The sequence below is a fragment of the Ruegeria sp. AD9 genome (assembly GCF_056542305.1).
In genome coordinates, this window is the sequence record NZ_JBQFZP010000012.1 from 1 (window position 1) to 53,594 (window position 53,594).

A 53,594-nucleotide genomic window follows, 5' to 3' on the forward strand; every position below is an offset into this window, starting at 1 on the left:
TCGCGATGGAGCAGGGCCTGCGCTTCGCCATCCGCGAAGGCGGCCGCACCGTCGGCGCCGGCGTCGTGTCGAAGATTACTGAATAATTCGCACAAGCGAATGAACCAACGAAAAGGGCTTCCCTCGGGACGCCCTTTTTTCGTTTTTGCCTAAGCTGATTGTAATGCTACTTCTCTCATATTGAGGCATCACAATTAGAAAGAGGTCACAGCATGCACTTATTGGCGCGTTCAGTTGGTCTAGTTGCTGCACTTGTTTATTTATCCACATCAGCGTCCGCACAGCAGATCGCGGACAGGATTTATCTCGGAGGGCCTGTGTTAACGATGAACGATAAGGCTCCGTCCGCTGAAGCGGTCGCAGTCAAAGACGGACGCGTTCTTGCTGTGGGGTCGTTGTCTGATTTGTCGATGCATCGCGGTGAAGAAACCGAAACGTTTGACCTGGAAGGCCGCGCGATGCTTCCGGGTTTTGTAGATAGCCACGGTCATGTGGTCATGGGGGGGTTGCAGGCATTGTCCGCCAACCTTCTTGCGCCGCCTGATGGGAAAGTCGTTGATATCGCCAGTCTGCAAGCCACGTTGACTGACTGGGCCGACGAAAATGCGCAAGCCGTTGAACAGGTCAAAATGATCATCGGCTTTGGTTACGACAATGCTCAATTAAAGGAACTGCGCCACCCTACGCGACAAGAACTGGACATTGTGTCTGAGGACTTGCCGGTCGTTATCGTTCATCAGTCCGGGCATTTGGGAGTAGCAAACTCGAAAGCTCTAGAGTTGGCAGGCATCACAGCCGCTTCAAAAGCCCCTCCGGGCGGAGTGATTCAACGCGATGACGCCGGTGAGCCAAACGGTGTTCTGGAAGAGTATGCGTTCTTTTCGGTCCTTGTGCCCATGTTAGGAAATCTGGGTGAAGAAGGCCTGGCGGCATTTGCCAAAGCTGGAACCGAACTTTGGGCACAGTTTGGATACACGACCGGACAAGAAGGCCGAACCTCAGGAGAAATTGTTGACGTTCTCAAGAAAGTTGCCGCCGAAGATGGGCTCCCAATTGACGTGGTAGCCTTCCCGGATGTTCTTGAGGCCAGGGAATATATAGGTGCAAACACCTCCAAGAACTACGACGACCGGGTTCGGGTCGGGGGCTGCAAGCTAACGATTGACGGCTCGCCTCAGGGTTTCACGGCTTTGAGGGATCGGCCCTATTATGATCCAGTCGGAAGCTACTCCGCCGGTTATGCAGGGTATGCTGCTATTACGATGGAGCAGCTACAGGACGCCGTTAATTGGTGTTACGAAAATGGGTTCCAAATCCTTGTGCACTCTAACGGGGAAGGGGCTTCTGACATGCTGATAGCAGCTCTCGAAGAGGCACAGATGAAGTATGGCGACCCGGGGAATCGTCCGGTTCTGATCCACGGTCAGTTTCTAAGAGAGGATCAGGTTGCGAGTTTTAAACGCCTCGGCGTATTCCCATCGCTTTTCCCGATGCACACGTTTTACTGGGGGGATTGGCATCGTGATCACACCGTTGGGCCGGTCAATGCAGACAATATCTCACCCACAGGATGGCTGCTCGAGCGGGACATGATGTTTGGTACACACCACGATGCCCCGGTGGCCTTTCCAGATAGCATGCGTGTTCTTGCTGCGACGGTTACTAGACGCACACGCTCTGGAGATATTTTGGGGCCGCATCAAAGGGTCGATGTTATGACTGCCTTGAAAGCCATGACAATCTGGCCCGCTTGGCAGCATTTCGAGGAAGATGAAAAGGGGTCCATTGAGGTTGGCAAAGTTGCGGATTTCGTGATCCTGTCAGACGACCCCACATCCGTTGACCCAGAAACACTGGCGGAACTAGAAGTGCTTGTAACCGTGAAGGGCGACGAGATTGTTTATGAAGCCGAAGTGGGTGTCCGAGAGGGCAAATTGGATTACTCGCCGTTCTCAAATGATCCTGTGATTGCCCATCTGTATCTGCATGCGGTTTACCAAGGGATGAAGGTAGAAGACGCATGGCTAACCAATGGCGTGTCTGGCGGCGAATAAAACGGTGTTCTTTGTGACGTTTGCCCCTTGTCAAACCCCGCCAACCCCACTAATACGCGCAGGTTCTCAACAAGAACATCAAGGCGGGATGATTCCCGCCTTTTGGGTTCGATGAGGGTTGGCGATGCGCGTCTGTCCTCCTCTCAACCTCAACGCCTGATAAAAGGCTGTTACTATGCAAAGCCAAAATATCCGTATTCGGCTGAAGGCATTTGACTATCGCGTTCTGGATGCCAGCACGCAAGAGATCGTCAACACTGCCAAGCGGACCGGCGCGAACGTGCGCGGCCCGATCCCGCTGCCGAACAAGATCGAGAAGTTCACGGTTCTCCGTGGCCCTCACGTTGACAAGAAATCCCGCGACCAGTTCGAGATCCGCACGCACAAGCGTCTGCTCGACATCGTTGATCCGACCCCCCAGACTGTGGACGCGCTGATGAAGCTCGACCTGGCTGCTGGTGTGGATGTCGAGATCAAGCTGCAGTCGTAAGATCGGAGGGTATAGATTATGCGCTCTGGTATTATCGCAAAAAAAGTTGGCATGACCCGCCTGTTCATGGAAGACGGCAAGCAGATCCCTGTGACCGTTCTTCACCTGGACAACCTGCAGGTTGTTGCACAGCGGACCGCTGAAAAAGACGGCTACACCGCCGTTCAGCTGGGCGCTGGTGCTGCCAAGGCAAAACGCACCTCGAAGGCCATGCGCGGCCACTACGCCGCTGCCAAGGTCGAGCCCAAGCGCAAGCTGGCCGAATTCCGCGTCTCCGAAGATGGCCTGATCGAAGTGGGAGCCGAAATCTCGGCCGAGCACTTCCTGGCTGGTCAGAAGGTTGACGTGTCGGGCACCTCGATCGGTAAAGGCTTTGCCGGTGCGATGAAGCGCCACAACTTCGGTGGTCTGCGCGCCTCGCACGGTGTGTCGATCAGCCACCGTTCGCACGGCTCGACCGGTCAGTGTCAGGATCCGGGCAAGGTGTTCAAAGGCAAGAAGATGGCCGGTCACATGGGTGCTGCCCGTGTTACCACCCAGAACCTCGAGGTTGTCAAAACCGACGCCGACCGTGGTCTGGTCTTCATCAAAGGCGCCGTTCCCGGACCGAAATCGGGCTGGGTCACCGTCAAGGACGCCGTGAAGAAGAAAGCACCGGAAGGCCTGCCTTTCCCGGCTGCTGTGAAATCGGCTGCAACCGAAGCACCTGCGGAAGAAGTATCCGCGGAAGGTGGTGAAGCATGAAACTTGATGTAATCAAACTGGACGGCGGCAAGGCCGGCGACATCGAGCTGGATGCAGACCTGTTCGGCCTCGAGCCGCGCGCGGACATCCTGCACCGTGTGGTCCGTTGGCAGCGCAACAATGCGCAGGCCGGCACCCACAAGGTCAAGACCCGCTCGGAAACCAGCTACTCGACCAAGAAGATCTATCGCCAGAAGGGCACCGGTGGCGCACGCCATGGTGACCGTAACGCACCGATCTTCCGCAAGGGTGGTGTTTACAAGGGCCCGACCCCTCGTTCGCACGGCCACGACCTGCCGAAGAAGTTCCGTAAGCTTGGCCTGCGCCATGCTCTGTCGGCAAAAGCCAAAGCAGGTGAACTGGTTGTGATCGAGAACGCCGAAGCAGAAGGCAAGACCGCCGCACTGGCCAAACAGGTTGCAAACCTGGGCTGGAAACGCGCTCTGGTCATCGACGGCGCGACCGTGAACGAAGGGTTCCTGAAGGCGTCGCGCAACATCGAAGGTCTGGATATCCTGCCGTCGATGGGTGCAAACGTTTATGACATCCTCAAGCGTGACACCCTGGTGCTCACCAAAGCGGCTGTCGAAGCACTGGAGGCTCGTCTGAAATGAGCGCGAAGGCAGAACACTACGACGTGATCCGCAAGCCGATCATCACCGAAAAGTCGACCATGGCGTCCGAAAATGGCGCGGTTGTCTTTGAAGTGGCGATCGAAAGCAACAAGCCGCAGATCAAAGAGGCCGTTGAGGCGCTGTTTGGTGTGAAGGTCAAGGCGGTGAACACCACCGTGACCAAAGGCAAGGTCAAGCGGTTCCGCGGCCAGCTGGGCCGTCGGAAGGACGTCAAGAAAGCATATGTGACCCTGGAAGAGGGTAACACAATCGACGTAAGCACCGGTCTCTGATCCGACGCTTACAGCGACACTTTACGGCCCCGGTGGATCACTCCGCCGGGGCCGATTTCGTTTCAGGCGTCGAAGCTGGGGATGCGCGTCAGGGCAGGGCGGTCACACGCCCTCCAGCGGTCGCCTCAGGGCGGTTCTGACGTTTCGGGCTCATTGGCCGCCTCAACAGCCATCGCACCCTCTGGCGGCCTCTGAGCGGCCTGCAGGCGGGGCAGAGCCTGCAACGGATATAGAAAAGGCACCGTTAAGGCGCCTTTGGGTCGTTTTAATTGTGTGCGTGGTTATGAGCAATATACGTGCCGGTGCGCGATATCTGCGATGTCGCAGCGGCGGATGCCGATATCGTCCAGCTCACGGTTGCTCAGACGCTGCAACTCGGTATAGGTGCGCTGATACTCAGCAGCACGAGCGCGGGCTGTTTTGATCCGTGTGATCATGTCAGCGATCCGGGTGCCGAAGTTGAAGCCGGTATGGGTCAGTGTCGCAGTTGTCATCTCTGTATTCCTTTCTCGTATCAGGGCGTATTCCCTGACGTTTCCTTTTGAGTTCCTTCATTGGACAAGGCAGAGATAGGAGCGTTTGCTATCGCTAACAACGCAGATTTTGGTCTAGCCGGTATGCATGCGGCGAATAACTTTCGCTGGTTGGATTGCTCGTAGCCTGGTTCCTGTTCCTATTGGCATGGATTTTGCAGTTGACCTGCAGATTGACGCGATGGCCATCTGCGGTTTGCAGCGACTTTCAGTTTGTTCCCAATACCGGACCCACCTGCTGAAATGCAAAATAAAGTCCCGTCGGATCACGAAACACACGCGGTGCATGCTGCGCGCTTTGCCGTGATCGAACACGCACTTCGGACGCTCCAAGCGTCAAAGCATCACGTACCGCATCCTCGATAGCGGTGACCTTAATTCCAGGTAGCCAGGCGCATCTTTCACGTATCTTTATATCTGGTGAAGCAACCACAGGAATATGTGTAAGCCACTGACCTGGCCCGGCCGCGCCCGTGCCATCCGTCTTCGAAGATGTTCGGTCAAACAACGATTGGTAGAATTCGACTGGAAACTCCGGGCTTTTGCTCAGATAAACCTCTGTAGTGAACTGTTGTGTAGGTATCGGGTAATCGTGTTGTGAAACGGAAATGCCAAACCTGGCTCCCAAGGGGTCCAACAATAGGCAGTTTCGACCGACGCCGGGCACATCAAAGGGGCGCCGAATGATATGTGCGCCCAGCTTCTCGGCACGCTTTGAATACTTGTCAACATCGGGAACCTCGAAATAGGGAAGCCAGCCGGCATCAAAGCCCGCTGGAGTCTTGGTAAATCCACTTCCGGCTTCCCCATTCAAAAGAGCAAGAGTGAATTCCCCCTTTCCCCGGCCCCAGACATAGTCTTCTGTGCTTTCCTTAATGAAATCCCACGATGCTACACGGCCATAGAAAGCCTCGGAAGCGTTCAGATCAGGCGTAAAGAGGTCATGCCATACGATCCGTCCTGTCTTATCCGCACTCACTTCAAGAACCTCCTGCGTGAAACACGCTGGATAGCCCATCATAATCCAATTGGTCATTGATACAGATCAATCTGAACATGGCGCTCCAGAAATCCGGGTTGGAGGAAGGAATCCCCAAGAAGCTGAAGTGCCAACAATAAACGCCCCCGAATTCACCGGAGGCGTTTTTGTTCTTTCCGATGAAGGCGGGCTTAGCCGCGTTCTTCGATGATCTCTACCAGATGCGGGATCTTGCGGATCATGCCGCGCACCGAAGGAGTATCCTCCAGCTCACGGGTTCTGTGCATCTTGTTCAGGCCCAGGCCGATCAGGGTTGCGCGCTGTTCGGCGGGGCGACGGATCGGCGAACCGACCTGTTTGACGACGATGGTTTTTGCCATGACGTGCTCTCCTTATGCTTCTGCTTCAGCAGCAGCCGGTGCTTCGTCCCGCTTGGGCAGGATGTCAGCAACCTTTTTGCCACGACGTGCGGCAACCGAACGCGGGCTCTGCTCTTTCTGCAGGCCGTCGATGGTGGCGCGGATCATGTTGTACGGGTTCTGCGAGCCCAGCGACTTGGACACAACGTCCTTGACGCCCAGCATTTCGAACACGGCACGCATCGGACCACCGGCGATGATACCGGTACCTTCAGGCGCGGCGCGCATAACCACTTTACCGGCGCCGTGACGGCCCTCGATGTCGTGGTGCAGGGTCCGACCTTCGCGCAGCTGCACGCGGATCATCTGACGCTTGGCTTGCTCAGTCGCCTTGCGGATGGCCTCAGGTACTTCTTTCGCTTTACCCTTGCCAAAGCCGACGCGGCCTTTCTGATCGCCGACAACCACCAGAGCGGCGAAGCCAAAGCGCTTACCACCTTTTACGGTTTTCGACACGCGGTTGATTGCGACCAGGCGATCTGCAAATTCCGGTGTTTCTTCACGGTCGCGGCCACGGCCCCGACGGTTTTCACGTTCTGCCATTTGGCATCCCTTTTCCTCTAGAGGCGCTTGCGGCGCCAATTACTCAATCGAAGTGAACCCGTGAATGACATTCTGGGGCTCCCCGATCATCGAGGCGGGCGGACCCGCCTTCAAAGTGCCGGTGCCGGGCTGAAGCCCGGCCTACGGCGTCGTATCCGGTAGGCCGGGCTTCAGCCCGGCACACCATCAGATCTTCAGGCCACCTTCACGCGCAGCGTCGGCGACAGCCTTCACTTTGCCGTGGAACAGGAAGCCGCCACGATCGAAATAGGCCTCTTCGACGCCTGCCTTCTTGGCACGCTCGGCGATGGCCGCGCCGACTTTCGTCGCCGCTTCGACGTTGTTCTTGCCAACAACACCCAGATCTTTTTCCAGGGTCGAGGCCGAGGCCAGGGTCACGCCACGTACGTCGTCGATCAGCTGAACAGAGATGTTCTTGTTCGAACGGTGTACGGACAGGCGCGGACGACCCGCGTTGACCTTGCGAAGTTTGTTCCGAACGCGCAGGCGGCGCTTCAGAAACAGGGTTCTTTTGCTGTTTGCCATTGTCTGCGTCCTTACTTCTTCTTGCCTTCCTTGCGGAAGATGAACTCGCCCTTATAGCGGATGCCCTTGCCTTTGTACGGCTCGGGGCGGCGCCACTCGCGGATTTTGGCCGCGGTTTCGCCCACCAGCTGCTGGTCGATACCTTCCACAACGATTTCGGTCTGCTTCGGTGCGGTGATGGTGACACCTTCCGGAGCCGTGAAATCAACATCGTGGCTATAGCCCAGGTTCAGCTTCAGGGTGTTGCCCTGCATCTGCGCCCGGTAACCAACACCCTGGATCTCCAGCTCTTTTTTGAAGCCTTCAGTCACACCGGTTACCAGGTTGGCAACCATGGTGCGGCTCATGCCCCACTGCTGGCGGGCACGCTTGGACATACCGCGAGGGTCGATCTTGACCACGTTGTCTTCAACCGACAGCGTCACGTCGTCGGTGGCGGTGAAGCTGCGGGTGCCTTTCGGACCTTTGACTTCGATGGTCTGACCCGACACAGAGGCGGTTACGCCGCTGGGCAGCTCGACCGGTTTTTTACCAATACGAGACATTGCAGACCTCCTTAGAAGACGGTGCAGAGCACTTCGCCGCCAACATTGTTGGAGCGAGCGTTTGCGTCCGACATCACACCTTTCGGAGTGCTGACAATCGACACGCCCAGACCCTGACGGACCTGCGGGATGTCATTGACGCCCATGTATACGCGGCGACCGGGTTTCGAAACCCGCTTCAGTTCGCGAATGACAGGGGTGCCTTCGTAGTATTTCAGGCTGATTTCGATGGCCGGATGACCGTTTTCGCCGGTCGTCTTTTCATAGCCACGGATGTAGCCTTCGTCCGCCAGCACGTCCAGAACCCAAACACGCAGCTTTGACGCCGGAGTGGATACGGTGGATTTGCCGCGCATTTGCGCGTTGCGGATACGGGTGAGCATATCGCCGATAGGATCATTCATATCTATGTCTCCCTTACCAGCTCGATTTCACCATGCCGGGGATCTGACCAGCAGAACCCAGCTCGCGCAGCATGATACGGCTGACCTTCAGCTTACGGTAGTAAGCGTGGGGACGACCGGTCAGCTGACAACGGTTGTGCAGACGGGTAGCCGAGCTGTTGCGCGGCAGTTTCGCCAGTTTCAGACGCGCTTTGAAACGCTCTTCCATCGGCTTGCTCTCGTCATTCGCGATTTCTTTCAGCTCGGCACGCTTTGCGGCATATTTGGCCACCAGGCGTTCGCGCTTCTTCTCGCGTTCGATCATTGCTTTTTTAGCCATGTCTCAATCCTCCCGGCGCTTACGCGTTGAACGGCATGTTGAATGCTTTCAACAGTGCCTTTGCTTCAGCGTCGGTTTTCGCTGTGGTGGCAATTACGATATCCAGGCCCCAGACCTCGTCGACCTTGTCGAAGTCGATTTCCGGGAACACGATGTGCTCTTTCATGCCCATGGCAAAGTTGCCACGACCGTCGAAAGAAGGCTTAACACCGCGGAAGTCACGAATACGCGGCATTGCGATCGTGATCAGACGATCCAGGAATTCGTACATCCGGTCACCGCGCAGGGTCACTTTCGCACCCAGCGGCATGTCTTCCCGGACGCGGAAACCCGCGATCGACTTCTTCGCCTTAGTTGAAACGGCCTGTTGACCGGCAATTGCAGTCAGATCCTCGACAGCGGCTTTCGCTTTCTTCGAGTCTTTGACGGCCTCGGCACCACAACCGATGTTCAGAACGATTTTTTCCAGCTTGGGCAGCTGCATGTCGTTCTTGTAGCCGAACTCTTCTTTCAGAGCGGCACGGATGGTCTCGGCGTACTGCGCTTTCAGACGCGGGGTGTAGGTTGCGTTATCAAGCATCGATCACGTCCCCTGTGGTCTTGGCGAAGCGAACTTTCTTGTCGCCTTCCACGCGGAAGCCAACGCGGGTTGCTTTGCCGTTCTTGTCCAGCAGTGCCAGGTTCGAAAGATCGACCGGCAGAGCTTTGGGCAGGCGGCCGCCTTGCGAGGTTTGCGACTGGCGGGTGTGGCGGATGGCGATGTTGATGCCATCGACCACAGCTTTGCCGGCTTTGGGGTCAACCGAGGTGATAGTTCCCTCTTTGCCCTTGTCCTTGCCGGACAGCACGACGACCTTGTCGCCTTTGCGGAGTTTAGCAGCCATGATTACAGCACCTCCGGAGCCAGCGAGATGATTTTCATGAAGTTCTTCGCGCGCAGTTCACGAACAACGGGGCCAAAGATACGGGTACCTACGGGCTCGTTGTTGTTGTTCAGGATGACGGCGGCGTTGCGATCGAAACGGATCGCGGTGCCGTCTTCGCGACGGACTTCCTTGGCGGTGCGTACGACGACGGCCTTACGGACGTCACCTTTCTTTACGCGGCCGCGCGGGATGGCTTCCTTCACCGAGACGACAATGATGTCGCCAACGGAGGCGTATTTACGCTTGGAACCACCCAGGACCTTGATGCACTGAACTCGGCGTGCGCCAGAGTTGTCAGCGACATCCAGATTGGTCTGCATCTGGATCATGTGGTTTCTCCCGACCTGTGGGGGCTGGTCTGATTAAATCCCCCAGGGTTTCGACAAATGAAAAATCCCGGAAGCTTACGCTTCCAGAACTTCCCAACGTTTCGTCTTCGATTTCGGCGCGCATTCGATGATGCGTACAGAGTCGCCGACCTTGAAGGCGTTCTTTTCGTCATGAGCCCGGTATTTCTTGGACTTACGAACGGTTTTGTGCAGCAGCGGGTGCTTGAAACGGCGCTCGACCAGCACGGTGATGGTCTGTTCGTTGGCGTCGCTGGTCACGGTGCCTTGCAGGATACGCTTGGGCATCTGATTACTCCTCGGATGCCGCAGCAGCGGCCTTTTCGTTCAGGATGGTTTTGACGCGGGCAGCGTTGCGGCGGGCCGCTTTGATGCCAGCAGTGTTTTCCAGCTGACCGGTTGCCTGTTGAAAGCGCAGGTTAAAGCTTTCTTTCTTCAGGTTGACCAGTTCCTCGCGGAGCTGATCAGGGGTCTTGTCACGCAGTTCTTGGGCGTTCATCGCCTTTTCCTTTGCTCAAAACACCAGAAGGCCCCGTACTCGGGTCACCTTTGACCTGGTGGATGAATGATAGACATACGAATCGCCCGACAACGCCGGGAGACCGCAAGATGCCGCTCTATAGGGGGTTAGGGGTGGGGTGGCAAGGGAAAGTTTGCCATGCGGGAACAGGGAATTTCCCGAAATCAAAAACCCGCTTGTGTCACCGTGTCAGACCCTGGCTATTTGCCACTCTGGTCAATACGGACAGCATCTCGGAAACCTCTTCCGGCGAAAGACGGCCATGACCGTCCAGGAACGCTCCGATGTCACGCCCGGTATATCGCCCCGTCAGCTTCCCTTCGTCAAGGATCAGATTGTTTCGCGCAAGCTCCACGGCGGTCACATGGCAAATACGGCATTTCTCGATGAAGACACCGCCCGAGTCCCGGATAATCCGGAAATGAGCAAGCAGAACCTCGGCCTTGTCCGGAGTCACCCCGCCATGACCGGAGCGCAGGTAATTTTCGACCGCCCGTCCGGACCGGGCTCCGACCAGCACGCCATCTGACACACCAAGCTCATCCCAAACGAAATCACCGGAATGGGGGGCGTGGCATCCGGCACAGCTGTCTTCGTAGATGCGGTGCGGGTTCGCAACTTGCCCCACAGCACTTGTCGTGCAGGCAATTGTCGCAACCAGAACGAATGAGAATAGGGCTTGCATCGTAAATGCCTGACCAAATCCTGAACAATACACCTCAACATGACGGGCGGGTGCATAGCTTGGATTCTATCGTGTGTCTGAACCCAATGGAATGATTGAGATCAGATGGCTCAATTTCGCTTTTACGAAAAACGCGGCCCCGTTTGCACGAGACCGCGTCTGCAACTGTCTAAGTCTGGGCGACTTACGCCAGAGCGATGTTCACAGCCGACTCGCGGCCGTCACGGCCGGGCTCGATGTCGAATGTTACTTTCTGGTTGTCGGCCAGACCGGTCAGACCCGAGCGTTCGACAGCAGAGATGTGTACAAACACGTCTTTGCCACCGGTCTCCGGTGCGATGAAGCCAAAACCTTTAGTTGTGTTGAACCATTTTACGGTGCCATTGGCCATATCCGTATTCTCCAAATAATTGCTGTCCGCGGAATTGCGACAGCGCGGCGTGGTCGGTCTGGATCGAGAGACTGAACGCCGAATATCGGGAGACAGTGGTCGAAAAAGAAAAACGTAAGCGTGCCTCACATGGTCCATGTCGGCACATATTGCAAGTGTTATCGAAAACTCTTTGTGAATCGTGATTGGTAGGGGGCCGCCCGTTCGTCTCGCAAACGCTACACTGAACAACTACCGTGCAATGAGCTGATGCTCACTCCCACTTATAGTTGAAACTCACTGAAATCCGCTCTTCCTCGGCCATGTTCATCGGCACCTCGTGGCGCAGCCAGCTTTCCCACAGCAGAACATCGCCCACCTGCGGCTTCACATAGATGAAGGGCTGCAAATCGCGTCGCCCGCCTTTCAGCCGCGTCGGCGCGGCCATCATGCGGCCTGAGCGGGGGTCTTCCAGCTTCAGCGCGCTCGCGCCTTCGGGCATCGCCACATAGGTGGTGCCGGAAATCACACTGTGCGGGTGCAGATGGCTGGAATGCATGCCACCCTCGGGCAGGATGTTGATCCACAGGTCTTCCAGCTTCAGCTCACCCTCACCCAGATCAAACTCCAGATCCTTGGCAAAAGCCGCCACATGGCTGTCCAGCGCTTTGACCAGATCGGCGAATATCGGAAACCGCCAGGGCAGGTCGGTCAGCGAAGCATAGCTGGTGTAACCGGGATAGCCGTTTTCTTCGCACCAGTCCTGACCGGCCTCGTCATCCTCGGCGATGACAAGGCACGAGCTTTCCAACTCCTCCGCATCGATCGGGGGACCGAACTCGGACAAAGAGGCACGATAGAGGCGGGTGACGAAGAGTGATTCAATCTGTGGCATGGCGCTGTCTTAAACCAGCCGCGCGGTGAAGGCGATGGCTGTTTTGCGAGGCTCTGCCTCGCGCTCCGGGATATTTGCAGCCAGATGAAGAACGGATCCCCTGCTTCATCTGGCCCAAAATATCCCGGGGGAGGCGCGCGGCACGCGCGGCGGGGGCAGAGCCCCCTAAAGAAAAACCCCCGCCGGTGTTTCGACGGGGGTCAATCTAGTCACGAGCGGGGGTGCCCCGGATCGCTTACCAGTCTTCGCGAACCACGACGCGGGTCTTGATCGGCAGCTTCATCGCAGCCAGGCGCAGGGCCTCGCGGGCGATTTCGTCATTGACGCCGTCGATCTCGAACATCACGCGACCAGGTTTGACCTTGCAAACCCAGCGGTCGACCGAACCCTTACCTTTACCCATACGAACTTCGATCGGCTTTGCCGTGACCGGAGTGTCGGGGAAGATGCGGATCCAGACACGGCCCTGACGCTTCATGTGACGCGTCATGGCACGACGTGCAGCCTCGATCTGGCGTGCGGTTACACGCTCAGGCTCAATCGCTTTCAGGCCGTAGGTGCCAAAGTTCAGATCAGAGCCGCCCTTGGCTTCGCCCTTGATCCGGCCTTTGTGCAACTTGCGGAATTTTGTACGCTTTGGTTGAAGCATATCTTTCCCTCCTTAGCGACGACCGCCACCAGCACCACGAGGTGCAGGGCCGTCCTGGAGTTCCTGTGCTTTACGGTCACGTGCCTGCGGATCGTGCTCCATGATCTCCCCTTTGAAGATCCAGACCTTGATCCCGATGATCCCGTAGGGGGTCATCGCTTCGGCATGTGCGTAATCGATGTCGGCGCGCAGCGTGTGCAGCGGCACACGGCCTTCGCGGTACCATTCGGTCCGTGCGATTTCGGCACCACCCAGACGGCCAGCGACGTTCACCCGGATACCCAGGGCGCCCATGCGCATGGCGTTCTGTACGGCACGCTTCATCGCGCGGCGGAACGAAACACGGCGTTCCAGCTGCTGAGCGATCGACTCGGCAACCAGTTGACCGTCAAGTTCGGGCTTGCGCACTTCGACGATGTTCAGGTGCAGTTCGCTGTCGGTCATCGCAGCCAGCTTCTTGCGCAGGACTTCGATGTCCGCACCTTTCTTGCCGATGATGACACCCGGACGTGCGGTGTGGATCGTAACGCGGCACTTCTTGTGCGGACGTTCGATGATCACACGGGCAACACCGGCCTGCTTGCACTCTTTCTGGATGAACTCACGGATCTTGAGGTCTTCCAGCAGAAGATCACCGTAGTCCTTGGTATCTGCGTACCAGCGGCTGTCCCAGGTGCGGTTGACCTGAAGGCGCATGCCGATCGGATTGACTTTATGTCCCATTAGGCTTGCTCCTCAACTTGACGCACCTTGATGGTGATCTCCGAGAACGGCTTCATGATCTTGCCGAAACGGCCACGGGCACGCGGGCGACCGCGCTTCATGACCAGGTTCTTGCCAACCCAGGCTTCGGCGACGATCAGCTCGTCAACGTCCAGGTTGTGGTTGTTTTCGGCATTCGCGATTGCGGACTGCAGGCACTTCTTGACGTCCTGCGCGACACGCTTGTTCGAGAAAGTCAGGTCGGTCAGGGCCTTCTCGACTTTCTTGCCGCGGATCATAGCTGCTACCAGGTTCAGTTTCTGCGGGCTGGTGCGAAGCATGCGCGTTTTCGCCATTGCTTCGTTTTCAGCCACGCGGCGGGGGTTCTTTTCCTTGCCCATGACTTACTTCCGCTTCGCTTTTTTGTCTGCGGCGTGGCCATAATAGGTCCGGGTCGGCGAGTATTCACCGAACTTCTGACCGATCATGTCTTCCGAGACGTTTACCGGGATATGCTTCTGGCCGTTGTACACACCAAAGGTCAGACCCACGAACTGGGGCAGGATGGTGGAACGACGCGACCAGATCTTGATGACTTCGTTGCGGCCCGACTCGCGCGCTGCTTCGGCTTTTTTCAGCACGTAAGCATCGACGAAAGGACCCTTCCAAACAGAGCGAGACATGGATTAACGTCCCTTCTTCTTGGCGTGCCGCGAGCGGATGATCAGCTTCTGGGACGCTTTGTTCTTGTTGCGGGTACGCTTACCCTTGGTGTCCTTACCCCACGGCGTAACCGGCGTACGGCCACCCGAGGTACGGCCCTCACCACCACCATGCGGGTGGTCGATCGGGTTCATAGCAACACCACGAACCGACGGACGCACGCCCTTGTGGCGCATACGACCGGCTTTACCGATGTTCTGGTTGCTGTTGTCGGGGTTGGACACGGCACCGATGGTGGCCATGCATTCCTGACGGACCATGCGCAGCTCGCCCGAGCTCAGACGGATCTGAGCGTAGCCGCCATCGCGGCCAACAAACTGAGCGTAAGTACCGGCCGCACGTGCGATCTGACCGCCTTTGCCAGGCTTCATCTCGATGTTGTGGACAATGGTACCGATGGGCATACCCGAGAACGGCATTGCGTTGCCCGGCTTGATATCGGCCTTTGCCGACGCGATGACCTTGTCACCAACAGCCAGACGCTGCGGAGCCAGGATATACGCCTGCTCGCCGTCTTCGTATTTTACCAGTGCGATGAACGCGGTCCGGTTCGGGTCATATTCGATCCGCTCGACGGTTGCCGCGACATCAAATTTGTTCCGTTTGAAGTCAACGATCCGGTAGAGACGCTTTGCGCCACCGCCGCGGCGGCGTGAAGTGATCCGTCCGGTGTTGTTCCGGCCGCCCGATTTGGTCAAACCCTCTGTGAGAGACTTGACCGGACGTCCTTTCCAAAGCTCCGAACGGTCGATCAGCACCAGCCCGCGCTGGCCCGGCGTCGTCGGCTTGTACGACTTGAGTGCCATGCTTTCTGTCTTCCGTTTAGCAAGTGCAGGGGAGGTCCCCCGCTATGTGATAGGCCCCCGTAGGTGCCAAAGGTATAGGGCCCCGAAGGTCCCCGGTTGCAAAATATCTAAGGCCCCGGAACGAATCCGAGGCCACAAGATTGGGTGCGTTTAGCAGTGTTGGGGGTGGGTGGCAATAGGGCCGAAGCCAATTCTTAAGAACTCTTTTGTATGGACGGAGTAGTACAAAGTCGCCAGACCGTTTGACCGCGTTTGATCGATTAGCCAGAGCTTACCTTGACCTAGACAATAACGTGTGCATCGTCACGAGCATAATACTTAAGCGAGTAGAAAATGTCAGAAATTGAAAAGTATCAGCAATACATTGAAATTTGGTCAAAGGCGGTCGATACGCAAATGCATTTCAATGAGATGCAGGTAAAGTCTCGGCAACTTGGTTTGACGTTCGTAGCCGCAGCACTCGGCGTTGCAATCGTTCTTCTAAGCGATGGAAAAGACTTTGCGTTCAAGATTTCAATTGGCGAGTTGGAACTACAATTGCACGTCTCAGTTCTGCTTGTTCTGGGCGCGGGGGTCGCTCTTGAGGCGGTGAAATTACTGGACCTTGGAGTTTATCACCGGATGCTAAGAGGGGCGGTCACCTTTGGGGAAGACTTCGAAGAAAACTTCATGTCTCAAGTCTTCAATCTCGACAAGGGAATGACGCAGTCGATATCGCACTTCAGCCGTCACGAAAACGCCGCTGTACATAGAGGCGAGGATGGTAAGTACGTCTACACTGGCGGTACAAAAATCACCGCATTTGACAAAATCCAGAAGTTTTACTCTACAACTCGACTGTTCCTAATTGTTGCAGCTCTTCTTTTGCTCGTCTTCACTAATGCTGCGTCCATCTACGGATGGTGGGTGGTTGACTCCAAACTGTCACAAAAGGATGTAACAACAGAACAGACTGCCCCAAGCGAGCCTAATAGCAATTGAGGCGAATAGAATCTTAGAAGCCAACGGGATCCGATGAAGAAGCTGCTGATATGCGACCTCGACAACACTCTGTATGACTGGGTCGGTTACTTCGTTCCATCGTTTTATGCGTTGGTTGATGAAGCGGAGAAGATTCTGGGTTGCAAAAGGGAAGATTTGCTCGACGATTTTCGGTTGGTGCATCAACAGCACCACGACACTGAACATCCTTTTGCTCTCCTGGAGACCGGCATTGTAAGGCGTGAATATGGCAACCTTAGCAGACGCGAACTTGGCGTCGTTTTCGATAGCGCTTTTCACGCCTTCAACTCAACTAGGAAGCAAACACTTCACCTTTATCCGGGAGTTTCAGAGACACTTAGTGCTCTCGAAGAAAAAGGAGTTGTGTTAGTCGCACACACCGAGGGCAAACTCTACTCAGTATTAGATCGCCTAAATCGGCTCGATATTTTGCAGTACTTTTCTAGGATCTATTGTCGAGAAAGATCTAGCGTTGGACACATACGCAAGGAAGTTGGTGAGAGATGGCTAGATGGCTATCCAATGCAAAAAATCACAGAACTTTCTTTGCACCAAAGAAAGCCAAGTCGATCGGTTCTTCTTGAAATACTCGAAAATGAAGGCGTCGAAGCAAGTCAAAGTGCTTATGTCGGAGACAGTATCGCTCGCGATATGATGATGGCCAAGTCTGTCGGGGTAAAAGCCGTTTGGGCCAAATACGGCACAATGACTTCCGCAGAAAACTATGCGGCGCTGGTTCGGATATCACATTGGACAAAAGACGATGTTGAAAGAGAGATACAACTGAAAGAAATGTCTTCAGGCCTTGATCCAGACTACATTCTTCAGAAGAACTTCTCGGAAATCCGGACTTGCTTTAACTAAAAAAAACCTCCGCTTTCGCGGGGGCTTTTACCTCTCTCCAAAGACGGGTTCGATCAGAGACCGGTGGACACGCCGATGGTGTTCCCCTCTTCCAGAGTCACTTATGCCTTTTTTGACGTCTTTCCGAAAACCCAACTGGCCGCGGAACCTACCGCTCACCCATAAAGCGCGCGGGCCTCGGCAAAGGACAGCAGACGGCGGCTTTGCTCATCCCACAAATGCAGCCGCGCGTTGGCGAGGCTTTCGCGGATGGTCATCCGGTTGCTGTTGGCCAGTTCATCATGGTCGCGCAGCACTTCGGTCAGGCGATAGAACGGAATGCGGCTGTAGAGGTGATGCACGTGGTGGATACCGATATTGGCGGTGAACCACTGCAACACGGACGGCAATATATAATGAGAGCTTCCGTGCAGCGCCGCTTCGTGCAACTGCCAGTCTTCATCGGCGTCCCAATGCGTGTCCTCGAACTGGTGTTGCACATAGAACAGCCATACCCCGGCGGTGGCGGCAATCAGGGTCGAGGGCAGGAAGATCAGCACCATCGGCATCAGCCCGCCAAAATAGTAGATGGCCACAAGCGCAACCAGAATGGCAAGATTGGTGGCCATCGCGCTGACCCAGAACCGGACGCTGTCGGTCAGACCCAGTGGAAGGCGGTTCTGAAACAGGAACAGATATCCGGGGCCAAAGACGAACAGGGTGATCGGGTTTCGATACACACGATACCAGAACCGGTTCATCGGGGTTTTCGCCTGATACTCGGCCACGGTCAGGGTGTGGATATCGCCCATCCCGCGTTTGCCCAGATTGCCGGAACTGTTGTGATGTGTGGAATGCGTGCGGCGCCAGACATCATAAGGTGTCAGCGTCAGAACTCCGATCGAGCGTCCAACCCAGTCACTGACCGTCCGGTTCTTGAAGAACGCGCCGTGCCCGCAATCGTGCTGGATGGCAAACAGGCGCAACAGAAAGGCCGCGTTGAGAACGGAAATCGCAAAAGCAAGCCAATAGCTGACCGACAGCGACATCCAGGACAAAGCCCAGAGCGCGAAGAAGGGGATGATACTGACGCCCAGCTCAAACGCGCTGCGCAGCTGGTCGGGTTCGCGATATTTGGCAAGCGTTGTTACCCAGTCACGTGCAGCGGTAGTCTCCGGCTGTTTCCGGGTCGAGAGAGTGGTTTCAGTCATGCGCCTGCCAAGTTCTTGTTTGTGGCAATCCGGATAGACTACCGCCCGGTCATGGCAAGCGATAATTGCCAAAATCGCCATATTTCGTGCTCGATTTTCGGTCAGACCCCGGTGAAGGTGTCCTTTTGGGTTCACCCGCGGGGCCGGTCCCGGGGCTTTTGCCGGTCATGACAAGCGGCTGGCGATCTACAGTCTTGCCAAGCCCTGCCATCGGGCCTATACGCCTGCGGTGGCTTTTTGGCCGCGAGAATCAAAACCAAGAAATGCCGTGTTTGGCCCATCACGCTTCGGGGGTCATATCCGGCTTAGGAGAAGCGAAATGAAACTGAACGAATTGCGCGACAATCCTGGCGCCGCCCCAAAACGCACCCGCGTTGGCCGTGGTCCGGGTTCCGGCAAAGGTAAAATGGGTGGCCGTGGTATCAAAGGCCAGAAATCCCGCTCGGGTGTGGCCATCAATGGCTATGAAGGCGGTCAGATGCCCTTGTACCAGCGTCTGCCCAAGCGTGGCTTCAACAAGCCAAACCGCAAGGAATTCGCCGTCATCAACCTGGGCCTGATCCAGAAATTCGTCGAAGCCGGCAAGCTGGACGCCAAGGCCGCGATCACCGAAGACGCTCTGGTTGCGTCCGGTCTGGTCCGCCGCAAGCTGGACGGTATCCGCGTTCTGGCCAAAGGCGAGATCAGCGCCAAGGTTGATCTGGAAGTGACCGGTGCGTCGAAAGCTGCCGTCGAGGCAGTTGAAAAAGCGGGCGGTTCACTGAAAGTCACAAAAGCCGCTGCGGCAGAGTAAGCGCTTGTGAGCGGGCAAAGACCCGCTTACATAGACTTCAGAGTTTTCCAAGACGCCGTCCGAGCCGGAAAACGGTTCCGGGCGGCGTTTGCATAAGAGAGACCGACTTTATGGTATCAGCAGCAGAACAAATGGCAGCCAACACAAGCTGGGCTGCCCTTGGCAAGGCCACCGATCTGCGCAACCGCATCCTGTTCACGCTGGGTTTGCTGATCGTCTATCGTCTGGGCACCTTCATTCCGGTGCCGGGGATCGACGGAGCAGCATTGCGCGAGTTCATGGAGCAGGCGGGGCAGGGCATCGGCGGTATGGTTTCGATGTTTACAGGCGGGGCGCTTGGCCGAATGGGCATCTTTGCCCTTGGCATCATGCCCTATATCTCGGCCTCGATCATCGTGCAGCTGCTGACGTCGATGGTTCCCGCGCTCGAACAGCTCAAGAAAGAGGGCGAGCAGGGCCGCAAGAAGATCAACCAATACACCCGTTTCGGCACCGTGGCGCTGGCCACCGTCCAGGCCTATGGTCTGGCCGTTTCGCTGGAATCGGGCGATCTGGCGACCGATCCGGGGCTGTATTTCCGCATGTCGACCATGATCACACTGGTCGGCGGCACCATGTTCCTGATGTGGCTGGGTGAGCAGATCACCGCACGCGGCATCGGCAACGGTATCTCTCTGATCATTTTCGTCGGCATCATCGCCGAGGTCCCCGCCGCCCTGGCGCAGTTCTTCGCGTCGGGCCGTTCGGGCGCAATCAGCCCCGCCGTGATCGTTGGCGTGATCGTGATGGTGATTGCCGTCATCATGTTCGTGGTCTTCATGGAACGGGCGCTGCGAAAGATTCATATTCAGTACCCGCGCCGTCAGGCCGGGATGAAAATCTACGAAGGCGGCTCCAGCCACTTGCCGGTCAAGGTCAACCCCGCGGGCGTGATCCCGGCGATCTTTGCCAGCTCGCTGCTGCTGCTGCCGGTGACGATCTCGACCTTCTCGTCGGGCGCGGCAAATGGGCCGGTCATGTCGTGGCTGCTGGCCAATTTCGGCCCCGGACAGCCGCTGTATCTGCTGTTCTTCGCGTCGATGATCGTGTTCTTTGCGTATTTCTACACGTTCAACGTGTCGTTCAAACCGGATGATGTGGCGGACAACCTGAAAAAGCAGAACGGGTTCGTGCCCGGTATCCGCCCGGGTAAGAAAACCGCCGAGTATCTGGAATACGTGGTCAACCGCGTGCTGGTTCTGGGGTCGGCCTATCTGGCACTGGTCTGCCTGCTGCCCGAGATTCTGCGCAACCAGTTTGCCATCCCGTTCTATTTCGGCGGCACCTCGGTTCTGATTATCGTCTCCGTGACCATGGATACGATCCAGCAGGTTCAGAGCCATCTTCTGGCGCATCAATACGAAGGGCTTATCGAAAAGTCTCAACTGCGCGGCAAAAGCAAGAAACGCGGCAGGAAGGGACCCTCTCGTCGATGAATATCATTCTGTTGGGCCCCCCGGGGGCTGGGAAAGGAACGCAGGCCCGTCACCTGGTGGAAACACGCGGCATGGTGCAGCTCAGCACGGGCGACATGCTGCGCGAAGCCAAGACCTCGGGCACCGAGATGGGCCGGAAGGTTGCGGCGATCATGGATGCGGGCAAGCTGGTCACCGATGAAATCGTGATCGGCCTGATCGAAGAGAAACTGACCACCGAAACAGGGGCCGGTTTCATCTTTGACGGCTTTCCCCGCACGCTGGCGCAGGCCGATGCTCTGGCCGCTTTGCTGGCCAAGCTGGGCCAGTCGCTGCACACCGTGATCGAGATGCGCGTTGATGACGACGCGCTGGTGGGCCGGATCACCGCACGCTCAACCTGTGGCGGATGTGGTGAAGTCTATAACGACAACACCAAACCGATCCCGGCAGATGGTAAATGCACCAATTGCGGCAAGGAAAATGATTTCCAACGCCGCGCCGACGACAACGAAGACAGCCTGCGCACGCGCCTGATGGAATACTACAAGAAGACGTCGCCGCTGATTGGCTATTACTACGCCAAGGGCGATCTGCGTCCGGTGAATGGGCTGGCGGATATCAAGGAAGTCACCGCGTCGATCGAGGCGATACTGGGTTGACCGAAAGTTGGGGCTTGACGGCCCCACCAAAAGCCCATATCGACCCCCATCCCTAAAGGGAATCAAGACTGCATGCGGGATTCGTCCCAATTGCCCCGACCACCTCGAATAATACTGGACCCTCTGGCGTCACTGCCACGGTAAAGTGTTGTGAAAAAAGGTTCCGGAGTTACGGAACCGCAACAAAAAGGAAAGTGACACGTGGCACGTATTGCCGGCGTAAACATCCCGACTGCAAAGCGGGTTCCAATCGCCCTCACATATATCACCGGTATCGGCAACACCTCGGCCAACGCGATCTGCGAAGCCGTGGGCATTGAAGCGCACCGCCGCGTCAATGAACTGTCGGATGCCGAAGTTCTGGCCATCCGCGAACATATCGACGCCAACTACACCGTCGAAGGTGACCTGCGTCGTGAAGTTCAGATGAACGTCAAGCGTCTGATGGACCTGGGCTGCTATCGCGGTCTGCGTCACCGCCGCAACCTGCCGGTTCGCGGTCAGCGTACCCACACCAACGCTCGTACCCGCAAAGGCCCCGCAAAGGCCATTGCCGGTAAGAAGAAATAAGGGAGGGTCTGACTGATGGCACGCGATAAGACTCGCATCAAGCGCAAAGAGCGCAAGAACATCGCATCGGGCGTTGCCCATGTGAACTCGACCTTCAACAACACCAAGATCCTGATCTCGGACGTACAGGGCAACGCCATCTCGTGGTCGTCTGCCGGTACCATGGGCTTCAAGGGATCGCGGAAATCTACTCCGTATGCCGCGCAGATGGCTGCGGAAGACGCAGGCAAGAAAGCGCAGGAACATGGCGTCAAGACGCTGGAAGTCGAAGTTCAAGGCCCCGGTTCGGGTCGTGAGTCGGCTCTGCGCGCACTGGCTGCCGTGGGCTTCAACATCACGTCGATCCGTGACGTGACCCCTATTGCTCACAACGGCTGCCGTCCGCCGAAGCGTCGTCGCGTCTAAGCGATCTGAAATTAAGCTGGGGCTGTGTTTTTACACGGCCCCAGCACGTCATTTTGAACCTCGGGCGTCTGCACCTTGTTGGTCATGGGGCGCGGGCAGGAATGGAGGGATTACATGATCCACAAGAATTGGGCAGAATTGATCAAGCCGATCCAGCTGGAAGCCAAGCCGGGCAACGACCCTGCGCGTCAGGCGACCCTGGTTGCCGAACCGCTGGAGCGTGGTTTTGGTCTGACCCTGGGCAACGCCCTGCGTCGCGTCCTGATGAGCTCGCTGCAAGGCGCGGCCATCACCAGCGTCCAGATCGACAACGTCCTGCACGAGTTCTCCTCGGTTGCGGGCGTGCGCGAAGACGTCACCGACATCATCCTGAACCTCAAGCAGGTTGCCCTGCGCATGGAAGTCGAAGGCCCCAAGCGCCTGTCGATCAATGCCAAAGGTCCGGCAATCGTTACCGCAGGTGACATCAGCGAAAGCGCAGGTATCGAGGTTCTGAACCGCGATCACGTCATCTGTCACCTGGACGACGGCGCCGACCTGTTCATGGAGCTGACCGTCAACACCGGTAAGGGTTACGTTTCGGCTGAAAAGAACAAGCCGGAAGATGCGCCCATCGGCCTGATCCCGATCGACGCGATCTATTCGCCGGTCAAGAAAGTCGCCTATGACGTGCAGCCGACCCGCGAAGGTCAGGTTCTGGACTATGACAAGCTGACCCTGAAGATCGATACCGACGGTTCGATCACTCCCGATGACGCACTGGCCTACGCCGCGCGCATCCTGCAGGATCAGCTTTCGATCTTCGTCAACTTCGACGAGCCGGAATCGGCAAACCGTCAGGACGAAGACGATGGTCTGGAGTTCAACCCGCTGCTGCTGAAGAAAGTGGACGAGCTGGAGCTGTCGGTCCGTTCGGCAAACTGCCTGAAGAACGACAACATCGTCTATATCGGCGACCTGATCCAGAAGACCGAAGCCGAGATGCTGCGCACCCCGAACTTCGGCCGCAAGTCGCTGAACGAGATCAAGGAAGTGCTGTCCGGCATGGGTCTGCACCTCGGCATGGATGTCGAGGATTGGCCGCCCGACAACATCGAAGATCTGGCAAAGAAATTCGAAGACGCATTCTAAGCATCTTCGGCTGTGGCGGCGGGTCCAACCTGCCGTCGCAGGTTTTGTACATTTCGGACCAATGGGGTCTGAAAGCCGGTACAAAACGTACAATCCGGGCAATCCCGCCCCAAGGTGAGCCTCTGACACGCATCGGAGGCCGGACAAAGCAAAACGCGAAAGAAGGAATTGAAAAATGCGTCACGCACGTGGTTACCGCCGCCTGAACCGTACTCATGAGCACCGCAAGGCTCTGTTTGCAAACATGGCTGGCTCGCTCATCGAACATGAGCAGATCAAGACAACTCTGCCCAAGGCAAAAGAACTGCGCCCGATCATCGAAAAGCTGATCACCCTGGGCAAGCGCGGCGACCTGCACGCCCGCCGTCAGGCCGCAGCACAGCTGAAAGAAGACAAAGACGTCGCCAAGCTGTTCGAAGTTCTGGGCCCCCGCTATGCTGAGCGTCAGGGCGGTTATGTCCGCATCCTGAAAGCCGGATTCCGCTATGGTGACATGGCTCCGATGGCGATCATCGAATTCGTCGATCGCGACATCGATGCCAAAGGCGCCGCGGACAAAGCCCGCGCTGCCGCCGAAGAGGCCGCAGCCGAAGAATAAGCACGACGGTCATCGACCTGATGCGCCTGCCCGAGCAATCGGGCGGGCTTTTTTGTGCCTCAGCCAACCAATTGCCTTCATTCGATTTGCGCCATAAGTTCAGGCTGTTATGGCAAGTGAACCCACAGCAGGATACTCGGGCAAACCGCTCTGGGCGAAACTGGGATTCAAACCCGGATACATGGTCCGTACGCTCAACGCCCTTGCCCATTATGCAAACCTGACAGCGGGTGCCGACGGTGTTCTGTTCGACCCCGTAGCCGATCTCGCGGATGCGGTTCACATGTTCCTGAACCACCCGAACCAGATCGCCGAAATGGCCGCTGAGCAAATCGCCCACATACGGCCCGGAGGAATGCTGTGGGTGTCCTGGGCCAACAAATCTTCGCCACTGCACGCAGGTGTGACCGAGGATATGCTGCGCAGTGAAATCCTGCCGCTGGGCTGGGTCGACGTGCAGGTTTGCGCGGGTGACGCCGATTGGTCCGGGCTCAAGTTCCTGCGCCGCCGAAGCTGAGCGCGCGGCTTGCATTTATCGCCTTTGCCCCGCATATCCCAAGGATGATCTAATCCGGAGCCCCCATGATCCGCGCATCCATTATTTCTCTTATGCTTGTCATGGCCCTGCCAGCATTTGCCGAAACCCGCGTCCCGCAATCACAGTCCGAAATCTCTCTGGGCTTTGCTCCGGTGGTCAAAAAGGCCTCGCCTGCGGTGGTGAATATCTACGCCAAGATCGTGCGGCAGGGGCGGGCCAGCCCATTTTATTCGGACCCGTTCTTTCGGGATTTCTTCGGCGGCAGCCTGGGAACGCCGCAGCCGCGGGTTCAGAACTCGCTGGGCTCCGGGGTCATCCTGTCTGAAGATGGCTACGTTGTTTCCAACTACCATGTTGTAGGCTCGGCGACCGAGATCAGGGTCGTGACAACCGACCGGCGCGAGTTTTCTGCCACGGTCGTACTGGGGCATGAAGAAAGCGACATTGCGATCCTGCGTCTGGAAGAGGCGCAAGATCTGCCCTACCTGACCCTGCGCGATTCCGATCAGGTCGAGGTTGGCGAACTGGCCCTTGCCATCGGCAACCCGTTCGGGGTGGGGCAAACGGTGTCCTCTGGTATCATCTCGGGCTTGGCGCGCACAGGTACGGCGACAGGCAATGCACGCGGGTATTTCATTCAGACAGATGCAGCGATCAATCCGGGGAATTCCGGCGGTGCGCTGATTGATATGAACGGGGACCTGATCGGGATCAACACCTCTATTCTGACACGCTCGGGCGGGTCGAATGGCATCGGTTTTGCCATCCCCGCAAATCTTGTGGCCGAGTTTCTGAAACAGGCACAGCAGGGCAATGACAGTTTTGTCAGCCCTTGGGCAGGCATGACCGGTCAGCATATGAGCGCGGACATTGCCGAGTCCCTTGGTCTTGCCATCCCGCTGGGTGTTGTCATCTCGGACCTGCATGACCTTAGCCCGCTGCGCGAGGCGGGGCTTAAGGTGGGGGATGTCGTGACCCATGTGGACGGGGACGAAGTGAACTCACCTGCCGAGATGAAGTTTCGCATGTCTGTCGCAGGGGTTGGGGGAACATCGGTTCTGACACGGCTGCGTGGCACCCAGAGCGAAGAGGTTGAGGTGGCACTGATCAAAGCGCCCGAAGTCCCGGCGGCTGAAGAGACGACATTGGATGAAGACACTGTCCTGCCGGGGCTGGTGGTGTCCCGCGTCAACCCTGCGGTGATCTCTGATATGGGCTTGCCACTGTCCCAGACAGGTGTCGTTGTTGTTGATCCCGGTCCCTATGGTGGACGCGCGGGTTTGCGATCGGGGGATATTCTTGAAAGCATCAATTCCAATGACATCGAACGTCCTGGGGATGTAGAGAATGCGCTGACAGATCCGGGTCGTCGTGTGCAGATGGGTCTTCTGCGCGGTGGCCGGTCAGTCTCATTGCGGTTCCGGCTGTAACCCGTGAGCGATCTGTTCGATACCGGGCCAACGGAACCCACCGCTGCGCCACACCGTCCCCTGGCGGACCGGTTGCGCCCGCAGACTCTTGCCGAGGTCATCGGTCAGGAACAGGTTCTTGGCCCGAATGCGCCGCTGGGGGTCATGCTGGCGTCGGGCAGTCTGTCCAGCCTGATCTTCTGGGGGCCGCCCGGTGTCGGAAAGACGACGATCGCACGGTTGCTGGCGCAGGAAACCGATCTGCATTTCGTTCAGATCAGTGCGATTTTCACCGGTGTGCCGGATTTGAAGAAGGTTTTCGAAGCGGCCAAGATCAGGCGTCAGAATGGGCAGGGGACCTTGCTGTTCGTGGACGAGATTCACCGCTTCAACAAGGCACAGCAGGACGGTTTTCTGCCGCATATGGAGGACGGCACGATCCTTCTTGTCGGGGCAACGACCGAGAACCCGTCCTTTGAGCTGAACGCCGCTGTTCTCAGCCGGTCGCAGGTTCTGGTGCTGGAACGGCTTGGCCTTTCCGATCTTGAACGCCTGACCCAGCGTGCCGAAAAAGAGCTGGGCCGCGCGTTGCCGTTGACACCCGCAGCCCGCGATGCGTTGCAGGAAATGGCCGATGGGGACGGACGGGCGTTGTTGAACCTGATCGAACAGGTTTCGGCTTGGAAGGTTGATGCGCCGTTGGACACGGACGCGCTGTCGACGCGTCTGATGCGGCGGGCGGCGAAATATGACAAGTCGGGCGATGAACATTACAACCTGATTTCAGCCCTGCACAAATCGGTACGCGGGTCCGACCCGGACGCGGCGCTGTACTGGTTCGCGCGAATGCTGACAGGGGGCGAAGACCCGCGCTATCTGGCGCGTCGGATCACACGGATGGCGGTCGAGGATATCGGTCTGGCCGACCCGCAGGCGCAGGCCATATGCCTGCAATCCTGGGAAACGTATGAGCGGCTCGGCTCCCCCGAAGGTGAGCTGGCGCTGGCGCAGGCGCTGGTCTATCTGGCCCTAGCCCCGAAATCCAACGGCGCCTATGTCGGCTATAAGGCAGCGATGCGGCTGGCCAAGCAATCGGGAAGCGAGCCACCGCCCAAACATATCCTGAATGCCCCCACATCACTGATGAAGGATCAGGGATATGGTGCCGGCTACGCGTATGACCATGACGCCGAAGACGGGTTTTCCGGTCAGAACTATTTCCCCGAAACGATGAAACGCCCGGTTCTGTATCAACCGGTCGAACGCGGGTTCGAGCGTGAGCTGAAAAAGCGCCTCGATTACTTCGCCAAGCTTCGGACTCAGCGCAACAGCTAGGCTGGCTGGGAATGCACTGATCGTGCCGAGAAGTGGCGGGCGGCGCTGAGCCCCCTCGAACGCCAAAGGTTCCTGTCTGATACCTTGACTCTTGCCGCGTTGCGCGCGAGAGACCCCCATGATTTCTGGGATACGGACAAAGACGCAATCCGGGCGGATCACCCGCGCGGCGCAAGGGGCAATGGCATGAGTGGCGTACAGATGATTACAGTCGCTGAAGGGGACGGCGATCAGCGTGTGGACCGCTGGTTGCGCCGCCTGTTCCCGCATGTCAGCCAGGGCCGCATCGAAAAGATGTGCCGCAAGGGAGAACTGCGTGTGGATGGCAGCCGGGCCAAGGCCTCGACGCGATTGGAGGTCGGGCAGGTGGTTCGTGTGCCGCCGTTGCCGGGGCCTGATCACAAACCGGTTGAGGTCAGGCATAGTATCTCGGATGCGGATGCCAAGATGATCCAGTCCTGCGTGATCTACCGTGATGATCATATTCTGGCCCTGAACAAGCCGCAGGGCCTGCCGGTTCAGGGCGGCAGCGGGCAGACCCGGCATGTCGACAGCCTGTCCGAGGCGTTGCGGTTTGGGTATGACGAAAACCCGCGTCTGGTTCACCGCCTGGACAAGGACACGTCAGGTGTTCTGCTGCTGGCCCGCACGCGCGAAGCCGCAAAGGGGCTGACAGCCGCTTTCCGTCACCGCGATACACGCAAGATTTACTGGGCGCTGGTTGCAGGTGTTCCCACGCCATATCTTGGTGAAATCAAGACGGGTCTTGTGAAAGCAGCTGGTCATGGCGCGCACGGCGAGGGTGAAAAGATGATCCCCGTCCATATGAACGAGATCGACAGCACCCCCGGTGCGAAACGGGCACATACACATTATGCGACCCTCTACCGTGTGGCCGGGCGCGCCGCTTGGGTCGCGATGGAGCCAATCACGGGCCGCACCCACCAACTGCGCGCGCATATGGCAGCGATCGGGCATCCGATCATCGGCGACGGCAAATACGGTGGCTCGGGGCAGGAAAACCTGGGTGATGGCTGGGGCGCGCAACTGGGTGGGATCATCAGCAAAAAGCTGCATCTGCACGCGCGGCGACTGTCATTCCTGCATCCGATAACGCGCAAACCTGTGATCGTGACAGCGCCCTTGCCGGAACATATGAAACACAGCTGGGACACCTTCGGCTGGACCGAGGATCTGGCCGCCGACGACCCGTTTGAGGCGCTGCAATGAGCGCACCCCTGCGGCTGGTTCTGTTTGATGTAGATGGCACTCTGGTCGACAGTCAGGGCAGTATCGTTCACGCCATGACCACCAGCTTTCAGGCCGCTTCGGTCCCTGTACCGACGCGAGAGGTGATCCTGTCCATCGTCGGGCTGTCCCTGCCGCATGCTATCGCACGGTTGGTGCCGGACCAACCTTCCTCGGTCCAGAACGATCTCGTTGAAGGGTATAAGGAAGCCTATCACGCGCATCGCTTGGATTTGGGCGCGGCCAGCTCTCCGCTCTATCCCGGTGCGAGAGAGGCGATTGAAGCCTTGCACGCCGTGCCCGAAGTGCTTCTTGGGGTGGCAACCGGCAAATCCCAGCGCGGGCTTGATGCGTTGATCGAAGTGCATGGGCTTGAGCCCTACTTCGTCACCCGGCAGGTTACCGACCACCATCCGTCGAAACCGCATCCATCCATGGTGCAGACCGCGTTGGCCGAGACCGGTGTCGAACCCGACTGCGCGGTGATGGTCGGCGATACAAGCTATGACATGGACATGGCCGCAGCCGCAGGGGTGCGCGGCATCGGCGTGGCATGGGGGTACCATGATCGGTCTGCTTTGACCTCGGCCACCTGCGTGATTGAGACCTTTGACCAGTTGCCCAATGCGCTGGCCGGGATATGGAACTGAAACATGAGCGACTGGAAACCGAAACGCTTCTGGAAGGAAAGCCGGATCACCGAGGTCGACGGCGGGTTTACGGTTGAACTGGATGGCCGCCGCGTCAAGACCCCTGCCAAATCGGCGTTGATCCTGCCGACCCGCGCCATGGCCGAAGCGGTTGCGGCAGAATGGGATGCCCAGCAGAAAGAGGTAGATCCGTCGACAATGCCATGCACCCGTTCGGCGAATGCGGCAATCGACAAGGTTCGGTTCCAGCACGGGGAAGTTGCCGATATGCTTGCGGATTACGGCGATTCTGATCTGCTGTGCTATCGGGCGACACACCCGTCAGAGTTGCAGGAACGTCAAAGCGCCGAATGGGACCCGGCGCTCGACTGGGCCGAGGCTGCGCTGTCTGCTCGCTTGCAGCCAGTTATCGGTGTGCTGCACAAGCCGCAATCTGATGCTGCCCTGTCGGCGCTGCGTGCTCGCGTCCACGCGCTGGATGCGTTTCAACTGGCGGCGTTCCACGATCTGGTCAGCTTGTCGGGGTCATTGATTCTCGGGTTTGCGGCGGCCATGGATTGGCGCGAACCAGCCGAAATTTGGCGCATTTCGCGGCTGGACGAAACCTGGCAGGTCGAACAATGGGGTCACGATGACGAGGCCCATGTGGTCGCCGAAACGAAGAAAGCCGCGTTTCTGCATGCTAAACGCTTCTTTGATATGTCGGTTTGATCCTTATTTTCCGATTTTTGGCCAAATGTTCAAATTGGTTGGGGTCTGATCCATCGTTTTCGATGATCCGACCCTTGACGTTTGTTTATGAATACGCCCAAACTCGGTGCCACTAAAGGGGAGACACCTTTGGAGTAACCTATCCGGCATCCACTTGCCGGGCAGAGCCGCCTCTGATGGGGCGGGAAATCAGGAAGAGGTAAAAATGAAAAAATCCGTAATCTTGGGCGCGGCAACGATTGCCGGTCTTGCTGCTGGCGCAGCCGTGGCAGGGACCGTTGACGACGTTAAAGCGCGCGGCAAGCTGAACTGTGGCGTGACCACCGGTCTGGTTGGCTTTGCTGCTCCCGATGCCAATGGCGAATGGCAGGGCTTTGACGTATCGCTGTGCCGCGCCGTTGCTGCTGCTGTTCTGGGCGACGCAAGCGCGGTAGAATTCGTTCCGACCACCGGTAAGACACGTTTTACCGCTCTGGCCTCGGGCGAGATCGACATGCTGGCGCGTAACACCACCTGGACTTTCAGCCGCGACGTCGACCTGAAGTTCGAATTCACCGGTGTGAACTATTATGACGGTCAGGGCTTTATGGTTCCCAAGGCACTGGGCGTAAGCTCGGCCAAGGAACTGGACGGCGCAACCGTTTGCATCCAGACCGGCACCACAACCGAGCTGAACCTGGCGGATTTCTTCCGTTCGAACAACATCAGCTACGAACCGGTTCCGATCGAAACCAACGCCGAAGCACAGCAGCAGTATCTGGCTGGCGCATGTGACGTTTACACCACCGACGCTTCGGGTCTGGCGGCAACCCGCGCCACATTCGAAAACCCCGGTGATCACATCCTGCTGCCCGAAATCATCTCGAAAGAGCCGCTGGGCCCGCTGGTCCGTCACGGCGACCACGAGTGGGGCGACGTTGTGCGCTGGACTCTGAACGCGCTGATCTCGGCTGAAGAGCTGGGCGTAACCTCGGCCAATATCGATGAACTGGCCGCTGGCACCGAAAACCCTGAAATCAACCGCCTGCTGGGTACCGAAGGCACCCTGGGCGAGATGCTGGGTCTGAACGCTGACTGGGCAGCCAAGGCGATCAAAGCCGGCGGCAACTATGGCGAAGTGTTTGCCAAGAACATCGGTGAAGAAACTCCGATCGGTCTGGCACGTGGCCTAAACGCACAGTGGACCGAAGGTGGCCTGCTGTACTCGCCGCCGTTCCGCTAATATCGACGGAAAAGGGCGCAGGGAAACCTGCGCCCTTTTTCACTAAAACTTACGCGAACGGACGTAGAGCGGGGACAACCTCGCCACAAAAACAAAGTCCGCTAGCCACGGGGATTCCAAAATATGTCGACTATGACTGACCCGCCGAAAGCTGATTTTCGGCTGTCGATGCTCATAAACGATACCCGCTACAGATCGCTGACCTTTCAGGTGATTGCGGCAATCGTTATTGCGCTTAGCATCTGGTATCTGGGCAACAACCTGATCCAGAACCTCAGGGCCGCTGGCCTTAACATTTCCTATTCATTCCTTGGCGATCCGTCTGGGTACGATATCAACCAACGCCTCATTGAATATGACAGCCAGGCCTCTCATGGGCGGGCGGCGATTGTGGGTATTCTTAATACGCTGCTGGTCGCCTTTCTGGCTTGCATAACCGCGACCATCTTTGGTGTTCTCGCGGGGGTTCTGCGCTTGTCCAACAACTGGCTAATCTCAAAGCTGATGGCGTTTTATGTCGAGATTTTCCGGAATATTCCGGTTCTGATCTGGATCCTTATCATCTTCTTCATCATCACCGCTACGATGCCCGCACCAAGGGCCTATTTGGGTGAGGATGCCGATCGTGAAATGGTGCTCGGACTCTTTGCCTTCACCAACCGGGGAATTTACGTACCGCTTCCCTACTTTACAGGTGGTTTTGGCGGCGTTGCGAACTGGTTGCTTGTAATTGCAGTATTGGTCGCGTCCTATTTCTCTACGCGGTTAGTGAAAAAAAACGCCCAGATCAAGCAAGAGGAAACAGGCGTCAGACCGAACACCTTGCTGTTGAACGCTGCGATTTGGTTCTTGCCGGTTATCGTTGTTCTGTTTTTGTTGGGACTGTCATGGGACCTGCCTGATCCTTTGGCCAACCGTTTTAATCTGCGCGGGGGTCTTCAAATCGGTGCACCACTAATCGCATTGTGGTTCGCCCTGTCGATTTACACCGGTGCCTTCATTGCCGAAAACGTACGTGCGGGTATTCAAGCGATCAACAAAGGTCAGACCGAGGCTGCCGCGGCGCTGGGTCTTCGCCCTGGACGGATCATGAACCTCGTGGTCCTGCCGCAGGCGTTGCGGGTGATTATCCCGCCACTGATCTCGCAGTACCTGAACATCACCAAAAACTCGTCGCTGGCGATTGCCGTGGGCTATGCGGATATCACCGCAACGCTGGGTGGTATCACGCTTAACCAGACAGGTCGTGCAATCGAATGTGTTTTGCTGCTGATGCTGTTCTACCTGACAGCCTCGCTGCTGATTTCGACGGTGATGAACATCTACAACGCATCCGTCAAGTTGAAGGAGCGCTGAGCCATGAGTGATGAAACGACGAATTCGATCGCCTTCGTGGCCGAAGGCACAATCCCCCCCTCACCGCCCCCGGCAAACGAGGTCGGTGTGGCCAAGTGGATGCGCGAGAACTTGTTCTCGGGTGTGGCCAACACGATCCTGACGGTGATCTCGCTGATCCTGATCTACCTCATTTTGAATAACACGCTACCGTGGATTCTGAATGGAGTTTGGAATGCGAACTCGCTGGCGGAATGCCGCGAAATTCTGGCAGGAAAGACTGGTGCCTGTTTCGCCGTCCTGACCGAACGTTGGCCGCAACTGATCTACGGCTTCAAGTACCCGGCCGAAGAATACTGGCGCCCGAATCTGGCCTTTGTGCTGATGCTGGTGGCATTTGCGCCGGTGCTGTTCTTCGACCTGCCGCGCAAGATGCTTATCTTCACAGCGCTCTACCCGTTCATTGCGTTCTGGCTGATCTGGGGTGGTACCATTCTAGTTCCGTTTGCGGCTCTGCTGGGTTGCGTGGCCGGTGGTGCCGTGTTCCAGAAATTCGGCAAGAACAGCTTTGCGGCAGGTTTCTTTGGCGCCATCATCGTCGCGCTTGTCGTCTGGAAGATCGGTGGGGCGCTGATCCCTGAAGGGGCGTCAGAGAACGCAATGCTCTCCGCCGTTCCCAGCCGTGATCTGGGTGGCTTCATGCTGAACATGATGCTGGGAGTCACTTGTGTGTCGCTGTCAGTTCCGCTTGGCATCGCCCTTGCGCTGGGCCGTCAGTCCGACATGCCGCTGATCAAGTGGGTTAGCGTCATCTTCATCGAATTCATCCGTGGCGTGCCTCTGATCACGCTGCTGTTCGTGGCTTCGGTGATGCTGTCGTACTTCTTCCCACCTGAAAGCACAGTTGATCTGTTCCTGCGCGTTGTGATCATGATCACAATGTTCTCGGCCGCCTATATCGCCGAGGTGATCCGCGGCGGTTTGGCAGCGCTTCCACGTGGACAGTATGAGGCAGCAGACAGCCTTGGTCTGGATTACCCTCAGGCGATGCGTCTGATCATCCTGCCGCAGGCTCTGAAGATCTCGATCCCTGGTATCGTAAATGTGGCCGTTGGCCTGTTCAAGGACACCACACTGGTTTCGGTCATTTCGATGTTCGATCTGGTGGGTATGATCAGGGGACCCATCCTGGCGTCGACCGAGTGGAACGGCGTCTATTGGGAGCTTCTGGGCTTTGCCGCGCTTCTGTTCTTCGTCGTCTGCTACGGCATCTCTCAATATTCTCAGTGGCTCGAGCGTCGCCTTGCCACGGATCATCGTTAAGGAGTTCAACACATGTCTGAACTTGCAATTGACCGCGAAATCGACCGTTCCAAAATGCAGGTGAGCGACGAGGTTGCCATCGAAATCACCAACATGAACAAGTGGTACGGGTCCTTTCACGTGCTGCGCGACATCAATCTGACCGTCAACCAAGGCGAGCGGATTGTTATCGCGGGCCCGTCTGGATCGGGGAAATCCACCCTAATCCGCTGCCTGAACGCGCTGGAGGAACACCAGCAGGGCACGATCATCGTGGATGGGACCGAGTTGTCGAATGACCTCAAGAACATCGACAAGATCCGGTCCGAGGTTGGCATGGTGTTCCAGCACTTCAACCTGTTCCCGCACCTGACCATTCTGGAGAACTGCACGCTGGCGCCGATCTGGGTGCGCAAGACGCCCAAGAAAGAGGCCGAAGAGCGCGCGATGCATTTCCTGGAGAAGGTGAAAATCCCCGAGCAGGCCGACAAGTATCCTGGTCAGCTTTCGGGTGGTCAGCAGCAGCGTGTGGCGATCGCCCGCTCACTGTGCATGATGCCGCGGATCATGTTGTTCGACGAACCGACATCGGCGTTGGACCCGGAGATGATCAAAGAGGTGCTCGACACCATGATCGAACTGGCCGAGGAAGGCATGACCATGCTGTGCGTGACGCACGAGATGGGCTTTGCCCGTCAGGTTGCCAACCGCGTGATCTTCATGGATGCGGGCCAGATCGTGGAACAGAACGAACCGGAAGAGTTCTTCAACAACCCGCAAAGTGAGCGGACCAAACTGTTCCTCAGCCAGATTCTGGGACACTGAACGTTTCAAGATGGTGGAAAGGCGGGGTTTTGTCCCGCCTTTTTCTATTCCAGCAACTCACGCGCGGTGGTGAAACCCAGCACAGTGCCCGTATGCCAGCGCACGTCCGACCAGCTGTCGGCGTCAAATGTCATCACAGTTGTTGCACAAGTCGGATAGTCTAAAAAGCGCATGTGATCCGGCGACTGTCGCACAAGTTGGCTGGCGAACTCGGCGATGCCGGGGTTATGGCCCAGCATCAATATTACGGGTTCCGTAGCGCCTGCCAATTCACGCAACATGTCTTCTGCGTCGGCGTGGTAGAGCGCTTTGTGAAAGCGGACCTTATTGGCCTTTAACCCCATTCCATCCCATGTCTCGCGGGTGCGGTTAGACGTCGAGCTGAGCACTTCATCCGGCATCCAGCCGTTTTCGCGCAGCCATGCACCAATGGCCGGGGCCGACCTGCGCCCGCGCTTGTTCAGGGGGCGTTCATGGTCGCTAAGTCCCGGATTGTCCCAGCTGGATTTTGCGTGTCGCGTCAGGATCAGGGTGCGGGTCATGACGGATGAAAAGCCTTCATATGATGGGCTGATTGTTCGGGGTCGCGCCCTGCTCCCACGCTGAGCGGGCAGGCGAGACGGGCCAGACAGCCGCCTGTCATGCAGGTCTGACCCTCAGCAGTTTCAAGATGGTCGTGGCAGGCAACAAGGTCATAGAAGTTTTGCGCGTTCAGTGCGCCGACAGGGCAAGCTGTCGTGCACGGGGCGGCGCAGGTGTCACAGGGGGAAACGCCGGGCGCCTCAGGGATGGTAAGCTCATGGGCGAAATGCAGTGCGCCGCGATATGAGATCATCATGCCGACCGTGTCATGTACCAAGGCCCCCACCGGGCTGCTGAAGGTGCGTCCCGATTTCAGGGCCCAGTCGATGAAAGGCGCATAGGGTGGATCACCAAAGGGGAAATAGGCCTGTGCACCGAACGTATGTGCCATCTGGCCGACGACTCTGGTTGACCAGCGGTCTACTGGATCAGGCCCCCGCCATTCGGGCGAGGCTTTCAGAGCAGGCCAAAAATCAGAACCCGCGCCCAGCAAGATCAGCGTGCCTGTGTCGAGTTGCCGGGCTGCCACGCGATGGGGATGCAGCGCGCCCATGACAATCAACCCCGCCTGACGCGCCGCGTGTTCAACGCGGCCATAAGTTCCCGCATCCGGGCCAGAGGTAGGTCGCGCGAGATCTGTCATCTTTCCTCGGCTGTTGCAGTGATCAGTCTGGCCGTATCAGAGACCCGGCGCCATGTTCTGTGAACAGTTCAAGCAGAACCGCATTTGGCGCACGCCCGTCAAGTATCACGACGGCCCGAACGCCGCTGCGCAGGGCGTCCAGGGCAGTTTCGGTCTTGGGGATCATGCCGCCTGCGATGGTGCCTTCGCGGGTCATCTCGCGGATCTGGCCGGCTTTCAGCTCGGTCACCACTTCACCAGCCGCGTTCTTGACGCCCGAGACATCAGTCAACAGCAGAAGGCGGTCAGCTTTCAATGCCGAGGCAATCGCCCCGGCTGCCGTATCGCCGTTCACGTTGAACGTTTCACCCTCACGGCCCGCACCCAGCGGGGCGATTACCGGGATCACATCATGTGAGAACAGATCATGCAGGATTTTCGGGTTCATCTCGGCAGGGGTGCCGACATAACCCAGCGACGCATCCGTCTGGTCGCAGATCATCAGGTTTGCATCCTTGCCCGACAAACCCACGGCCGAACCGCCCTGACCATTGATCGCCTGAACGATGCGCTTGTTCACCAGGCCAGACAGAACCATCTCGACAACTTCAACGGTTGCCGTGTCAGTCACGCGCTTGCCGTTCACAAAGTCGGACTGGATATTCAGCTTGTCCAGCATCGCGTTGATCATCGGACCACCGCCATGCACAACGACGGGGTTCACGCCGACCTGACGCATCAAGACGACATCGCGCGCAAAGCTCTCCATCGCCTCGTCACTGCCCATGGCGTGCCCGCCCAGCTTGATGACGACGATGGCTCCATCATAGCGCTGCAGATAGGGCAATGCGCTGTTCAGGGTTGCTGCGGTGGCGATCCAGTCCCGGTTCATGTCACGTGTCTTCATTGCTAAGGTCCCTCTGACCGTCCGTGTTAGGGCCTTTGCACCGCGCTGCCAAGGGCGAAGCTATTCCAGATGCGCAATGATCGAGCGCAGGGTCGGAATCCCGTCGCCTTTTTCGGACGAGGTCAGGACGATTTCCGGGAATGCTGCGGGATGTTTGGACAAAGCCGCACGGGTTTGTTCCAGAACCTTCTCGCGCTCGTTGGCCTTGACCTTGTCGGCCTTGGTGAGAACGCATTGAAAGGTCACGGCACTGGTATCCAGCAACTTCATGATTTCAGTGTCGACCGGTTTTACCCCGTGGCGCGCATCGATCAGGACAAAGGCACGGCGCAGTGTCTGACGGCCGCTCAGGTATTGCTTGAGAAGCTTCTGCCATTTTTCAACCACGTTAACCGGTGCATTGGCATACCCATAGCCCGGCAGGTCCACCAGATAGAGGTCCGGGCCTTGCGTGAAAAAGTTGATTTCTTGCGTGCGGCCAGGTGTGTTCGAGGCACGCGCCAGACCCTTTGTTCCGGTTAGCGCATTGATCAGGCTGGATTTGCCGACATTCGAGCGACCGGCAAAGCAAACCTCCAGCCGGTCAGGAGCGGGCAGGCCCGTCATGGCGACTACGCCTTTGACAAATTCAGACGGGCCGGCAAACAGTTTGCGACCGCGTTCTTTTGCGAAGTCATCCGGCTCTTCGGCCAGCGGAAACGGAAGCGTGGTCATAACACCTCCAGGGTATCATTCAGGCGGATTTCACCACCCTGAACAACCTCGGCATAGACGCCGAAATCCTGATGATCCCAGCTGTTCAGCGCGCCCAGAGTATCCGCGTCGCGTTCGCCGGTTTCCGGATTTGCGGTGGTGGCCAGACAGCGGACTATACGCTCGCGAACCCGGAGCACGGTTTCGCCAATGCGAAGGTCTCGGCCCAGCCAGTCGAATTCATCCCACTCAGGCAGACCTTCGAACCAGATGTTCCCGCGCCATCGCGCCGCAGACAAAGACTGGCCCAGCTTTTGTTCAACAGCGCGATGAGACGCCATGTTGCACAGGCTGATTGACGGGAAATCGGTATCGGTCATGCCGCGCCCGGGCACCCGGACAATTCGGGCGGACGCAGCGCGATCCGTGGGCATAAGCGGTTTTACCCAGTCCAGGAAAACCGATTCTTCTGTGTCAGGATGAAAGCTCAGATTCGGGCGGTCCGGGTGGTGCAACGTGACCTGCTCGCCGTCCAGTTTCGCCCAAATCGCCATAAGCTTGGGGGCTTTTGAACCGCGACTGAAATTCACACACGGGGCCCATTCCGTTCCGTCGGTCTTGGCCGCTTCATGGGCAACGGCCCAAACGCGATCCCCGGGCATGGTCCGCCCGGGGTTGAGGGTAATCTGGCTCAGGGCTTCACGCCCATGGCTTTTGATCGGGTGACGCCAAAGGCCTGAAACTGTTCCGCTCATTTCTTGTCCGTGTTCGGCAATCGCTTAAATCCGGATTTGATGTTTCCGAACACGTCCGGCGTATAGCCCTGACTGCGCATGATCAGATACTGTTGGGTAAAGGTGATCGTGTTGTTCGCAATCCAGTACACGACCAGACCGCTGGCAAAACCGCCCAGCATGAACATGAAGACCCACGGCATCCACGCGAAGATCATCGCTTGTGTGGCATCGGTTGGTGCCGGGTTCAATTTCTGTTGCAGCCACATCGAGATTCCCAGCAGCAGCGGCAGAATACCGATAAAGATAAGCGCCATCAGGGTGTCCGGCTGCGGGCCGGCCCAGGGTAGCAAGCCAAAGAGGTTCATGATCGAGGTCGGGTCAGGTGCGCTCAGGTCCTGGAAGGGGCCGAACCACGGTGCCTGACGCAGTTCGATCGTGACGAAGATCACCTTGTACAGTGAAAAGAAGATCGGGATCTGTAACAGGATCGGCAAACAACCGGCAGCGGGGTTCACCTTTTCCTTCTTGTACAGCTCCATCATGCCCTGCTGCATCTTCTGACGATCGTCGCCCGCGGCTTCCTTCAGGGCTTCCATCTGCGGCTGCAGTTCCTTCATCTTCGCCATCGAGACGTAGGATTTGAAGGCCAGCGGGAACAGGATTGCCTTGATGATCAGCGTCAGGCCGATAATGGACCAACCCATATTGCCGATCAGTGCATGAATGTTGTGCAGCAGCCAGAAAATCGGCTTGGTCAGGAAGAAGAACCAGCCCCAGTCGATGCTGTCGATGAATTTCTGCACACCGTCAGCCTGGTATTCGCGGATGGTCTCCCATTCCTTTGCGCCAGCAAACAGCTGCGTTGTCACCTGCTCGGTTGTTCCCGGTGCCACGGTCAGCGTCGGAAGTACCGTTTCTGTCTGGTAAATCTTGCGACGCGAGTCGTATTTGGCAGCCGCCTTGAAAGCAGAACCGGGTTCCGGGATCAGCGTGGTCATCCAGAAGTGATCGGTGAACCCGATCCAGCCGTTTTCCTTGACCTGGAATACCTCGGCCTGCGCGCGTTCGTCCGGATCGATATCGAAATCACGAACGTCGCCATAATCCACTTCGGTCAGAGTGCCGTCGGCCATACCGATCACACCTTCATGCAGAATGAAGAAGTTTTTCAGGTCCGGCAGGTCGCCGTCTTCGCCAATGCCGTGGCGCGCAAGAATGCCATAAGGTGCCAGTCCAACTTCGGTTCCGGTGGCGTTTTCGACAGATTGCGTGACCGTGAACATATAGTTCTCGTCAACCGCGATGGTGCGGCGGAATGTCAGTCCATTGCCGTTTTCCCAGGCCAGCGTCACCGGCGTGTCAACACCCAGGGTTTCACCCTGCTCAAGCGTCCAGATGGTATTTGGTCCGGGTACGTCTGTACCGGTCAGGCCCGCGCCGGGGGCCCAGCCATAGAGGGCGTAATAGGCGGATTGCGATCCGACTGGCGACAACAACTCGACAATCGGAGAATCCTCGGCCAGCGAGACCTTGTAGTCTTTCAATGACAGCTCGTCGATCCGACCGCCAGCAAGCGACAGGCTACCGGTCAGGCGGGGCGTGTCGATATTGATGCGGGGCGCTTCGGCCTCGGGTTCAGCTTCGGCAGCTGCCGCAGTTGCCTCTCCGACAGTACTGGTGTCGGCCGCACTGGGCGTCTGAACCTCACTGCCTTCGACGCTGGTTATTTCAGTCTGATCCGGCGTTGTCGTCTGTTCCGGAGGGGGGAACAGCACGAACCAGACCAGGATCACGAGAAAGCTGAGCGCGGTTGCGAGAATAAGGTTCTTGTTCTGATCGTCCATCGGGGACAGCCACCTTGAGCAGTGAAAGACACCCGCAGGGTTCAACAGAGTGCAGACCCAAAGGTCAAGCGGAATCGCCCGCCATTTCGTCACGGAGGGGTCTTCTTTGTCACGATTTCCGGTTCCCTACCGCGTTTGCCGCCCGATTTTTGGAACACCTTCGACCTTGTTGCGGTAAGACGTGATCCAATCCTTGGTTTTCTCAAATGGCATGGGCTTGCCGATGCCAAACCCCTGAACATGATCGCAACCCAGTTGGGCCATCAGAGCGTGCTCACCCGGTGTTTCGACACCTTCGGCCAAAGTTTCCAGATGCAAACGTTCCGCCATCATCAGAATGGCGCTGGCAAGCTGTTGCTGGCTTGGGTCCAGATCCGCTTTGGCAACAAATGACCTGTCGATCTTGATACGGGATACGTTGAACCGTTTGATAGAACCGATCGAGGCATGTCCTGTCCCGAAATCGTCCAGATCAATACAGCACCCCATTGCGGCAAGCCCGGTGACGTTGCGGGTGATGACATCGTCGGGCCGTCTGGAGAACACGGTTTCCAACACCTCGACCGCCAGCCTGTCAGGAGTCAGATCGAATTGATCCAATTCCCATTTCAGACGGTCGATCAGGCCCGGATTGCGCAGTTCGTCAGATGAGAAATTGATCCCGATGCGCGGCACCGACAGCATGGACCGATCCCATTCGCGCATTGCAGAGAAGGAATGATGCCGCATGGCCTGCCCCAGCCGGTCCATCAGTTCGGCCTGTTCGGCAAAGGGCAGGAACACATTGGGAGCAAGAACCCCTTTTTTCGGATGTTCCCAGCGGGCCAGAGCCTCAAACCCACTGATACGCCCAGTATCGGTTGAGATCTGGGGTTGAAACCACGGGCGGATTTCACCGCTGTCCAGCGCCGCTTCGAACTCTTTGCGCAAGTTGATCCTGACCTGCGCCCGTCTGCGCGTCTGAGAGGAAAAAGCGCGAATCGTGGAAGGCCCATTTTGTTGCGCCTCCAAAAGGGCGTTATTTGCGGCTTCCTGCCATTCGATTGCCGAGCCGTCAGTGATATTGCTGCTCAGGCAAAAGCCAATGGAACAGGACATATACACGCCGGTGCCATTCAACATGATGGGGTCTTCAACGGCGTTTTGCATACGGCCCGACATCTGAATACATGCTTCCAGATCCAGTTGCCGTGCCGGGTGCAGAACAACCATCATCCTGTTTCCACCCATCCGGGTTGCGCAATCATTGGAGCGGATCATGGACAAAACGCGCGAGCAGAATTGCTGTGCAACGTGGTTTGCCGCCGCCTGTCCGTGCAGATCAAGCAATTGCGTGAAGTCATCCAGAACCACCGCGAAACAGGCCGAGTTTTCCCCCTTCAGGCGGGCGTCGGCAAATACCTTCTCCAAAACTGTTTCAAACTGGTCCTTTGACAGCAGACCGCCGGGGCGCCAAAGCCCCTTACGCGACGGATCGGCTGCGAATGCATTGATGCCTGCGACGATCAGAGGCAAAATCAGGGCCAGTGCAACCAGGGCCTGTTCACCCCCAATCCAAAACGCACTCAGACAAAGCGCAGGAACAAAGGCCAGCGCGGCTGGGCCGCCCAGAACGGTTTTCAACGAATGGACAAAACGGTCGGTAAGGGGATGGTTCCGCATCAGCTTTCTGGCCTTGGGCATGATCTGCACAAGGCAAAGCCTATGAAACCAGTCTAAGTCAGTCGTTAACGCAGAAGCGGAATCTCTTCTAAGTTCCCAGATTTTTCGTCGGAATTTCGTGAAAGGTTAATGAAATCAAACAGCTTTCCATCCAGAAGGTGCGATGGCCGCGCGTTTGTTAACGCTCGGAACATAACCTGTCGCCGACCCGGGCTGTTCTTTTCCCATTGATCCAGAATCTGTTTGACCTGCTGGCGCTGCAACCCATCCTGACTGCCGCACAGGTCACAGGGAATGATCGGGTATTGCATCGCCTTGGCAAATTTCTCGCAATCGGCTTCGGCGACATGGGCGAGCGGGCGGAATACAAAAAGATCGCCTTCTTCGTTCACCAGTTTCGGCGGCATCGTGGCCAGGCGTCCGCCGTGGAACAGGTTCATGAAAAACGTCTCAAGGATATCGTCGCGGTGATGCCCCAGGACGACCGCCGAGCACCCTTCCTCGCGCGCGATGCGATAGAGGTTGCCACGGCGCAAACGGGAACACAGGGCGCAATAGGTCCGGCCCTGCGGAACCTTGTCCATCACAACGGAATATGTGTCCTGATATTCGATCCGATGCGGCACGTCCATTCGACCCAGAAACTCGGGCAGGACCGTCGCCGGAAAGCCCGGCTGGCCCTGATCCAGATTGCAGGCCAGCAGATCGACAGGCAACAGGCCCCGCCACTTGAGCTCGTAGAGAACGGCCAGCAATGTATAGCTGTCCTTGCCACCCGAAAGGCACACCAGCCAGCGGGGTGGCTTACCATCCTTTTTGTGGGCGGACGGATCCACCATCCCGTATTGCTCGATCGCTTCACGGGTCTGGCGCACAATGCGTTTACGCAGCTTCTTGAACTCGGTTGTCGAGGGCGCGCCGGCAAACAGCGGGTGGATATCGTCTGCATCATCAAACATGCGCCGTGGTTACAGCGGACAGAAGGCCCGGGCAAGGCGTAGAAGCAGGATCAACCGCATTTGGAGAGTAGTTACACCCGTGTTACCCTGCGCGTATTTTTCAGGAGGTATATTATGGACTATTTCTTTTCCGTCCGCGCCCGCAGCGGCGAACACTATTCAAATAAGATGGGCACCGCGCGATATCTGGTTATTCCGGGGAATGTCGGGCAACCGGCACGGCAGCATGAAATACCGCAATCTCAATGGATAAGCCGGATTCAGGCCGAAGCCGGGGCGACGGCTACCGAGAACGGGCATATTGTTGTCTTCGTGCACGGGTTCAATACCGAGCAATACCAGATGCTGGAACGTCACCGCAAAATTCGCACCGGTCTTGAGATGCATGGCTTTAACGGTGTGGTCATCAGCTATGACTGGCCAAGCGATGGATCTGTTCTGGGCTATAACGTTGACCGGGCTGACGCGCGGCGTGCGGCAGAGAAATTGTTCAGTCACGGGATCACGCGGCTGTCCCGGATGCAGACTGCGGATTGCCGGTACAACGTCCATGTTCTGGCACATTCCATGGGCACGTTCTTGGTGCGAGAAGCCATGGATTATGCCGATGACGACCACGAAACCGCGCAACACAGCTGGATGACCAGCCAGATCGCGTTTGTCGCGGCGGATGTATCCGCGAAATCGTTCCGCGATGGCAGTTCCAAGACGTCCTCTCTGATGCGACGTTGTACTAGGCTGACATGTTATTACAGCCCGTTTGACGAGGTTTTGTCGATCTCAGAGGTCAAGCGTGTCGGAGTATCGCGCCGACTGGGCCGTGTCGGAATGCCAAACGACCGGCCTGAAAAAGCGGTTAATCTGTATTGCGGGTCCTATTTCAAAAATACCCGCGATGAATACGGGGATGGGCCATCTGCGACACACAACTGGTATTTTGACTCGCCCCGGTTTTTCGAAGACCTGCACCATACATTGATGGGAAAACTGGACCGAGAGGTCATTCCGACCCGCAGCTTCACCGACCGCGGCAATCTGGCGTTGATTTAAGGGTCTGTATTGTCGGGCACCGGATCGTAACCGTCACCGCCCCAGGGATGGCAGCGGCATATCCGGTGCGCAGCCAGCCATGATCCCCGGATCGCGCCATGTTTTTCCAATGCTTCCAGCGCATAGGCCGAGCATGTGGGCTGATAGCGGCAATTGAAACCAACCCAGGGGCTGAAAATCAGCCGGTACGCGCGAACGGGCAGGGCGACGATATGGGACAGGAAGGTCATTTTTGGCCCGCATGCACTTTGCGAAGCGCATACCGCAAGTCGCTCAGCAGGACATCATAAGGAAGATCGGCGGTTACATCAGCCCGCCCGATCAGCACATAGTCCCATCCCTCAAGACCGGACACAGGCAAGACCGCCCGTGCGACTTCTCTCAGGCGGCGCTTGGCACGATTGCGGGCCACGGCATTTCCGACTTTCTTTGAGCAGGTAAAGCCAACGCGCAGCCCGACCGCTTCATCCGGAGCGCGTCGGCGGGCCTGCACCATCATCGAAGACGTTCCCTGTCTGCGCGCGCGCGCGGCTTTCAGGAAATCGGCTCTTTTTTTTAGGATCGTCAGAGATGTGGGTAGACAAACAGAAGCCGCCGGGGGCGTATTCCCGGGGTGGTTCTTACCATCCTCAGGGGCCTCCGGCGGCATCATGTTCATACCCTGATCAGTGGGCGGTTTTACGCGCTCAGCGATTTGCGGCCGCGGGCGCGGCGCGCATTCAGGATCTTGCGGCCGGCTTTTGTGGCCATGCGCGCGCGGAAACCGTGGCGGCGTTTGCGAACCAGGTTCGAAGGCTGATAGGTGCGTTTCATCGCTCCGTCTCCAATCTATAGCGGTCGGGTGCGGCGCGGATTCGCCTGGCCCTAGTGTTCGAAGCCCGTCCTCTACTGCCAAGCGAAGTGTAAGTCAAACCCCAACGGCCCGGTTTTCGCGGCTTTTGCAACAATTCTGTAAACCGATTGCTGAAAAGATTTCAAATCGGTCGATTATCGTCTGAAACTGTCACGTTCGCGGCCACATAGATCAAGGCCACGTGAACCCCCTGTTGCCAAAAGCGCAAGCAGCACATGTTGGGCGTAAGATGAAACAAGAAGAACCGGAAGGCCAGATGTCCGAAACAAGCCAGGCTCCACGAAACGGGTTGGCGCGTCATATCCCCTTGCTGGTGATTCTCGGTGTCGCCGCGGTGGGGTTTTTCACGCTGGGTGATTACCTGACATTCGAAACCCTGCGCGACAACCGCGAAGCGTTGCTGGCGTGGCGGGACGCAAACTATTGGGCCATGGTGGCCGGGTTCGTTGCCGTCTATATCGTAATCGTCGCGTTTTCGCTGCCCGGGGCTGCTGTCGCCTCGATGACAGGTGGGTTCCTGTTTGGACTGTTTGCCGGAACGGTGTTCAATGTATTTTCGGCCACTATTGGCGCATCCTCCATCTTTTTGGCTGCCCGCTGGGGGTTGGGCAATGCTTTGACGGCCCGGCTGGATGCTTCAAAGGGGACGATTGGGAAGCTGAAAGACAGGTTGCGCGAGAACGAAATCTCGGTGCTGTTCCTGCTGCGGCTTGTCCCGGTTGTGCCGTTCTTTGTGGCCAATCTGGTGCCTGCGCTGGTGGGCGTCAAATTTCGCAATTTTCTGATCACGACGGCGCTGGGCATTATTCCGGGGGGTATCGTTTACACCTGGATCGGCGTTGGGCTGGGCGGTGTGTTCGACCGTGGCGAAACACCGGACGTATCTTTGTTGTGGGAACCCTTCGTCATTGGCCCCATTGTCGGCTTGTGTGTGCTGGCTGCTTTGCCGATTGTCATCAAGTCCCTGCGTGGCGGAAAGGACGCCTGACCCATGCAACACCTCAAGACAGATATCCTGGTCATTGGGGCCGGGTCCGGTGGGTTATCGGTTGCGGCCGGTGCCAGCCAGATGGGTGCGAAGGTGATCCTTCTGGAAGGGCACAAGATGGGCGGCGACTGCCTGAACTTCGGCTGCGTCCCGTCGAAAGCGCTGATCGCAAGCGGCAAAGCGGCCTTTGGTCAGGCGCATTCCGCCGCGTTTGGCGTGGCCGATGTAAACCCTCAGATCGACTATGCGGCGGCGAAGGATCATGTGCGGGATGTGATTGCCCAGATCGAACCGATGGACAGCCAGGAACGCTTTGAAGGTTTGGGTGTCCAGGTGATCCGCGAATATGGCAGCTTTATCTCCCCGACCAAAGTGCAGGCCGGAGATCATGTCATCACCGCGCGCCGGATCGTGATTGCGACCGGGTCGTCGCCAATGGTTCCGCCAATCCCTGGTCTGGACACTGTATCTTATCAAACAAACGAAACCATCTTCGACCTGCGCGAGCGTCCGGAACACCTGCTGATCATTGGCGGTGGTCCTGTGGGTATGGAAATGGCGCAGGCTCATGTCCGTTTGGGCTGTAAAGTAACAGTCGTTGAAGGGCAAAAGGCGTTGGGCAAAGACGACCCCGAGGCCGCGTCCGTTGTGCTGGAGGCTTTGCGCAGTGAAGGTGTCGTGATCCACGAAAACGCCGTGGTGGCCCAGATTCGCGGAAAGGATGGCGTTGTGGAGGTCGTGACCGAGAACGGCGATATTCACCGGGGCTCTCACCTTTTGATCGCTGCAGGGCGCAAAGCCAATATCGAGCGTCTGAACCTGACTGCGGCGGGAATTGACCGCACCAGAAACGGAATCAAGACGGATGGCAGCTTGCGGACGTCAAACCGCCGGGTCTATGCGATTGGCGATGTCGTGGGGGGGCTGCAATTCACCCATGTTGCCGGGTATCATGCGGGTATCATCATTCGATCCGCCTTGTTCGGCCTGCCCACCAGGGCGAAAACGGCGCATATCCCATGGGCAACGTTCACCGATCCTGAACTGGCACAGGTAGGTCTGACCGAAGCTCAGGCCCGCGACCGGCATGGCGACAGGCTGGAGGTTGCGCGCTTTGATTTTCACCACAATGACCGCGCTTTGGCCGAGCGCAAAACCAAAGGGTTCATAAAGGTCATGGTGGTGAAGGGCAGGCCCGTCGGCGCCACGATTGTGGGCCATCAGGCGGGCGAGTTGATAAACATGTGGTCGCTGGCTTTGGCCAATAATCTGAAGATGGGACAGATCGCTGCTATGGTTTCACCCTATCCGACAATCGGAGAGCTTAACAAACGCGTTGCTGGCGCTTATTTCTCTCCAAGGCTGTTTGAGAATCAGACAGTTAAACGTGTGGTCAGGTTTGTTCAGCGTTGGATTCCCTGACCTGTAAAGGAGCGTAAATTGAACTCGCTGTCGGGCCGATTTCTGATCCTGACGACGGTCTTCGTTATGTTGGCCGAAATCCTGATCTTTGTCCCGTCGATAGCCCGGTTCCGCGAGGATTTCCTACTGAACCGTCTGGAACGCGCTCAGATCGCATCGCTGGCTTTGTTGGCAGATGATATGCTGGCCGAAGATCTTGAGGCGGAATTGCTGGCGAATGCCGGTGTCTACAACGTTGTGTTGCGTCGGGATGAAGTCCGCCAACTCATGCTGTCGTCTCCGATTCCAGAGGCAATCACCAAAACATTTGATCTACGGGATGCCGGTCCATGGATTTTGATCCGGGATGCGGTGAGCCGGATATTCATACCTGAAAATGAAGTCATTCGTATCATTGGCGAGCCGGTCAAGGGCGCGGGACTGCTGATCGAGGTCACCATCGACAGCGCTCCCCTCCGTATGGCGATGGTTGATTACGGCCTGCGCATTCTGGGGCTGTCCTTTGTCATCTCGATCATCACGGCGTCCTTACTGTTCCTTGCGGTGCGCGTGGTTCTTGTCCGGCCCATCAAAAGCGTGGTTGGATATATGCAGCGCTATGCCAGCGCACCCGAAGATGCGCGCGGCATCATCTCTCCGAATTCCAGAGTGACAGAATTGCGCGAGGCGGAAGAAGCGCTGAAGATGCTGCAAACGGAACTGACGCAGGCTCTCAAACAGCGCGAGCGGTTGGCGCAACTGGGTGGGGCGGTTGCAAAGGTCAGCCATGACCTGCGCAACATTCTGACATCGGCGCAGCTGTTCACGGACAGGATCGAATCCAGTGATGACCCGCTGGTCCGGCGAATGGCTCCGAAGTTGGTGAATTCGATCACCCGTGCTGTATCGCTGTGTGAAAGCACATTGGCATTCGGCCGTGCAGAAGAACCTGCGCCCACCTTGACGATGGTGCCCCTGCGGACAATTGCGGCTGATGTCGCCACCAGCGAACAGCTGGCGGTCGCAGGGGGCTGCGTCGAGATCGTGAACGAAGTGCCGGAAGATCTGATCGCCCGCGCCGACCCCGAGCAGTTGTTTCGTGTCATCATGAACCTCGTGCGTAACGCAAGACAGGCGTTGGAAGCCTCGGGTAAGCCGGGTCACATCACCATCGTCGGGTGTGAATATCAGGATGCCTGGTGTCTTGAAATTCGCGACACCGGGCCGGGTCTTCCGCCAAAAGCACGTGAAAACCTGTTCACACCGTTTCAGGGTGGGGTCCGCAAAGGAGGCTCTGGCCTGGGCCTTGCAATCTCACAGGAACTGGTGCGCGGGCATGGCGGTAACCTGACACTGAAGGAGACCGGACCCGATGGAACGATCTTTGAAATAAGGCTTCCGCGCGGAGACATGACTTTTTGATTTTTTTTTGAAGAATCGGCTTGCACGTCTTTGACCACAGGTCTAAACAGCGCCTCACCAACGCGGACCGATAGCTCAGCTGGATAGAGTACTTGACTACGAATCAAGGGGTCGGGGGTTCGAATCCTCCTCGGTCCGCCACTTGGTGATTTTCCCAAATCTCAACGAGATACACTAGGTTTCTTAAACCTCTGTGTTTTATGGCTGTGGCCGCGTTGGCTGGTTTCGTTGGATTTTGTCCGATCATACCCGTATACTTTCGTTGAGTGGTATATTTTGTGGTATTTTCATGGCTGCTCTCAGCGGGAAGCTGACAAAGAAGCTGGTAGAAAATCTTGGCCCGGGTCGGCATGGCGACGGTTCTGGTCTGTATCTTGTTGTTGATCCCTCTGGTGCGCGGCGCTGGATCGTGCGTGTAACGGTCAAAGGACAGAAGAACCGCAAGGGCGCTCCGCTGCGCACGGATTTTGGGTTGGGTGGCGCTGATGTTGTCACTCTGAACCAGGCTCGAGAAAGAGCCCTCGAATATCGACGCATGGCAAAGTCAGGGCTGAACCCTCGGTTCAATGCCCAGCGTGAAATCCCGACCTTTGAGGAACTCAGCCGACAAGTTCACATTGACCGCCTGCCAACATGGAAGAATGCCAAGCATGGGCAGCAGTGGCTCAACACTTTGCGCGACTATGCGTTCCCCAAGATCGGGCGCATGCCAGTCGACAGCATTGATCAACCCGAAGTGTTGATGTGCCTGTCGCCCATTTGGACCGAGAAACACGAAACCGCGAAGCGACTGTCTCAGCGGATCAAAACGGTGCTCGACGTGGCAAAGTCCAAGGGGTTCCGCTCGGGCGAGAACCCGGTGACCGCTATCCGCGAAGGTAAAGTGCTGCCAACCGTCAAAGCCAAGGTCCAACACCACGACGCAATGCCGTGGCAGGAGGTCCCCGCGTTCTATGCCGAGTTGCAGACCCGCTCAGCTATGGCCGCCAAGGCGCTGCAGTTCGCCATTCTGACCGCCTGCCGAACCTCAGAGGTCCTGGAGATGAAATGGCCCGAGGTCGATGTTGATGCGCGCCTGTGGACCATCCCGGCGGAGCGCATGAAGGGTGGGCAAGTCCATCGTGTTCCTCTCACTGACGAAATGCTGGCCATTCTGGAGCCGCTGCGTGCGCTGGCCTCCGACTATGTGTTCGAGGGGCAAAGGCGGCATCATCCCTTGTCGAACATGTCAATGCTAATGTTGCTGCGCCGGATGCGGCAGGATGGCGTCACCGTGCATGGCTTTCGTAGCTCGTTTCGGGACTGGGCGGCAGAGGCTGCTAATGCGCCGCGCGAACTGGCGGAGGCGGCTTTGGCCCATCAGGTAGGATCAGATGTGGAAAGGGCTTACGCGCGGTCGGATTTGCTGGAACGGCGAAGAAGCTTAATTTCTGATTGGAATAGATTTGTGAGTAACACCAGTCTTGAGGGCTGCTAGAGATGGCGGAAGACAACAAGTGGGTTAAACCCAACAGGCTCACAGAAATAGTCGCACATCACATCTTTCCGGTAGTGATAGGGGATAAGCTTTCGCCCAGTCTAGAACTGCTCACTGGCGCGTATTACCAAGATCGTTTCGAAGAACTCCAAGAAGGAGACACAATTTGGCAAGTTTGCGTTACAAGTCGTACTGGTCTGGATAAAGAACAAACAGGGTTTTCATATTTCCCGACCGAGGATGCGGCTCGTGAATTCTTGAAGTCTATGCCGATCGGCCTGACGTACGGAGAACACTGCGGTTACCCAAAACGACTAAAAGACTTGTTTGGTTCCGATGACGATCCATGCAGGGTGATGACTGCGATGTTTAGGCGTTGCGACGATGATGATGTTCACTCGGTGTGCTATCGGGCTCTTTCTGAAGCTGGTGTCAAAAATGAATGGGATTACGAGACAGCCCCTCGTGTACTTGAATGGCTAGGTGACGAGCACATTGCTTGGATGAAAGAGAAATTTGGAGAGAATTGGTCCGTCGTTGCGGAATTTGAGTACTGCCTGAACCATTTCCCGGACTCTTCACTGGCTAGTCTTGCGGCGCATTTGTTTTTGTTCCAGTTTGTGACTTACGACGATTTTGCCGCTGGTTACTACACCAAGGAAATACAGTCGATTGCAGGCGGGACAGAAGAGGCCGCAATTCTTGCAAAAAAAACTCAAGAGAACGCGGGAAAAGCCGGGGCACGTGCATCACGACAACGCAGGCTCAAAAACTTGGAGCTGTTGATGCAGGAAATTGAACTGCTGTCAGACGCCGTCAATCTTGTCAGTGAAGAACGCATTGTTGATCAAGCTTTGGAAAAGGCAGTTGAGAAACATAAGGACTTCCCCAAATCGCAAAAAACTCATGCGGACTACGGAACGGAGTTGCGGTCAATAGAGCATTTCAAATCGAGGTACGAAGCAGTGTTCAAGAAAAACGCCTAAGCGTTTTCTCGCTTCTGGAAAGCGCTTAGGCGCAGGAAATAGTCTGGTGACAAGTCTAGAATGCTGCCCATAATTGGGAGCCATCGAAACTAATCCAAGGGGACTTTAACGATGGCAAGCGTCTTCAACGACGACCGGGTCTATTTCCCAGAAGACCCTGAAATGCAATTGCTGGGAAACCGCGAAAAGCTGGCTCAATGGCGCCACCGTATGTGTGGTCCTGCCTTTCTCCGCATCGGTCGGCGGATCGCCTATCATGGCGCCGATCTGAACGCCTGGCTGGCAGCACGGCGCACAGATCCCAACAACGAGGCTGCATAATGAAAAACCCCAACTCCAAGCGCGGAGATGGGGCTTTTCTAGTGACATCAACTGCCACCCTAGCAAGTCCAGTTGATGCCACAGGATGTCCCGCGCCGACAAGACAAAACGAGCGCCGGTACTACTGGTCGCCCCTGAGCCACTCGGTCGAACGGGTGATCATACGGAAAGGACGGATCAAGCATGGCTGATATGTCCTTTTCCAAGCCGAACAGCACGAGTCTCGACAGGGGGCCAGACACTGGCCTTCTTTCACGAACCGATCATCGGGAAACTGCTGAGAACTACGGCGGCGAACTCTTTCGTCATGGTATCTACCGCGTCTCTGACTGCCGCGATGGTATCCAATGGCTGTTTCAGCGCCAGAGACCCAAATTTCCGGCCGGGGGAGCGGCGTGGGACACGCTCGGGTACTGTGTGATCAAATCCGGCCTAACCCGGCTCGTCCGGGCGCATATCGGCTGCGACGTTCCGGAGTTGGATGCCCTTCCCGAGCGTTTCCAGCGGAGGTGTCGCGATGAGTAGACGGCGGTCTCCCAAGGGCAAACGGTCGGATGAGGGGCAATACATCCCTCTGCCCTACGCAATGATCAAATCTCCGGCGTGGCGGGCTTTGTCGGGACCTGCAATGAAGCTCTGGCTGGAGCTTCACACCCGCTTCAACGGCAGCAACAACGGCAAGCTGTTCCTGTCGATGAACGAAGCGGCAGAGATTCTAGGCCTAGGTAAGGCCACCGTTCAACGCGCTTTCGAGGATCTGCAGGACAAAGGCTTCCTTGTGCTGGAGCAGGAAGGCAACTGGTATCACCGTCGCGCCCACGAATGGCGGTTAACGACTAAGACCACACAAACCCGGTCCGGCAAAAAAGCCGCCACTAACAACTGGCGTTTCTGGCAGCCCGAAAAAACAAAACGCGGTTCTGGTACGGACCCGTCAGCATCCTCTGTGGTTCCGTTTGAGAACCCAAAGACCCCGCATGGTTCCAAATCAGAACCCGTCAGGCCGGTTTTTCGTCGGTCCTTCGGTTCTGAATCGGAACACTAATACTAACCACTCCCTGTTACGCGAGGCGGACATGAGCAAGGCACAGAAAGACAATGGCAATGATCTGCAGACAAAGGACCCCGAGCTTACCGAAGCGGAGACCAATGCGGTTGCCGATCTGAGGGAACGGAAGCGATCACGCGTCCGGGCCCCGGATATCACGTTGGATTTTGATGAAGACACACGAAGGCTCACGGTGGGGCACACAGGAAAAGACCCAACGGCGGCCTGCGCATTGGCGATGCATGAGCTAGGCAAAGTCGATTATCGGTTCTTCGAAGGCGTGATGGATCAAGTCGCGACTCTCGGGCAACAGGACAGCTCTGTTTCTGAGGCAGCATCAAACTTCGTGATGTCTGTTGTTGCCGGGGTTGGGCCGCGAGACGAGATCGAAGCGATGCTTGCGATCCAGATGGGCGCGATCCATCAGGCGACGATGATGAGGGCACGCCGCCTGAACCACGTAAAAACTCTCACGCAGCAAGACTCGGCGGAACGGGCGCTCAACAAACTTGCGCGGACCTTCACTAACCAGGTTGAAACCCTGAAACGGTATCGCTCCAAGGCAGATCAAACCGTCCGGGTCGAACGCGTTGAAGTCAAAGAAGGTGGTCAGGCAATTGTTGGAAACGTGCACAACGGGGGGCAGTCGGATGACAAAAAGTAACGACAACCTCATGGACCCCACCAAACGGCTCAATGATGCGCCCAGGTGCACAGCAACGGCGAAGTCCACTGGCAAGCGGTGCCGCGCACCCGCCGTTCAAGGCTGGAGTGTTTGTCGCATGCATGGGGCTGGAGGTGGGCAAGCCGCTGGGCCAAGCCATCCGTCATGGAAGCACGGAGAACGATCGAGAGAAACCGAGGAAATGCGCAAGACGATCAATGAACTTATCCGCGCTGACAGGGAACTGCAGAAATTGATCGGCTGACCAGGCACTGCCTCGCAAGCAAGGTTAAAGCAGTCATTCGACAGAGCTGTTTCGATGGCCGCTTCGAGCCCAAAATGACCGATGCTGCGCTTTGCATGAATGTCCAGATCAAAGGACATCCTGAACACAACACAATCAACGGCGGTTTGACCTGAGAATGGGTACGCGCATACGCTGTCGCTAACAGAAAAAGCGACAAAGGTTTTTCCATGACATTTCAATTGGCAGGTAACGGACCCAAAATCTACGAAGAAATCATGGTGCCCCTTTGGTTTGGCCGATGGGCTGAGGCGCTTGTTGAACAGGCTTCACTAGTTTCTTCGGAACGTGTCTTGGATGTTGCTTGCGGAACAGGTGTGACAACCCGACTGGCAAAGTCAAAGGTTGGAGCAAGCGGGAAGGTCGATGGTCTGGATATCAACGCGCCAATGCTCGCCAAGGCAAAAGATTTAGCCGGTGATCTCGATATTCAATGGATTGAGAGCGATGTATGCAGCAGCGGACTGCCATCAGGGTCTTACGATGTCATTCTTTCGCAGCATGGCTACCATTACTTTCCGGAACAGCCCAAAGCTCTGAGTGAGTTCTTGCGGCTCCTGGTTCCAGGCGGGCGTTTGGCCTTCTCAATCTGGGATGGTCATAGCGCTTACACTGAAGCCCTCTGCTCTGCCGTTGCCCACCACATCTCCCCCGAGATTGCAGAAAAGCAGAGCGCTCAACGGCAGACGCCACCGGTGGAAGAATTAAGAAAACAGGTCGCGGA

The 53,594-nt window shown here is 57.1% G+C and carries 68 protein-coding genes and 1 tRNA gene (1 of these 69 running past the window's edge); 36 read left to right on the forward strand and 33 right to left on the reverse strand.

The genetic code is table 11. From position 1 onward, the window contains the following. From ACR0AM_RS15745 to ACR0AM_RS15770, 6 genes are all read left to right on the forward strand, one after another. Positions 1-86 (forward strand): EF-Tu C-terminal domain-related protein (locus ACR0AM_RS15745; RefSeq protein WP_226783293.1); only part of this gene is annotated, 86 nt, incomplete at its 5' end. 240 nt (positions 87-326) lie between these two features. Further along, a complete protein-coding gene (locus ACR0AM_RS15750; protein ID WP_480554843.1) occupies positions 327-2,054 on the forward strand; it encodes an amidohydrolase in 1,728 nt (575 codons plus the stop codon). 175 nt (positions 2,055-2,229) lie between these two features. Further along, positions 2,230-2,544: a 30S ribosomal protein S10 gene (gene rpsJ / locus ACR0AM_RS15755; protein ID WP_008756422.1), complete on the forward strand. Its 315-nt coding sequence runs from the start codon at positions 2,230-2,232 to the stop codon at positions 2,542-2,544. Positions 2,545-2,562: 18 nt separating this feature from the next. Next, on the forward strand, positions 2,563-3,288 hold the full coding sequence (gene rplC, locus ACR0AM_RS15760) for a 50S ribosomal protein L3 (protein WP_171638102.1): 726 nt from the start codon (positions 2,563-2,565) through the stop codon (positions 3,286-3,288). Then, complete coding sequence (gene rplD, locus ACR0AM_RS15765) at positions 3,285-3,902, forward strand: 50S ribosomal protein L4 (RefSeq protein ID WP_480474058.1); 618 nt, start codon at positions 3,285-3,287, stop codon at positions 3,900-3,902. The genes rplC and rplD overlap by 4 nt, the downstream gene beginning before the upstream one ends. Further along, positions 3,899-4,195 carry a 50S ribosomal protein L23 gene (locus ACR0AM_RS15770; protein WP_170609990.1) on the forward strand — a complete coding sequence of 99 codons (297 nt, stop codon included), beginning with the start codon at positions 3,899-3,901 and terminating at the stop codon, positions 4,193-4,195. Before rplD ends, ACR0AM_RS15770 begins: the two co-directional genes overlap by 4 nt. A gap of 281 nt (positions 4,196-4,476) precedes the next feature. On the opposite strand, the gene ACR0AM_RS15775 is transcribed toward ACR0AM_RS15770, so the two are convergent. The 21 genes from ACR0AM_RS15775 to rplB form a co-directional block, all read right to left on the reverse strand. After that, the gene (locus ACR0AM_RS15775; RefSeq protein ID WP_209505835.1) at positions 4,477-4,689 is read right to left on the reverse strand and encodes a DUF1127 domain-containing protein; all 213 of its coding nucleotides are present in this window, start codon (positions 4,687-4,689) and stop codon (positions 4,477-4,479) included. Positions 4,690-4,936: 247 nt separating this feature from the next. Beyond that, the gene (locus ACR0AM_RS15780; protein ID WP_480623432.1) at positions 4,937-5,764 is read right to left on the reverse strand and encodes a VOC family protein; all 828 of its coding nucleotides are present in this window, start codon (positions 5,762-5,764) and stop codon (positions 4,937-4,939) included. A 134-nt stretch (positions 5,765-5,898) separates the two neighbouring features. Then, on the reverse strand, positions 5,899-6,087 hold the full coding sequence (gene rpmD / locus ACR0AM_RS15785; protein ID WP_267364815.1) for a 50S ribosomal protein L30: 189 nt from the start codon (positions 6,085-6,087) through the stop codon (positions 5,899-5,901). Positions 6,088-6,099: 12 nt separating this feature from the next. Beyond that, positions 6,100-6,669 (reverse strand): 30S ribosomal protein S5, encoded by a 570-nt coding sequence (gene rpsE / locus ACR0AM_RS15790; RefSeq protein ID WP_480474056.1) that lies wholly within the window; start codon positions 6,667-6,669, stop codon positions 6,100-6,102. 186 nt (positions 6,670-6,855) lie between these two features. Further along, a complete protein-coding gene (gene rplR, locus ACR0AM_RS15795; RefSeq protein WP_010437103.1) occupies positions 6,856-7,215 on the reverse strand; it encodes a 50S ribosomal protein L18 in 360 nt (119 codons plus the stop codon). Between the two features lie 11 nt (positions 7,216-7,226). Further along, entirely contained in the window at positions 7,227-7,760 is a 534-nt protein-coding gene (rplF, locus tag ACR0AM_RS15800; RefSeq protein WP_039523384.1) for a 50S ribosomal protein L6, read from the reverse strand. 11 nt (positions 7,761-7,771) lie between these two features. Continuing rightward, positions 7,772-8,164 carry a 30S ribosomal protein S8 gene (gene rpsH / locus ACR0AM_RS15805; protein WP_209505841.1) on the reverse strand — a complete coding sequence of 131 codons (393 nt, stop codon included), beginning with the start codon at positions 8,162-8,164 and terminating at the stop codon, positions 7,772-7,774. Positions 8,165-8,177: 13 nt separating this feature from the next. Further along, positions 8,178-8,483, reverse strand: a complete 306-nt coding sequence (gene rpsN, locus ACR0AM_RS15810; protein ID WP_142639784.1) for a 30S ribosomal protein S14 — start codon at positions 8,481-8,483, stop codon at positions 8,178-8,180. 19 nt (positions 8,484-8,502) lie between these two features. Then, positions 8,503-9,063, reverse strand: a complete 561-nt coding sequence (gene rplE, locus ACR0AM_RS15815; RefSeq protein WP_480484777.1) for a 50S ribosomal protein L5 — start codon at positions 9,061-9,063, stop codon at positions 8,503-8,505. Beyond that, positions 9,056-9,367, reverse strand: coding sequence for a 50S ribosomal protein L24 (rplX, locus tag ACR0AM_RS15820; protein WP_480484776.1), 312 nt, complete (start codon positions 9,365-9,367; stop codon positions 9,056-9,058). Before rplX ends, rplE begins: the two co-directional genes overlap by 8 nt. A 2-nt stretch (positions 9,368-9,369) precedes the next feature. Then, positions 9,370-9,738, reverse strand: coding sequence for a 50S ribosomal protein L14 (gene rplN / locus ACR0AM_RS15825; RefSeq protein ID WP_005621870.1), 369 nt, complete (start codon positions 9,736-9,738; stop codon positions 9,370-9,372). 75 nt (positions 9,739-9,813) lie between these two features. After that, complete coding sequence (rpsQ, locus tag ACR0AM_RS15830; protein WP_209505845.1) at positions 9,814-10,044, reverse strand: 30S ribosomal protein S17; 231 nt, start codon at positions 10,042-10,044, stop codon at positions 9,814-9,816. A gap of 4 nt (positions 10,045-10,048) precedes the next feature. Then, entirely contained in the window at positions 10,049-10,255 is a 207-nt protein-coding gene (gene rpmC / locus ACR0AM_RS15835) for a 50S ribosomal protein L29 (RefSeq protein WP_209505847.1), read from the reverse strand. A 202-nt stretch (positions 10,256-10,457) separates the two neighbouring features. Next, on the reverse strand, positions 10,458-10,961 hold the full coding sequence (locus ACR0AM_RS15840; RefSeq protein ID WP_480623433.1) for a hypothetical protein: 504 nt from the start codon (positions 10,959-10,961) through the stop codon (positions 10,458-10,460). Between the two features lie 184 nt (positions 10,962-11,145). Next, the gene (locus ACR0AM_RS15845) at positions 11,146-11,352 is read right to left on the reverse strand and encodes a cold-shock protein (protein ID WP_480474053.1); all 207 of its coding nucleotides are present in this window, start codon (positions 11,350-11,352) and stop codon (positions 11,146-11,148) included. 253 nt (positions 11,353-11,605) lie between these two features. Continuing rightward, positions 11,606-12,226 carry a 2OG-Fe(II) oxygenase family protein gene (locus tag ACR0AM_RS15850; protein ID WP_480496041.1) on the reverse strand — a complete coding sequence of 207 codons (621 nt, stop codon included), beginning with the start codon at positions 12,224-12,226 and terminating at the stop codon, positions 11,606-11,608. 235 nt (positions 12,227-12,461) lie between these two features. Further along, positions 12,462-12,875 (reverse strand): 50S ribosomal protein L16, encoded by a 414-nt coding sequence (gene rplP / locus ACR0AM_RS15855; RefSeq protein ID WP_480559528.1) that lies wholly within the window; start codon positions 12,873-12,875, stop codon positions 12,462-12,464. Positions 12,876-12,887: 12 nt separating this feature from the next. After that, positions 12,888-13,598, reverse strand: a complete 711-nt coding sequence (gene rpsC / locus ACR0AM_RS15860) for a 30S ribosomal protein S3 (protein WP_209505853.1) — start codon at positions 13,596-13,598, stop codon at positions 12,888-12,890. After that, complete coding sequence (rplV, locus tag ACR0AM_RS15865; RefSeq protein WP_209505855.1) at positions 13,598-13,978, reverse strand: 50S ribosomal protein L22; 381 nt, start codon at positions 13,976-13,978, stop codon at positions 13,598-13,600. The genes rpsC and rplV overlap by 1 nt, the downstream gene beginning before the upstream one ends. Before the next feature lie 3 nt (positions 13,979-13,981). After that, positions 13,982-14,260 (reverse strand): 30S ribosomal protein S19, encoded by a 279-nt coding sequence (gene rpsS / locus ACR0AM_RS15870; protein WP_005980699.1) that lies wholly within the window; start codon positions 14,258-14,260, stop codon positions 13,982-13,984. A gap of 3 nt (positions 14,261-14,263) precedes the next feature. Beyond that, positions 14,264-15,106: a 50S ribosomal protein L2 gene (gene rplB, locus ACR0AM_RS15875; protein ID WP_480474051.1), complete on the reverse strand. Its 843-nt coding sequence runs from the start codon at positions 15,104-15,106 to the stop codon at positions 14,264-14,266. Between the two features lie 333 nt (positions 15,107-15,439). Between rplB and ACR0AM_RS15880 the strand changes: the two genes are divergently transcribed. After that, positions 15,440-16,087 carry a hypothetical protein gene (locus tag ACR0AM_RS15880; protein WP_480623434.1) on the forward strand — a complete coding sequence of 216 codons (648 nt, stop codon included), beginning with the start codon at positions 15,440-15,442 and terminating at the stop codon, positions 16,085-16,087. Between the two features lie 33 nt (positions 16,088-16,120). Then, complete coding sequence (locus tag ACR0AM_RS15885) at positions 16,121-16,972, forward strand: HAD family hydrolase (protein WP_480623435.1); 852 nt, start codon at positions 16,121-16,123, stop codon at positions 16,970-16,972. A gap of 155 nt (positions 16,973-17,127) precedes the next feature. Here ACR0AM_RS15885 and ACR0AM_RS15890 read toward each other — a convergent pair whose 3' ends face one another. Beyond that, positions 17,128-18,162: a fatty acid desaturase gene (locus ACR0AM_RS15890; RefSeq protein ID WP_480547319.1), complete on the reverse strand. Its 1,035-nt coding sequence runs from the start codon at positions 18,160-18,162 to the stop codon at positions 17,128-17,130. 319 nt (positions 18,163-18,481) lie between these two features. Between ACR0AM_RS15890 and rplO the strand changes: the two genes are divergently transcribed. The 17 genes from rplO to ACR0AM_RS15975 all read left to right on the forward strand — a co-directional run bounded on the left by rplO (position 18,482) and on the right by ACR0AM_RS15975 (position 34,350). Beyond that, positions 18,482-18,955 (forward strand): 50S ribosomal protein L15, encoded by a 474-nt coding sequence (rplO, locus tag ACR0AM_RS15895; protein WP_480496037.1) that lies wholly within the window; start codon positions 18,482-18,484, stop codon positions 18,953-18,955. A 110-nt stretch (positions 18,956-19,065) separates the two neighbouring features. Next, positions 19,066-20,430, forward strand: coding sequence for a preprotein translocase subunit SecY (secY, locus tag ACR0AM_RS15900; RefSeq protein WP_480474046.1), 1,365 nt, complete (start codon positions 19,066-19,068; stop codon positions 20,428-20,430). Next, positions 20,427-21,071: an adenylate kinase gene (locus ACR0AM_RS15905; RefSeq protein WP_267363761.1), complete on the forward strand. Its 645-nt coding sequence runs from the start codon at positions 20,427-20,429 to the stop codon at positions 21,069-21,071. Before secY ends, ACR0AM_RS15905 begins: the two co-directional genes overlap by 4 nt. 201 nt (positions 21,072-21,272) lie before the next feature. Continuing rightward, positions 21,273-21,641 carry a 30S ribosomal protein S13 gene (rpsM, locus tag ACR0AM_RS15910; RefSeq protein ID WP_209505862.1) on the forward strand — a complete coding sequence of 123 codons (369 nt, stop codon included), beginning with the start codon at positions 21,273-21,275 and terminating at the stop codon, positions 21,639-21,641. Positions 21,642-21,656: 15 nt separating this feature from the next. Next, positions 21,657-22,046 carry a 30S ribosomal protein S11 gene (gene rpsK / locus ACR0AM_RS15915; protein ID WP_170462414.1) on the forward strand — a complete coding sequence of 130 codons (390 nt, stop codon included), beginning with the start codon at positions 21,657-21,659 and terminating at the stop codon, positions 22,044-22,046. 114 nt (positions 22,047-22,160) lie between these two features. Further along, positions 22,161-23,177: a DNA-directed RNA polymerase subunit alpha gene (locus tag ACR0AM_RS15920; protein ID WP_480623436.1), complete on the forward strand. Its 1,017-nt coding sequence runs from the start codon at positions 22,161-22,163 to the stop codon at positions 23,175-23,177. A gap of 175 nt (positions 23,178-23,352) precedes the next feature. Continuing rightward, entirely contained in the window at positions 23,353-23,775 is a 423-nt protein-coding gene (rplQ, locus tag ACR0AM_RS15925) for a 50S ribosomal protein L17 (RefSeq protein ID WP_480474043.1), read from the forward strand. A 109-nt stretch (positions 23,776-23,884) separates the two neighbouring features. Next, a complete protein-coding gene (locus ACR0AM_RS15930) occupies positions 23,885-24,292 on the forward strand; it encodes a hypothetical protein (RefSeq protein ID WP_480623437.1) in 408 nt (135 codons plus the stop codon). A gap of 65 nt (positions 24,293-24,357) precedes the next feature. After that, positions 24,358-25,743 (forward strand): trypsin-like peptidase domain-containing protein, encoded by a 1,386-nt coding sequence (locus ACR0AM_RS15935; RefSeq protein ID WP_480496029.1) that lies wholly within the window; start codon positions 24,358-24,360, stop codon positions 25,741-25,743. Between the two features lie 3 nt (positions 25,744-25,746). Further along, entirely contained in the window at positions 25,747-27,057 is a 1,311-nt protein-coding gene (locus ACR0AM_RS15940; RefSeq protein WP_480554832.1) for a replication-associated recombination protein A, read from the forward strand. A 186-nt stretch (positions 27,058-27,243) separates the two neighbouring features. Next, entirely contained in the window at positions 27,244-28,287 is a 1,044-nt protein-coding gene (locus ACR0AM_RS15945) for an RluA family pseudouridine synthase (RefSeq protein WP_480623438.1), read from the forward strand. Continuing rightward, positions 28,284-28,955, forward strand: a complete 672-nt coding sequence (locus tag ACR0AM_RS15950) for an HAD-IA family hydrolase (protein WP_480623439.1) — start codon at positions 28,284-28,286, stop codon at positions 28,953-28,955. The genes ACR0AM_RS15945 and ACR0AM_RS15950 overlap by 4 nt, the downstream gene beginning before the upstream one ends. 3 nt (positions 28,956-28,958) lie before the next feature. Beyond that, on the forward strand, positions 28,959-29,666 hold the full coding sequence (locus ACR0AM_RS15955; RefSeq protein ID WP_480623440.1) for an ATP12 family chaperone protein: 708 nt from the start codon (positions 28,959-28,961) through the stop codon (positions 29,664-29,666). Between the two features lie 205 nt (positions 29,667-29,871). Then, complete coding sequence (locus tag ACR0AM_RS15960) at positions 29,872-30,888, forward strand: amino acid ABC transporter substrate-binding protein (RefSeq protein WP_480474036.1); 1,017 nt, start codon at positions 29,872-29,874, stop codon at positions 30,886-30,888. A gap of 123 nt (positions 30,889-31,011) precedes the next feature. After that, complete coding sequence (locus tag ACR0AM_RS15965) at positions 31,012-32,244, forward strand: amino acid ABC transporter permease (RefSeq protein WP_480607391.1); 1,233 nt, start codon at positions 31,012-31,014, stop codon at positions 32,242-32,244. Between the two features lie 3 nt (positions 32,245-32,247). Next, on the forward strand, positions 32,248-33,546 hold the full coding sequence (locus ACR0AM_RS15970; protein ID WP_480623441.1) for an amino acid ABC transporter permease: 1,299 nt from the start codon (positions 32,248-32,250) through the stop codon (positions 33,544-33,546). 12 nt (positions 33,547-33,558) lie between these two features. After that, entirely contained in the window at positions 33,559-34,350 is a 792-nt protein-coding gene (locus ACR0AM_RS15975; protein ID WP_480484762.1) for an amino acid ABC transporter ATP-binding protein, read from the forward strand. 44 nt (positions 34,351-34,394) lie between these two features. Here ACR0AM_RS15975 and ACR0AM_RS15980 read toward each other — a convergent pair whose 3' ends face one another. The 8 genes from ACR0AM_RS15980 to ttcA all read right to left on the reverse strand — a co-directional run bounded on the left by ACR0AM_RS15980 (position 34,395) and on the right by ttcA (position 42,356). Beyond that, a complete protein-coding gene (locus ACR0AM_RS15980) occupies positions 34,395-34,892 on the reverse strand; it encodes a SixA phosphatase family protein (protein WP_480623442.1) in 498 nt (165 codons plus the stop codon). After that, a complete protein-coding gene (locus ACR0AM_RS15985; RefSeq protein WP_480623443.1) occupies positions 34,889-35,575 on the reverse strand; it encodes a ferredoxin in 687 nt (228 codons plus the stop codon). Before ACR0AM_RS15985 ends, ACR0AM_RS15980 begins: the two co-directional genes overlap by 4 nt. Positions 35,576-35,597: 22 nt before the next feature. Beyond that, on the reverse strand, positions 35,598-36,461 hold the full coding sequence (gene argB / locus ACR0AM_RS15990) for an acetylglutamate kinase (protein WP_480474030.1): 864 nt from the start codon (positions 36,459-36,461) through the stop codon (positions 35,598-35,600). 60 nt (positions 36,462-36,521) lie between these two features. Then, positions 36,522-37,175 carry a ribosome biogenesis GTP-binding protein YihA/YsxC gene (gene yihA / locus ACR0AM_RS15995; RefSeq protein ID WP_480559544.1) on the reverse strand — a complete coding sequence of 218 codons (654 nt, stop codon included), beginning with the start codon at positions 37,173-37,175 and terminating at the stop codon, positions 36,522-36,524. Beyond that, positions 37,172-37,909 (reverse strand): MOSC domain-containing protein, encoded by a 738-nt coding sequence (locus ACR0AM_RS16000; RefSeq protein ID WP_480623444.1) that lies wholly within the window; start codon positions 37,907-37,909, stop codon positions 37,172-37,174. The genes yihA and ACR0AM_RS16000 overlap by 4 nt, the downstream gene beginning before the upstream one ends. Then, the gene (yidC, locus tag ACR0AM_RS16005) at positions 37,906-39,735 is read right to left on the reverse strand and encodes a membrane protein insertase YidC (RefSeq protein ID WP_480623483.1); all 1,830 of its coding nucleotides are present in this window, start codon (positions 39,733-39,735) and stop codon (positions 37,906-37,908) included. Before yidC ends, ACR0AM_RS16000 begins: the two co-directional genes overlap by 4 nt. 126 nt (positions 39,736-39,861) lie before the next feature. Further along, complete coding sequence (locus ACR0AM_RS16010; protein WP_480623484.1) at positions 39,862-41,397, reverse strand: putative bifunctional diguanylate cyclase/phosphodiesterase; 1,536 nt, start codon at positions 41,395-41,397, stop codon at positions 39,862-39,864. Between the two features lie 65 nt (positions 41,398-41,462). After that, positions 41,463-42,356, reverse strand: coding sequence for a tRNA 2-thiocytidine(32) synthetase TtcA (gene ttcA, locus ACR0AM_RS16015; RefSeq protein ID WP_480623445.1), 894 nt, complete (start codon positions 42,354-42,356; stop codon positions 41,463-41,465). Positions 42,357-42,470: 114 nt separating this feature from the next. Here ttcA and ACR0AM_RS16020 point away from each other — a divergent pair, with 114 nt between their 5' ends. Then, positions 42,471-43,406: an alpha/beta fold hydrolase gene (locus ACR0AM_RS16020; protein ID WP_480623446.1), complete on the forward strand. Its 936-nt coding sequence runs from the start codon at positions 42,471-42,473 to the stop codon at positions 43,404-43,406. On the opposite strand, the gene yidD is transcribed toward ACR0AM_RS16020, so the two are convergent. The 3 genes from yidD to rpmH are packed head-to-tail and all read right to left on the reverse strand — an operon-like array spanning position 43,403 to position 44,219. Then, a complete protein-coding gene (gene yidD / locus ACR0AM_RS16025) occupies positions 43,403-43,636 on the reverse strand; it encodes a membrane protein insertion efficiency factor YidD (RefSeq protein WP_209505895.1) in 234 nt (77 codons plus the stop codon). The two genes, ACR0AM_RS16020 and yidD, sit on opposite strands and share 4 nt — an antisense overlap. Next, on the reverse strand, positions 43,633-44,058 hold the full coding sequence (rnpA, locus tag ACR0AM_RS16030; RefSeq protein WP_480623447.1) for a ribonuclease P protein component: 426 nt from the start codon (positions 44,056-44,058) through the stop codon (positions 43,633-43,635). The genes yidD and rnpA overlap by 4 nt, the downstream gene beginning before the upstream one ends. 26 nt (positions 44,059-44,084) lie before the next feature. Then, positions 44,085-44,219, reverse strand: a complete 135-nt coding sequence (gene rpmH / locus ACR0AM_RS16035; protein WP_005980833.1) for a 50S ribosomal protein L34 — start codon at positions 44,217-44,219, stop codon at positions 44,085-44,087. A gap of 296 nt (positions 44,220-44,515) precedes the next feature. Here rpmH and ACR0AM_RS16040 point away from each other — a divergent pair, with 296 nt between their 5' ends. From ACR0AM_RS16040 to ACR0AM_RS16085, 10 genes are all read left to right on the forward strand, one after another. Further along, positions 44,516-45,247, forward strand: coding sequence for a TVP38/TMEM64 family protein (locus ACR0AM_RS16040; protein ID WP_480623448.1), 732 nt, complete (start codon positions 44,516-44,518; stop codon positions 45,245-45,247). A 3-nt stretch (positions 45,248-45,250) separates the two neighbouring features. Then, the gene (locus ACR0AM_RS16045) at positions 45,251-46,669 is read left to right on the forward strand and encodes a dihydrolipoyl dehydrogenase family protein (protein ID WP_480623449.1); all 1,419 of its coding nucleotides are present in this window, start codon (positions 45,251-45,253) and stop codon (positions 46,667-46,669) included. 18 nt (positions 46,670-46,687) lie between these two features. Then, on the forward strand, positions 46,688-48,070 hold the full coding sequence (locus tag ACR0AM_RS16050) for an ATP-binding protein (RefSeq protein ID WP_480484751.1): 1,383 nt from the start codon (positions 46,688-46,690) through the stop codon (positions 48,068-48,070). Between the two features lie 64 nt (positions 48,071-48,134). Next, positions 48,135-48,211 (forward strand) — tRNA-Arg (locus tag ACR0AM_RS16055). A gap of 148 nt (positions 48,212-48,359) precedes the next feature. Next, the gene (locus tag ACR0AM_RS16060) at positions 48,360-49,547 is read left to right on the forward strand and encodes a tyrosine-type recombinase/integrase (RefSeq protein ID WP_480623450.1); all 1,188 of its coding nucleotides are present in this window, start codon (positions 48,360-48,362) and stop codon (positions 49,545-49,547) included. Positions 49,548-49,549: 2 nt separating this feature from the next. Beyond that, complete coding sequence (locus ACR0AM_RS16065) at positions 49,550-50,533, forward strand: hypothetical protein (RefSeq protein WP_480520369.1); 984 nt, start codon at positions 49,550-49,552, stop codon at positions 50,531-50,533. Between the two features lie 111 nt (positions 50,534-50,644). Then, positions 50,645-50,854 (forward strand): MerR family transcriptional regulator, encoded by a 210-nt coding sequence (locus ACR0AM_RS16070; RefSeq protein WP_480520371.1) that lies wholly within the window; start codon positions 50,645-50,647, stop codon positions 50,852-50,854. Between the two features lie 628 nt (positions 50,855-51,482). Continuing rightward, on the forward strand, positions 51,483-51,899 hold the full coding sequence (locus ACR0AM_RS16075) for a MarR family transcriptional regulator (protein WP_480586649.1): 417 nt from the start codon (positions 51,483-51,485) through the stop codon (positions 51,897-51,899). Between the two features lie 31 nt (positions 51,900-51,930). After that, positions 51,931-52,566, forward strand: a complete 636-nt coding sequence (locus tag ACR0AM_RS16080) for a hypothetical protein (RefSeq protein ID WP_480623451.1) — start codon at positions 51,931-51,933, stop codon at positions 52,564-52,566. A gap of 474 nt (positions 52,567-53,040) precedes the next feature. After that, on the forward strand, positions 53,041-53,594 hold the 5' portion of the coding sequence (locus tag ACR0AM_RS16085; RefSeq protein ID WP_480623452.1) for a class I SAM-dependent methyltransferase. Its footprint extends 238 nt past the window's final position; 554 of the gene's 792 nt are visible here — the first part of the coding sequence; its start codon is at positions 53,041-53,043; the stop codon falls past the right edge of the window.

What these genes read in the sequence shown, in the direction of transcription:
- ACR0AM_RS15975 (WP_480484762.1), top strand. Translation starts at nt 33,559, where the DNA reads ATGTCTGAACTTGCAATTGACCGCGAAATCGACCGTTCCAAAATGCAG.
- rplD (WP_480474058.1), top strand. Translation starts at nt 3,285, where the DNA reads ATGAAACTTGATGTAATCAAACTGGACGGCGGCAAGGCCGGCGACATC.
- ACR0AM_RS15750 (WP_480554843.1), top strand. Translation starts at nt 327, where the DNA reads ATGAACGATAAGGCTCCGTCCGCTGAAGCGGTCGCAGTCAAAGACGGA.
- ACR0AM_RS15935 (WP_480496029.1), top strand. Translation starts at nt 24,358, where the DNA reads ATGATCCGCGCATCCATTATTTCTCTTATGCTTGTCATGGCCCTGCCA.
- ACR0AM_RS15840 (WP_480623433.1), bottom strand. Translation starts at nt 10,961, where the DNA reads ATGCAAGCCCTATTCTCATTCGTTCTGGTTGCGACAATTGCCTGCACG.
- rnpA (WP_480623447.1), bottom strand. Translation starts at nt 44,058, where the DNA reads ATGATGCCGCCGGAGGCCCCTGAGGATGGTAAGAACCACCCCGGGAAT.
- rpsE (WP_480474056.1), bottom strand. Translation starts at nt 6,669, where the DNA reads ATGGCAGAACGTGAAAACCGTCGGGGCCGTGGCCGCGACCGTGAAGAA.
- yihA (WP_480559544.1), bottom strand. Translation starts at nt 37,175, where the DNA reads ATGACCACGCTTCCGTTTCCGCTGGCCGAAGAGCCGGATGACTTCGCA.
- ACR0AM_RS15880 (WP_480623434.1), top strand. Translation starts at nt 15,440, where the DNA reads ATGTCAGAAATTGAAAAGTATCAGCAATACATTGAAATTTGGTCAAAG.
- ACR0AM_RS15890 (WP_480547319.1), bottom strand. Translation starts at nt 18,162, where the DNA reads ATGACTGAAACCACTCTCTCGACCCGGAAACAGCCGGAGACTACCGCT.
- ACR0AM_RS15970 (WP_480623441.1), top strand. Translation starts at nt 32,248, where the DNA reads ATGAGTGATGAAACGACGAATTCGATCGCCTTCGTGGCCGAAGGCACA.
- ACR0AM_RS16045 (WP_480623449.1), top strand. Translation starts at nt 45,251, where the DNA reads ATGCAACACCTCAAGACAGATATCCTGGTCATTGGGGCCGGGTCCGGT.
- rpsJ (WP_008756422.1), top strand. Translation starts at nt 2,230, where the DNA reads ATGCAAAGCCAAAATATCCGTATTCGGCTGAAGGCATTTGACTATCGC.
- ACR0AM_RS15930 (WP_480623437.1), top strand. Translation starts at nt 23,885, where the DNA reads ATGGCAAGTGAACCCACAGCAGGATACTCGGGCAAACCGCTCTGGGCG.
- ttcA (WP_480623445.1), bottom strand. Translation starts at nt 42,356, where the DNA reads ATGTTTGATGATGCAGACGATATCCACCCGCTGTTTGCCGGCGCGCCC.
- ACR0AM_RS15775 (WP_209505835.1), bottom strand. Translation starts at nt 4,689, where the DNA reads ATGACAACTGCGACACTGACCCATACCGGCTTCAACTTCGGCACCCGG.
- rpsQ (WP_209505845.1), bottom strand. Translation starts at nt 10,044, where the DNA reads ATGCCCAAGCGTATCCTGCAAGGCACCGTGACCAGCGACGCCAACGAA.
- rplP (WP_480559528.1), bottom strand. Translation starts at nt 12,875, where the DNA reads ATGCTTCAACCAAAGCGTACAAAATTCCGCAAGTTGCACAAAGGCCGG.
- rplV (WP_209505855.1), bottom strand. Translation starts at nt 13,978, where the DNA reads ATGGGCAAGGAAAAGAACCCCCGCCGCGTGGCTGAAAACGAAGCAATG.
- rplB (WP_480474051.1), bottom strand. Translation starts at nt 15,106, where the DNA reads ATGGCACTCAAGTCGTACAAGCCGACGACGCCGGGCCAGCGCGGGCTG.
- ACR0AM_RS15850 (WP_480496041.1), bottom strand. Translation starts at nt 12,226, where the DNA reads ATGCCACAGATTGAATCACTCTTCGTCACCCGCCTCTATCGTGCCTCT.
- ACR0AM_RS15770 (WP_170609990.1), top strand. Translation starts at nt 3,899, where the DNA reads ATGAGCGCGAAGGCAGAACACTACGACGTGATCCGCAAGCCGATCATC.
- rplX (WP_480484776.1), bottom strand. Translation starts at nt 9,367, where the DNA reads ATGGCTGCTAAACTCCGCAAAGGCGACAAGGTCGTCGTGCTGTCCGGC.
- ACR0AM_RS15920 (WP_480623436.1), top strand. Translation starts at nt 22,161, where the DNA reads ATGATCCACAAGAATTGGGCAGAATTGATCAAGCCGATCCAGCTGGAA.
- ACR0AM_RS15980 (WP_480623442.1), bottom strand. Translation starts at nt 34,892, where the DNA reads ATGACCCGCACCCTGATCCTGACGCGACACGCAAAATCCAGCTGGGAC.
- ACR0AM_RS15780 (WP_480623432.1), bottom strand. Translation starts at nt 5,764, where the DNA reads ATGACCAATTGGATTATGATGGGCTATCCAGCGTGTTTCACGCAGGAG.
- rplQ (WP_480474043.1), top strand. Translation starts at nt 23,353, where the DNA reads ATGCGTCACGCACGTGGTTACCGCCGCCTGAACCGTACTCATGAGCAC.
- ACR0AM_RS16075 (WP_480586649.1), top strand. Translation starts at nt 51,483, where the DNA reads ATGAAGCTCTGGCTGGAGCTTCACACCCGCTTCAACGGCAGCAACAAC.
- ACR0AM_RS16010 (WP_480623484.1), bottom strand. Translation starts at nt 41,397, where the DNA reads ATGCGGAACCATCCCCTTACCGACCGTTTTGTCCATTCGTTGAAAACC.
- rpsC (WP_209505853.1), bottom strand. Translation starts at nt 13,598, where the DNA reads ATGGGACATAAAGTCAATCCGATCGGCATGCGCCTTCAGGTCAACCGC.
- rpsS (WP_005980699.1), bottom strand. Translation starts at nt 14,260, where the DNA reads ATGTCTCGCTCTGTTTGGAAGGGTCCTTTCGTCGATGCTTACGTGCTG.
- ACR0AM_RS15965 (WP_480607391.1), top strand. Translation starts at nt 31,012, where the DNA reads ATGTCGACTATGACTGACCCGCCGAAAGCTGATTTTCGGCTGTCGATG.
- ACR0AM_RS15945 (WP_480623438.1), top strand. Translation starts at nt 27,244, where the DNA reads ATGAGTGGCGTACAGATGATTACAGTCGCTGAAGGGGACGGCGATCAG.
- rplO (WP_480496037.1), top strand. Translation starts at nt 18,482, where the DNA reads ATGAAACTGAACGAATTGCGCGACAATCCTGGCGCCGCCCCAAAACGC.
- secY (WP_480474046.1), top strand. Translation starts at nt 19,066, where the DNA reads ATGGTATCAGCAGCAGAACAAATGGCAGCCAACACAAGCTGGGCTGCC.
- ACR0AM_RS15955 (WP_480623440.1), top strand. Translation starts at nt 28,959, where the DNA reads ATGAGCGACTGGAAACCGAAACGCTTCTGGAAGGAAAGCCGGATCACC.
- ACR0AM_RS16070 (WP_480520371.1), top strand. Translation starts at nt 50,645, where the DNA reads ATGGCAAGCGTCTTCAACGACGACCGGGTCTATTTCCCAGAAGACCCT.
- ACR0AM_RS16000 (WP_480623444.1), bottom strand. Translation starts at nt 37,909, where the DNA reads ATGAGCGGAACAGTTTCAGGCCTTTGGCGTCACCCGATCAAAAGCCAT.
- ACR0AM_RS16065 (WP_480520369.1), top strand. Translation starts at nt 49,550, where the DNA reads ATGGCGGAAGACAACAAGTGGGTTAAACCCAACAGGCTCACAGAAATA.
- ACR0AM_RS15985 (WP_480623443.1), bottom strand. Translation starts at nt 35,575, where the DNA reads ATGACAGATCTCGCGCGACCTACCTCTGGCCCGGATGCGGGAACTTAT.
- rpmC (WP_209505847.1), bottom strand. Translation starts at nt 10,255, where the DNA reads ATGAACGCCCAAGAACTGCGTGACAAGACCCCTGATCAGCTCCGCGAG.
- ACR0AM_RS15845 (WP_480474053.1), bottom strand. Translation starts at nt 11,352, where the DNA reads ATGGCCAATGGCACCGTAAAATGGTTCAACACAACTAAAGGTTTTGGC.
- ACR0AM_RS16020 (WP_480623446.1), top strand. Translation starts at nt 42,471, where the DNA reads ATGGACTATTTCTTTTCCGTCCGCGCCCGCAGCGGCGAACACTATTCA.
- rplE (WP_480484777.1), bottom strand. Translation starts at nt 9,063, where the DNA reads ATGCTTGATAACGCAACCTACACCCCGCGTCTGAAAGCGCAGTACGCC.
- rpmD (WP_267364815.1), bottom strand. Translation starts at nt 6,087, where the DNA reads ATGGCAAAAACCATCGTCGTCAAACAGGTCGGTTCGCCGATCCGTCGC.
- rplC (WP_171638102.1), top strand. Translation starts at nt 2,563, where the DNA reads ATGCGCTCTGGTATTATCGCAAAAAAAGTTGGCATGACCCGCCTGTTC.
- rplN (WP_005621870.1), bottom strand. Translation starts at nt 9,738, where the DNA reads ATGATCCAGATGCAGACCAATCTGGATGTCGCTGACAACTCTGGCGCA.
- argB (WP_480474030.1), bottom strand. Translation starts at nt 36,461, where the DNA reads ATGAAGACACGTGACATGAACCGGGACTGGATCGCCACCGCAGCAACC.
- yidD (WP_209505895.1), bottom strand. Translation starts at nt 43,636, where the DNA reads ATGACCTTCCTGTCCCATATCGTCGCCCTGCCCGTTCGCGCGTACCGG.
- ACR0AM_RS16080 (WP_480623451.1), top strand. Translation starts at nt 51,931, where the DNA reads ATGAGCAAGGCACAGAAAGACAATGGCAATGATCTGCAGACAAAGGAC.
- ACR0AM_RS16060 (WP_480623450.1), top strand. Translation starts at nt 48,360, where the DNA reads ATGGCTGCTCTCAGCGGGAAGCTGACAAAGAAGCTGGTAGAAAATCTT.
- ACR0AM_RS16040 (WP_480623448.1), top strand. Translation starts at nt 44,516, where the DNA reads ATGTCCGAAACAAGCCAGGCTCCACGAAACGGGTTGGCGCGTCATATC.
- rpsK (WP_170462414.1), top strand. Translation starts at nt 21,657, where the DNA reads ATGGCACGCGATAAGACTCGCATCAAGCGCAAAGAGCGCAAGAACATC.
- rpsH (WP_209505841.1), bottom strand. Translation starts at nt 8,164, where the DNA reads ATGAATGATCCTATCGGCGATATGCTCACCCGTATCCGCAACGCGCAA.
- yidC (WP_480623483.1), bottom strand. Translation starts at nt 39,735, where the DNA reads ATGGACGATCAGAACAAGAACCTTATTCTCGCAACCGCGCTCAGCTTT.
- rpmH (WP_005980833.1), bottom strand. Translation starts at nt 44,219, where the DNA reads ATGAAACGCACCTATCAGCCTTCGAACCTGGTTCGCAAACGCCGCCAC.
- ACR0AM_RS15885 (WP_480623435.1), top strand. Translation starts at nt 16,121, where the DNA reads ATGAAGAAGCTGCTGATATGCGACCTCGACAACACTCTGTATGACTGG.
- rplF (WP_039523384.1), bottom strand. Translation starts at nt 7,760, where the DNA reads ATGTCTCGTATTGGTAAAAAACCGGTCGAGCTGCCCAGCGGCGTAACC.
- rpsN (WP_142639784.1), bottom strand. Translation starts at nt 8,483, where the DNA reads ATGGCTAAAAAAGCAATGATCGAACGCGAGAAGAAGCGCGAACGCCTG.
- rplR (WP_010437103.1), bottom strand. Translation starts at nt 7,215, where the DNA reads ATGGCAAACAGCAAAAGAACCCTGTTTCTGAAGCGCCGCCTGCGCGTT.
- ACR0AM_RS15905 (WP_267363761.1), top strand. Translation starts at nt 20,427, where the DNA reads ATGAATATCATTCTGTTGGGCCCCCCGGGGGCTGGGAAAGGAACGCAG.
- ACR0AM_RS15950 (WP_480623439.1), top strand. Translation starts at nt 28,284, where the DNA reads ATGAGCGCACCCCTGCGGCTGGTTCTGTTTGATGTAGATGGCACTCTG.
- ACR0AM_RS15960 (WP_480474036.1), top strand. Translation starts at nt 29,872, where the DNA reads ATGAAAAAATCCGTAATCTTGGGCGCGGCAACGATTGCCGGTCTTGCT.